Raw genomic sequence first — 57,671 nt, 5'->3', positions numbered from 1 at the left:
ACATCTTGCGAACTTCTTGCATGAAGCGGTGGTTGATTTCAAAGATGATTTCCATGTGACGTGGAAGAAGACGATTGATCAGGGATTCAGACCAAGTCTCTAGCGCTTCAGGAAGTAGTGTGTGGTTCGTGTATGCGAACGTATGAGCACTGATTTCCCATGCTTGCTCCCAAGATAGACCTTTCTCGTCGATCAGAATGCGCATTAGCTCAGGAATCGCAATCGTTGGGTGCGTATCGTTAAGCTGAATCGTTTCTTGCTTAGGCAGATCTTCTAGAGAGAAACCTGCTGCTTCGTGACGACGTAGAATATCGCGAACCGATGCTGCTGAGTGGAAGTACTGCTGCATTAGGCGCAGTGTCTTACCTTTCTCGTGGTTGTCGTTCGGGTAAAGAACCTTAGTGATGTTACCTGCATCGATTAGCGAGTGTTGCGCTTCGAAGTAATCACCGTTGTTAAAGCTTGCTAATGAGAATGGTGCGATTGCCTGACATTCCCAAAGACGCAATGGGTAAACCGTGTTTGATTCGTAACCTACGATAGGTAGATCCCAAGGCATTGCTTTTACTTCCATGCCAGGAACCCAAGTACGAACTTCTTTACCGTCGACGAATTCAACTTCTACATGACCGTAAAAACCAATGTGTTGTGCTAGCTCTGGACGAGCTACTTCCCATGGGTAACCTTCAACACCGCGCCACGCGTCTGGTGCTTCTTGTTGGCGACCGTCTTGGAAAGACTGTTTGAACAAACCGTATTCATAGTGAAGACCGTAGCCTACTGTTGGGTATTCTTGAGCGGCACAAGAATCCATAAAACAAGCAGCAAGACGACCAAGACCACCATTACCTAGTGATGGGTCGCGTTCTTCTTCTAAAAGGTCTGTTAGATTTTGACCTAGCTCTTCCATTGCATGAGTGATCTCTTCGTAAAGACCCATGCTGATTAGGTTGTTACCTGTCAGACGGCCAATCAAAAACTCTAGTGAAAGGTAGTTAACACTTTTCGCGTTCTTAATTTTTTCATCGTTTTCAGTTTCTAGCAGGTCGAATGTTGTGAGTTCTGCTAATGCGCGACCCATTGCTAGGTACCATGCGCGGCTATCCGCGTTTTCAATCGTTGTTGCGTAGGTTGCAGATAAATGCTTCTTAACGCTTTCTTGGAACGACACTTTATCGAAAGTTTTTTGCTGAGTTGGTTTCATTTCAGAAATCTCGCTTTTAATAGTTCTAATTCATCTGTGACATATCGTGCATGGTCACCATTAACTAAACATCCTCCTGACCGTACGATTAACTAGGAGTAGATGAAAGGGCGTAGGGGGCGTACCGACATAGGGTTAGTGATCTGACTCTCATGTTCTGACTTCGAACAAAAACTTGGAGTGACTAAGATCACAAGCTCCCGTTCGATAACTTAACTTCAATTGATGTGACTTTTATTTAACCAGATTGAACTCATTGCCAAATCTGAGTTTGAGATCACGAAATTATTTTCCGACTCTCATCTTTTGCATAAATCTTCGTGTAGAAATGAACTAAGTCACATTCAAAAACCCACCCACAACGTGAGCAAAGTCCCAAATAAAGGGCGTAGGAGCCTAAAAACATGCAGGAGTGCAAGGTTTCTGCGGAGGATCATAGTCGGTGCCATTTTGCTTCACGTAACATAGGCACAGACTTAAGTAATTAGGCAGATGTGATTGGGCTTATTCCATAACGGTTTAGACCCCTAAAACATAAGCCACGGAATAGGTGTAAAACTTCGATATGTGGATCCCTTCGAAACTGACTCGTCCCGGCCGCTTACACAATGCAATCCTGCGGCCTAGAGTTCTCGATCTGCTTCAGAATGCAGATTGCTACAAGCTCGTACTGTTCCGCTCTCCAGCGGGGTATGGCAAGACCACTATGGCTGCACAATGGCTGGTAGATAAGCCCAATGTGGGTTGGTACAGCATTGACGATAGTGACAATGATGCCTTTCGCTATATCAACTACCTACTTCAATCACTTAACAAAGCGACTCAAAATGCCTGTCCTAATGCCCAAAAATTGGCAGAAAAACGACAGTTCTCATCACTGCATTCTTTGTTAAGCGAAGTGTTCGCCGAGATGTCTGAATTCCACCAAGAGTGTTTTCTGGTGTTGGATGACTACCACTTAGTTAATAACGATGACATTCACGAGGCGATGCGCTTTTTCCTCAAGCATATGCCTGACAATCTAACGCTTGTTGTGACTAGCCGTGGGACACCACCACTTGGCACCGCAAACCTTCGCGTCCGTGATTTGATGATTGAGATTGGCAACGACTCTCTGGCTTTTGATACTGAAGAGACGACGCGCTTCTTCAATCAACGTGTCGCCGATGGCGTAGATGACACCACCGCTGGCAATATCTGTACTTATGTTGAGGGTTGGCCTTCAGCTTTACAGCTTATTGCTCTTCAAGCTCAACATCAAAAACGCACGCTGGCCCAATCGGCAGAGTCTTTCTCTCACTTTAACCATGCCCACCTTTGGGATTACTTGGTTGAAGAGGTATTCGACCTACTGGATAAAGAAACCCGACAGTTCTTAATGCAGTGTTCAGTGCTTGATCATTTCAATGACGAATTAGTCTGCGCGCTTACACAGCGTGAAGACGCGCTAGGAATGATCGAGTCACTCAACCGATTTGGCTTATTCATCTACCCTCTTGAAGGCGAAAAGAACTGGTACCGCTTCCATAACCTATTTGGTGAATTTCTTGCCCACGAGCGCCAAGCTCGAATTCCACAACAAGAAGCCGAGTTGCACAGAAGTGCCGCGAAAGCGTGGATCAAACAAAAAACGCCTCATCAAGCACTACGACATGCACAACGCGCTGAAGATCCAGAACTGATCATTCAAATTCTAACGGAACACGGTTGGCCGATGTTTAACCAAGGCGAGTTGTCTTCGCTAGAGATGGCAATCAAACAGCTAACCACGGATCAGTTATACAGTGAGCCGAAGCTATCAATGCTGCGCGCTTGGCTGGCACAGAGTCAGCACCGTTATGATCAAGTAGGCACGCTTCTAGAAGAAGCCGAAACTCAGTATCAAGCTCGAAACATCGAACTGGATACTCAACAGCAAGGCCAATACAACGCCCTGCGTGCGCAAGTTGCTATTAACAGTAATGAACCTGAAAAAGCATTAGAATTAGCCGAGCTTTCTCTAAGCCAGTTGAATACCACCGTTTATCGTAGCCGTATTGTTGCGACCTCTGTTGTCGGCGAAGTCAATCACGTAATGGGTAACTTAAGCCGTGCCCTACCAATGATGCAGCAAACAGAAAAGCTTGCACGTCAGTATCAGGTTTACCATCAAGCACTGTGGGCCATTTTGCAGCAAAGCGAAATTCTGATTGCTCAAGGTTATGTTCAAGCGGCATTTGAGCTGCAAGACAGCGCGTTCAAATTGATCGAAGAACATCAGCTGCAATACGTGCCTCTGCATGAGTTCTTGTTGCGTGTTCGAGCTCAGATCTTCTGGTGTTGGAACCGATTGGATGAAGCGGAAGAGTGTTGTTACAAGGGCTTAGATATTCTTGGCCACCACTCGCCAAGTAAGCACCTGCACAGCTATTCGATGTTGGCTCGTATCTCGCTCAGCCGTGGTGAAATAGATAAAGCATCTAAGTTTATCGATCAAATCCAACACCTATTGCGTCAATCGACCTATCACGTGGATTGGACAGCGAATGCATCACTTTCATTGATCTTATTCTGGCAGGTCAAAGGCGATAAAGACGCAATTCGTGACTGGTTAAGTGTTGCAGTTCGTCCTGAATCAGCGAGTAACCACTTCTGTCAGCTCCAGTGGCGAAATATCGTAAGATCTCACATCATCCTTGAGCAATATGAAGAAGCCGAAGAAGCGTTGGCGTTCTTGAAGAGTGAAGCACAGCGTTCACACCTGATTACCGATACCAACAGAAACTTAATCGTCGAGGCCGTGTTACGCACGCAAATCAACGATGAAGACAGCGCTCGTGTATTACTTGAAGAAGCTCTGCACATGACCAACCAAACAGGTATGGTCGGTAACTTCTTGGTCGACGGTGGCACTATCGGACATATCTTGGATAAGTTGAGCAACAAGCCTGGCTTGGGCGATTTAGAACGTCACCGTGCTCAGCAGATCATGAAAGATATCTCAACCACCCAACGTAGCCGCTCGGTTCACTTCGATGAAGACTTTGTTGAGAATCTGGTTAATCACCCGAACATACCTGAACTGGTGCGCACTAGCCCACTCACACAGCGTGAATGGCAGGTGCTTGGCCTGATCTACTCTGGATTTAGTAATGAGCAAATCGCCCAAGAACTTGATGTTGCAGGTACCACGATCAAGACTCACATCCGTAACCTGTACCAAAAGCTCAACATTGCTAACCGTAAAGAAGCGATCAGCACAGCAGAGAACCTGCTGCAGTTGATGGGATACTAAAACAGGTTCAAGATTCGAGATTGATTCGAGATTGATTCGAGATTGATTCGAGAAGAACATAAGCTAGTCACCGATGGTGGCTGGCTTTTTTTTCGCTTGGACATGAAGGAAATAGCAGGTAACAAAATCACAGAGAGCCAAATGACAGGCAAAAAAATAGCCAACCGCAATAATCGCGATTGGCTCTATATATTTGTGAACAAATCATAAGTTCACTAACAACGTCAGTTGGCTAGGTGACCCTCGGCTTAAGAAGGGTCAATTAATATAATGCAGTTAGCGTGCCAACTTTAATTTAGCGTTTTATAAGCCCTGCATCGCATAAAACCCGCGATTTTCACATGCGAATTGCAAAGTGCATTTGCATAATGCAACCAAGATGCAATATCGATAAGAGACCAGTTTCATCGATACTCTTAATGATAAATCACTAAGTGGTTGTATTTTAAATATTAGGCAAATGTTCACTTCAACTTATTGCCTTACAATTAACAAGGTAATAAAAGCACCTCGCCAAAGGCATATTCATACTTTTTTTACACTAAAGTTTGTATACTGCACAAAATCACCCTCAACTCTATGAAGCAATGAACTACTTAAGTACTTTTTTCAAAGGCATGGCAATGGGCGCAGCCGACGTTGTCCCTGGCGTGTCGGGCGGAACCATCGCATTCATCACTGGAATCTACGATACCCTGCTAGAAAGCATTCGCAGAATTAACCCTAGCGTACTTGGCTTATGGAAACGCGAAGGCTTCAAAGCCGCGTTTAACCACATCAATGGTTTCTTCCTGATTTCACTGTTCGCGGGCGTATTCACAAGCATTGCAACATTCGCAAAATTGATTTCTTGGTTATTGGTCACGCACCCGGTTCCACTGTGGTCTTTCTTCTTTGGCCTTATCTTGGTGTCAGTTTTCCACATTCTTAAGCAAGTAGAAAAGCGCGATATGATTCGATTCGTATTTTTACTGCTTGGTGTTGCCTTCGCTTATAGCATTACTGTGCTTAAGCCTCTGCAAATGGAGCCAACCAGCATAAACCTGCTGATTGCGGGTGCGATTGCGATATGTGCGATGATTTTGCCGGGTATCTCGGGTAGCTTTATTCTATTACTGATAGGCATGTACAGCCCTGTATTAGGTGCCGTAAAAGAGTTCCAAATCGATGTGCTTGCGCTATTCCTTAGTGGCTGTGTGCTTGGTCTATTAACCTTCTCACACGTACTGTCATGGCTGCTGCGTTCATTCCGTGATTTTACATTAGTGTTCTTAACCGGTTTGATGATCGGTACGCTACCAAAAATCTGGCCTTGGAAAGAGACCATCAGCTGGCGCACTAACTCGAAAGGTGAACAAGTTCCTCTGATTCAAGAAAACCTATCGCCGTTCGACTTTGAAGCAGTGACTTCTCAGCCTTCTCAGCTGGTGTTGGCAATTGTGATGATGCTAGTAGCGATTGCTCTGGTTCTTGGATTAGAGAAGTTCGCAGAGCGCAACGCGGATTAGCTATTTAGAAACGAATAGGAAACTCAGAAAACGAATGGGAAACGTGTTACATGAATGAGTCCCGTAAATACTGAGTTCAACATCCTTATTAGATAGATAGAAGCGAAGCCTGTGGCTTCGCTTTTTTAGTTCTACCATACGCACAAAATTGCTTTTTGATACAAGCACGTATTGAGGGGTGTGATAACATCGCCGCTCTTATAAAATTAGATGAGAACACGACATGCACCCAGCATTAAAGGTTGCAGCTCTTGGAATCGCTCTCGTGGCAGGCTTTTATGGGCCACAAGTATTTCAAAAACTAAAGTCGGTCATTGAGCACTCAACAACCGAAGTTAACTTAGATGACTACTGCATGCTTTCAACAACATCGTGTGAGCAAGAATCGATTTCAATGTCGCTTGACCGAGAAACCGCGCAACCTCTTCTACCCACGAAGATAAAAGTAGTTTGGGAGGGTGCCGCATCAGAGACACTGATGTTGTCACTCACAGGCTTAGAAATGGAGATGGGCTCAGCGCGTTTTCAATTAAAGAACATTGGTAATAATACCTATGAAGGTGATGTGATTTTACCTGTATGTACTTTAGATAAGATGACATGGATCGGTGAACTCACTGATGGTGTCGATACTGTAAACCCTGCAATAAGGATGGCAAGATGAGTAGAAATTGGTCGTTAGCATTGGTTGTTGCTTTTGTACTTGGCTTTGGTATCAAAAGTTATCTTGATGGGCAAAACGAAACTCAAGAAAAACACGCTGCAAAACAAGAGTTCTCCGCAACGACTCTTTTCGGCAAGGACAACCAGCCAACGGAAATCTTTGACCAAACCGATGACAGAATTCGTATCGTTTACTTCGGTTTCACACGTTGCCCAGATGTCTGCCCTACTTCTTTGGCGATGTTAGCCGGAGCACTTAACCAAGTATCTGAAGAAGCCAAAGCCAAAATTCGCCCGATGTTTGTTTCGCTTGATCCTGAACGTGATGCTGCAGAAGCGTCATACGAATACGCACAATACTTCCACCCGATGATGGAAGGGCTAAGTGGCCCGTTAGATGTGACAACAACGCTTGCACATAACTACGGTGTCATTTTCAGAAAGACCAAGCTTGAAGGTTCAGAGTTGGAATACACCCTTGACCACAGCTCATATTTTTATTTTTTAAAGCCCGACGGCACACTGATTACCAAAGTGCCGCATACGTTAACGCCAGCGCCAATTGTTGAGGCCATCAACAAACTGACGCAGTAAAACGTAAAAACAAAGAACTTAACTAATAAAGTTCGAACAAAAGTCAGGTCCCAGACCAAAACATAAAAATTAAGGACAACAACATGAAGTTAAAAGCACTTGCTCTAGCAGGCTTACTGCTCACTCCGCTTGCTCACGCCAATAGCGACATTATGGTTCATGACGCGTACGCTCGTGCAACACCACCTTCAGCAGTGAACAGCGCGGTATTCACGACTCTGATGAACCACAGCGATAAAGATCGCACTATTGTTTCTGCAACAACACCAGCAGCAGGCAAGGTAGAGCTTCATGATGTTATCGTCGACGGCGATGTTATGAAAATGCGCCAAGTTCAAGAGATTACAATCCCTGCGAATGGTGAAGCGGTACTTAAACCTGGCAGCCTGCACATTATGTTGTTCGACCTAAAAGATAGCCTGAAAGAAGGTGAGCAGATCGAAATGACTCTGATTTTCGCTAATGGTGAAACGCAAACCTTTGACGCGCCGGTTAAGAAAGTAATGAGCGGCATGAAAAAGATGAATCACGATCATCATTAATCAGATTCACAATCAATAATATAATTAAGCCACGATGGCTTCTCGCCATCGTGGCTTTTTGCTAAACTGAGCTCGCTTTTTATTCAAAGCCTGACCACATTAACAACCAAGGAGAATAGAAGATGATTGTAATGAAAACACTAAAACTGGCAGTAAAAGTAACGCGTTAATTTGTTTGGTTAAGCAAACTTTAATCTCGAACTACCAACATTAAGCCATCTACTGGCTACCGCACACTTTTACCCGGTTTAATATTGATCTGTAAGTGATCAATACCTGCATGCTTAACAGAGCATGACTAAATCCGGGGTCCTATCTATTTGAATTCGACCCAAGTTCAAAACATTTTTGACGTCTCGACGCTTTTATCTCATCAACGCTTTTTGGTCTCATAAACACTTTTTGAACTCGTCAATAACCTGAGATCTCACAAGATGTTAATGCTCTCATAAGACTTTAATGCACTGATAAGACTTTAATGCACTGATAAGACTTTACTCTCACAAGAAAAGAAAGCTCGCACGTCTGGGTAAATAAACATGAATTCACAAACTGCATTTTCTCATCCAATGTCACTTCAACAGCTTGGATGGCAACCTGTATTTCAGCAACAACTGACACTCGAAGACTATGACCATTCCGTCATTGCTCGTATTACCGCGCACCATCGCAGCGGCTATACACTAGCGTCAGAACAAGGCGAAATCGTTCTACCTATCCATCAAAACCAACCCGCAATGACGGTTGGCGACTGGGTAATTTTGAACTCTGAACTGCAATTCGACCGTTTACTAGACCGTCAATCGCTCTTCAGTCGCAAAGCAGCAGGCAGTCGTGTGGCTGAACAGTACATTTCAGCCAATATCGACACCGTGTTTATCGTGGTCTCGTTAAACAATGACTTTAACCTGAGCCGCATTGAGCGTTATCTAGCACTCGCCAACGAAGCACAAGTTGAAGCCGTTATCGTACTCACCAAGAAAGACTTGTGTGACGACTACGAAGACAAAGTACAACAAGTGCAAAGCTTAGATTCGATGCTAATGATCGAAGCGGTAAACAGCCTAGACCAAGACTCGACGCAAGTATTGTCGCCTTGGTGTAAAACAGGAAAGACCGTTGCTTTAATGGGTTCATCTGGTGTAGGCAAATCTACCTTGGTCAACTCGTTGCTTGGTGACTCTCAGCAAGCTACTGGTGGCATTCGTGAAGACGACAGTAAAGGCCGTCATACAACCACATCACGATCGTTGCATTTACTGACATCTGGAGGCTTGTTGCTCGATACACCAGGAATGCGTGAGCTACAACTCGCCGATTGTGCTGAGGGTGTAAGTGAAACGTTTTCTGATGTGGAGGAGTTAGCGATGCATTGTCGCTTCTCTGATTGCAGCCATGAGTCAGAACCAGGATGCGCAATACGCAAAGCCATTGAAAGCGGTGAACTTTCTGAAAGACGATTCTCTAACTATGAGAAGCTACTCAGAGAGCAAGCAAGAAATGGAGCCTCATTGGCAGAACAGAGAGCGAACAGTAAACAGCTTTCTAAAATGTATAAAACCGTGCAGTCAGAGAGCCGTAATATCAAGAAATCGTCTAAATAACCGTTTCTTAGATTAAGTTTTACAGCACATAATTAAGCCCCATGTCCCTATCGCGCCTTAGCTTAACTAGCTTATTAACGCATTAGGCTTGGGGCTTTTTTTGTATGAGCGGGGCTTCTTTGTATCGACAGGAATTCGATGGGATCATTTCTGAACACAATGATCTCGTGAATGGTCACTGGCAGTGCTCTCACCAGAACATTGACCCGAATGAGTATTATCATGCAGACTTATATCTCAACCACAGCACAAAAATTTAACATTTAGCTCTAAAAACACCACATAGCGCAAACAATCACCCTAAATCTAAACTATTCCTAGACACCCCGTTAGATCCCGCTAATATGACCGCCCATTCCACTAGTGTATAGTTGGATTTGGTACAACTTTATAAAAAGATACATCACTATAATAAATTAACAATTGCAGGTATTTTATGCAAAATCACAACATGCTCGCCCGCATCGCTCGTGGAAATCTCGTTCTACAGATCCTTGCTGGTATTGTTTTCGGTGTCGTTCTCGCCATGGTTTCTCCATCAGCTGCTCAAGATGCAGGCCTACTAGGTAGTCTGTTTGTTGGTGCGCTGAAAGCTGTAGCCCCAATTTTAGTATTCATTCTTGTTGCAGCTTCTATCGCAAACCAAAAGAAAGGTCAGCATACTCATATGCGTCCAATCATTGTGCTTTACCTGATTGGTACGTTCTCTGCTGCACTAACAGCAGTAGTATTGAGCTTCATGTTCCCGACCACTTTGACACTGGTTGCTGGCGCTGAAGGTGCTAACCCTCCTCAAGGTATTGCTGAAGTTCTTCATACCCTTCTATTCAAGCTTGTCGATAACCCAGTAAGCGCGCTAATGAACGCGAACTACATCGGTATTCTTGCTTGGGCAATCGGTCTTGGTCTTGCACTGCACCACGCATCTGCAACAACCAAAGCGGTTTTCGAAGACCTAAGCCACAGTGTTTCACACATTGTTCGCTTCATTATTCGTCTTGCACCATTCGGTATCTTCGGTCTTGTTTCGACTACGTTCGCAACAACAGGCTTCGATGCATTAGCAAGCTACGGCCAACTGCTCGCTGTTCTGCTAAGCTCAATGCTGATCATCGCACTTGTGGTGAACCCACTGCTTGTCTTTGTGAAAACAAAACAAAACCCATACCCACTTGTACTTCAATGTATCCGTGAGTCTGGTGTAACTGCATTCTTCACTCGTTCAAGCGCTGCAAACATCCCAGTGAACATGAACCTTTGTAAGAAACTAAACCTAGATGAAGATACTTACTCTGTATCTATCCCTCTAGGCGCAACAATCAACATGGCTGGTGCTGCAATCACCATCACTGTGTTAACACTTGCGGCTGTTCACACTATGGGTATTGAAATTGATATCTTCACTGCGATTCTACTAAGCCTTGTTGCTGCAATTTCAGCATGTGGCGCATCGGGTGTTGCTGGCGGTTCACTACTGCTTATCCCACTAGCTTGTGGCCTATTCGGCATCTCAAACGATGTAGCGATGCAGGTTGTAGCGGTAGGTTTCATTATCGGTGTGATTCAAGATTCTGCTGAAACAGCACTTAACAGCTCAACAGACGTAGTGTTCACTGCCGCTGTATGTAAAGCTGAGCAAAATAAAGCTTAATAAGCTCTTAGGTATTAGCCTTTAGCTCTAAGCTCTAAGCTCTAAGCTCTAAGCTCTAAGCTCTAAGCTCTAAGCTCTAAAAGCAAATAGCACATAAATAAAAAGGGAAGCATCAGCTTCCCTTTTTTGATCCTGTCATTCCTAACTCAGAGTGCCTCGCCTCCAATGGAGTGCAATTCAGATAAGCTGCTGACCTAAATGAGGTCAAGTATTTCAAACACTCTCCTCATCAAGCTACTGGCTTAATTTTTGTTGCTCCAATTGGTTTGGCTAAAATCTAAAGATGCACCGCTAGGCGCGGGTGACGCTGCTTTATCTGTACTCTGATTCGTACCCGTTTGGGGCGCTGCATGTTGCTCTGAAGTATATTGTTGGTTGTTTTCTGGATTAGCGTCTTGAGCGTTCATCTGGTCATTCATTTCAGCATCGCTGCCTTTCGCCTTCGACACGTCAAGTTCCTCTTCTTCAGTAACGTCTTTCACCTTTTTAGGGATCGGAATATTACGTTTGTAAAGCTTGTTCAACGCCTTAACGACCGAGTGCTTGGTGACCGCTTCTTGGGTCAGTTTGGTCATGATTGGTTTGGTTAGAGCCTGCAATCCTACGACAGCATCAACCCCAAGTTCGCCCCCCACTTTATCCCTCAACTGTTTTGCTTCTGAATAACCGAAATGGGCGGACAAGAATAGCCAGATATAAGCGATAGCATTGCCGTGTTCACCATGATCAATCCAAGCCTCACCAGCCCGAAACATGGCTTCTTCGCTGTTCTTTTCGGCTGCTGTCTCAAACCAATACACAGCCTCACCATGATTAGGCTCAACACCAACACCATTCAAGTAACTCAAACCTAGTTTGATTTTTCCGTCTAAGTTGTTTTTATCTGCGGCCTTTTGGTACCACTCGAATGAGCTTTCGGCTGAGTAATCTGGATTTTCTTTGTCTAGACACCACTCACCCATAAACAGCATCGCTTCTGTGTTTCCGCCCGTCGCAGACTCTTCGATGTAGGTATAACCTTTGGGAATGTTTTTATCGGTTCCTCGGCCGAAAACGAGCGCTTTACCCATCTCAAACTTCGCGACCATGTCGTTCTCTAAAGCTGAGATCGCGAGCTGCCAAAAGTTGGCTTTTTCTCTTAAAATTAGGTCTTCTTTTCGCTTCATGCTCATGCGAACAATGCCGTACATACCAGTGACATTATCTAAATGCGCGGCTTTGTCGTACCAATATAGGGCTTCCTTAATATTGTTACGTTCAGCCTCTTTCGCCAAATATAGAATCGATGGAACATGCCCGGTTTCGGCTTTGAAGTTACGCTCTTTTTGCTCTTGTATGCGCGCTTTTTCAATCGCCTTTCGGTAAGCGACAGCACGTGCTTTACGTTCTTGTTCCACTCGCTGCTTTCTTAACGACAAAGAAACCAGCCATACGGCCACAAGTATTAACGAAAGAGCCGTCGCACCAATTGCGATTCCCATTGTACTCATAAAATATTTTAACCTAATTCGGCAGATACAAGACTCGACGTTGAGAGTATGTTCTACCCATAGTGAATGTTATGTTTCGAATTACAGGGAAAAGTGCAGTTACTAACACGTTCCGCCCTAAAATGAACTTAGTTCAGTATCTCAGGATTACATTGCGATAAGAAGCCTAGGGGGTTCAATCCGTATGCAGTCCATAGACGATGTGATCTTGCTCCAATATAGATAAATTATGAAGACTGCCTTTCATCAGAAAAGTCCTAAGGCTTGGTGACGCAATTGATGTTTTTCCATCAATAATTGCGTACAGAGACAGCTCTATGCCTAGGTCAATTGACCGTATATGTAAGCCAACTCGGCAACGGTCTTCGCTGAGAATTTCTTCATCAAACTCGCTCGGTGTACTTCCACCGTTCTCATGGCGATACATAACTCATCAGCAATTTTCTGGTTACGTTTTCCATCGATGATCTGCTTAAGAATGTCGATTTCGCGCTCAGTTAACGACGCATACGCTTGACGGTACACATTCATGTGTAAGTGCTTTTCAGAGGCATCTAAACCTTGTTTGATCGCCTCTGCCAATTCGCTGCCTTTGACCGGTTTTTGAAAGAAGTTCACCGCACCGGCTTGTAGGGCTTCCACAGCCATTGGCACATCACCGTGACCCGTCAGATAAATCACCGACAATGGGCTCTGCGCTTTCACCATCAATTCATGAACTTGTTGCCCTCTCATTTCAGGCATTCGGCTGTCTAACACCACGCACCCAGGCGCACTCAAATCCACTGAATCCAGAAAGCTCGGGCCATCTTCATAAGCTGACACCGTAAAATCATGCTCTTCCAATAGGAACACCAATGAGTCACGCATCGACTCATCGTCGTCAACCACATAGACCGGTAACGTTTGATGAAGTTCAGACATAACAAGATTCCTTATGAATCATTTGAAAGAGAAAAAGGTAACGTCACTGCGACGTGACAGCCATGAGGAATCAATGATTTGATGGCCATTTGGCCGCTGTGGTCTTCAATCACATCTTGGCAAATCGCAAGCCCTAAACCCAAGCCATTTTCTTTGCTACTCACAAAGGCTTGAGTGACTTGTTGTTCGGTGAAATCTAAGCCCGTACCGTTATCGATAACCGACAGCATCATTTTATCCGGTTGATACTCGGTAATCACTTTAATTGTTGGTGGTTCACTGTTTTTGTTATCAATATCAGACGCAGCGCTGTGTTCGCGGTGCTGTTGTGCATTACATGCGTCGGTCGCATTGTTGATCAGGTTTACAATCACTTGCTGTAATCCCACCGGGTCAACGTGCAGTTGGATAGGCTTACCCACAGCGTGGCGCTCAATGGTTATTTTGTGTTTCTGTAATCGAAATTGCAGCAACTCAATGGTGTCTGTGAGTAACTGCTCGATGTCGGTCTGAGATTTCTCCGATGAGCGTTTCTTTATCATATTTCTTAAGCGTTGAATGATCGCGTCTGCACGATCCACTTGAGACTGAATCTTCTCAAACACGGGTTCAATATCGGTCAATGGTTTGTTCTTCGAAATCCGCAATAAACCACCTTCGCTGTAGTTGCGAATGGCCGCCAAAGGTTGATTGATCTCGTGTGCCAAGCTGCTTCCCAGTTCACCGACTACTGCGATACGTTGAGAGTGCTCTAGCTGTTCACTCTTGCTCTTTAGCTTATGCAGTGTGGCTTCTAATTGCTTTTTACTGCGGCTGAATTTGTACTCTAGCCAGAAGTGATAGGCATTAAGAAGCACGACTAACAAAAAGAACGCCCAAGCCCACTGTTGATTGTACTTAAGCCAGATTAGCGCCTCTTTCCACCAAGGCTGTTGCAGTGGGTGCATGTCGAGTTGCTGATAAAGCTTGTCGATTGAAAGCAGGCTTGTTGGCGACGTCCAACCCGAGGCATTCGCTGCAATCGCTGGTGCACTGCTCTTTGGCATTGAAAACAGCACCTGACTCATTTGCTTCGCTAATGCTGAAGAAGCTCGCTCTGTTTTGGCAAACGACCAGTTGGAATACAGAGGCGTAGACACTTGGCATTGGAAGCCTTCAGGTGCTTGATTGCCAATAATTCGATATTGTCCAGCCACCAGCAAACCTTCATTGATCATGCTCTCGACCAAACAAGCAGGCACCACAGCCGCTTCAATATGCCCTTCTCGTAGTTGGTACAAGCTGGCATCAATCGGGAAACCTAGGAATTGAATATTAGAAAAGAAGTGATTGGGATTGAGCCCCTCTTGCATCACTTGGTAACGCATTGTGAGGTAGCCACCGAACGCATTTTCCGAGACCGCCGCAATTGGCTTACCACTCAGTTGTTCAAAAGAAATATAAGGCGACATTCTTCTCACCACCAAGGCCGAACCAATACTTTGCGTATTGTTGGCACCCGGCTGTTCGAAGTTATGACTGGTCATGGTCGCCATCCAAGAGAGCGCGTACTGACGCCCTAATCGGACCGCCTGACCTGGATTAGTAATAACAAAATCGACAGTGACCCCTTTCACCGCTTCGGCCATCTCTTCCAAGTTGAAAGGCTTGAGGACAAACTGCTTACCCGCAATACGCTCAGACAACCAATCCATTGTTGGCTGCCAACGCTGCTGTGCCGAGAGTTTGCCTCGGGTCGCCAACACACCAACCTCGATAATCTGATCGGGTTCAGTGATATTTGCCGTTGCTATCGCTTGTTCAGATTGAGCCGCGAAACACGCACCTGTGGTTAGGCTTAACCAGCAAAGGCTAACGATTGTCATTAGTTTTCGAACGGTCACTAAAATCTCTTTCTCCAAACGGACACTTTATTCTCTATTCATTTCACTTCGTCTTTAAACTGACGACATGTTTAAGCTTAACTTATGCTTTAGATCGCCTTAAATAAACCTCTAATACAAAGCATAACAGCTAGATAGCGAAAACCACATTTGTTCTAGATCAACTTTGATCTGGGTATGTGGAAATCCACAATACCCCGTGAACGGTCAAAAACTGACAATGAGCCTAACAGATCGAATACCCATTTATAGGTACCTCTATGGACTCATTAAAAAGACGGTTTCTCAGCCAATTCGGTAAAGTTTCCGCCGGCGCTGCGCTCATTCCCATTGCCGGAATCAACACCGCAGTCGCGAGCACAGCCATTCGCAATAACAACCAACCTGACCGCAAAGGTGAAGTAGGTAAACGCTACGCCATGGCGATTGATTTACGTAAATGCGTTGGCTGTCAGGCATGTACTGTTGGCTGTAGCGTTGAAAACCAAGCGCCGATTGGCCAGTTCAGAACCACAGTAAAACAGTATGAAGTCTCCCTTGATGATGGTTCGACTGCTCAACAAGACGTGAAATCATTCATGTTGCCTCGCCTGTGTAATCACTGTGACAACGCACCCTGCATCAAGGTTTGTCCTGTTCAAGCGACGTTCCAACGTGAAGACGGCATTGTAATGGTCGACAACGAACGCTGCGTAGCCTGTGCTTACTGTGTTCAAGCTTGCCCTTACGATGCTCGTTTCATTAATAACGACACACTGACCGCTGATAAATGTACCTTCTGTGCACACCGCCTTGAAGACGGCTTACTGCCCGCTTGTGTAGAAACCTGTGTCGGTGGCGCACGTGTCATTGGTGACCTGAAAGATCCAAACAGCGAGATCAACCGCCTGCTTAATGAAAACCAAAACGACATCAAAGTGCTCAAGCCAGAACAGAATACCAACCCACATGTTTTCTATATCGGCATGAACGAGCGATTCGTTAGCCACATCGAAGGCCAACCTGCAATTTATGACCCAGCCGCCATCGATAACTCATCCTCTAGCAAACAAGAATTGGCAATCGCAACACAAAGCAAACAAGGAGAGACAGCATGAATATCACAGAGGTGTTAGTCCCCGCTCAAGAGATCGCTTGGCTACCGTGGGCGGTTCAATATTTCTTCTACATTGGTTCGGCTTACGCTGCTGCTATTCTGTTTTTGATTGCACTGATATTCAAAAACTCAACCAGTCATCAATTCCGTTCAGCCCTTGTGCTTGTGATGGCCATCGGCGCAATTGTTGGGCCACTAGCACTAACTGGTGACTTACACCAACCAGGACGCGCTTGGCACTTCTACGCCCACATCACGCCTTGGTCATGGATGTCATTGGGCTCTCTGTTTCTTCCTCTGTTTTCTGGTCTGGCTGTCGCGACTGCTTGGCTTTACCTGCGTGATGACATCGCACAACTTAAAGAGAGTGAAAACCCGCTTCTAATACGTTTGTCTTGGCTAACACTAGGTCAATGGCAGGTACCGACAAAGCTGATGATTGCATTCGCAGCTGTGACGGCTATTTCTGGCTTAAGTATCGCGCTTTACACAGGCGCTGAGATTGCAATTTTGGCGAGCCGACCGCTTTGGCATCAACCGGCTTCTCCACTGCTTTGGTTCACGACCGCATTCTTTGCTGCAACGGGCTTAACGCTGTTGATTTGGGCTCTACTGCCTTCAAGCAAACCTAGCTTAAAACCAACAGACCTCGCTATAGTACAAAGAACCATTACGTTAACGGGTGGTCTTGCCATCATTCTTACCTCGATTTGGGCATCTAACCATGGTCACTTCAATCTGTATGAGAACGACACTTGGGGCATTAATTTAGGCATCATGACCACCAGCATTTTGCTGTGCATGATCTTAGTTCTACCTCTGCAACGTCTATCGCAAAGCAAGCTTGGAGTTATTGCTGTTGCGCTTGCAACCATAGTTTCAGCCTGGGCGGTGCGTTGGGTCACCATGATGGAAGTTCAAACTATTCCACGTTTTGATGTGGGTCCATTCCCTTATGAACTGCCTATGGGTAGCGCGGGATTGCTCGGCATTGTTGGTATGTGTGGCCTTTGGTTAGCACTTGCGTTGTTCGCCTCTGAGATCGTGTCTGTTGGATCAACAAGAACAACTGGCTCTGCACTAAAGACAACATCGAAGCCAAACCAAAATACATCGTCACCACTTAACCGCTCACATAGCTTGTAGTCTGAGGAATCATCATGGATAACAAACGTCGTCAATTTTTAAAAACAGGCCTTGCTGCCGGTGGTGTTGGAGCTTTTGCTGCAGGTTATGCGACAACCACAAAACACATGGTTCACGGTGCTATCGATGGCACTGCAGGCAAAAAAACCAACCACATCCATCACGGTAATTCGTTAGAGACGGAATACAGTGTCGATGAACAAGGTAAGATCTCGCCGAATCCAAATCAACGCGTGGCACCATCAATGTGTTTCGGATGCTGGACACTGTGTGGCTTGCGTGTACGTATCGATAATCGCAACGACGAGATCTTACGTATCTCAGGTAACCCGTATCACCCGTTATCAAGTGATCAGCAAATCCCGTTTAAAACACCGGTAAAAGACGCCTACATTGGCTTGTCTGGTGAATCAGGCATAAATAATCGCTCGACAGCCTGCGCCCGTGGTAACGGCATGTTAGAGATTCAAAACAGCCCATACCGAATCACTCAACCACTCAAACGTGTTGGTAAGCGTGGTGAGGGAAAGTGGGAACCAATCAGTTACGAGCAGCTTATCTCTGAGATCACCGAAGGTGGTGACTTGTTCGGAGAAGGTGAAGTCGAAGGCTTACGATCGATTCGTGACATCGAAACACCACTCGATCCGAACAACCCTGAATACGGACCAAAAGCCAACCAACTATTAGTGACTAATGCGGGTAATGAAGGCCGTGATGACATCTTGAAGCGCTTTGCGTTTAACAGCTACGGCACTCGCAACTTTGGCCACCACGGCTCTTACTGTGGCTACGCGTTCCGCGCAGGTTCAGGCGCGATAATGAATGATCTAGACAAGTTCTCGCACTTAAAGCCTGACTTCAACAACGCAGAGTTCATCCTTTTCATCGGTATGTCTCCGGCTCAAGCGGGTAACCCGTTTAAGCGCCAAGCAAGACAACTGGCAGAGGCTCGTACCAATGGAAAACTGAGCTACACCATTGTGACACCAAGCCTTCCTGCAGGTTCATCAAGCCTTGCCGCGGGCGATCGCAACAACTGGCTTCCGATCAAACCGGGCACCGATTCAGCATTAGTATTGGGTATGATCCAATGGATCATCGAGAACCAGCGCTACAATCACGACTTCTTGTCTCGCCCAAGCGCGCAAGCAATGCAGAAAGCCGGCACCACGCACTGGTGTAATGCATCTCACCTCGTGATCAGCGACGAAAGCCACCCACAAAACGGGCGTATGCTTCGTGCATCGGATATTGGTTTGCTAGAAACGGGTGAACCGCTATCTGACGATGATGGATTTATCGCACTTGATGTGACAACGTCACTACTAACACCAAGTATTCAGGTCGATGAAGCGGCGTTGTTTGTCGCTCAAGACGTAGAAATTGATGGTCAAACCGTCCGTGTTAAGTCTTCTCTACAACGATTGAAAGAAGAAGCCTTCAAATACGACCTTGCTTACTACAGTGAGCAATGTGAAATCCCACAAGATCAGATTATTGCGCTAGCGAAACGTTTCACCAGCTATGGTACAAAAGCAGTGGTGGATACTCACGGTGGCAACATGCACACCAATGGTTTCTACAATTCGTTCTCTATCCTAATGCTGAACGCGCTAATCGGTAACATCAACGCAAAAGGTGGAGCGATGGCGAAAGCGGGTGGCTACCCAACTTCTGTTGCTGGTCCACGTTACGACTTTACCAAGTTCAAGGGCAAAACTAAGCCTCAAGGCGTGTTCTTGTCTCGTAGCAAATTCCCGTATCAAAAAACTAGCGAATACAAACGCCGTGTTGCTGCCGGTGAATCACCCTATCCGACTCGCGCGCCTTGGTACCCAATATCTGCACCGCTTTTGACCGAGCATTTATCAGCTGCGATTGATGGATACCCATATCGCGCAAAAGCATGGATCAACCACATGGCGAACCCACTTTATGGTGTTCCGGGGTTAGACAACCTACTAGGCGAGAAGCTAAAGGATCCAAAACAACTTGGTTTGATCGTCTCTATCGATGCCTTCATCAACGAAACCACGGCACTATCGGATTACCTAGTGCCAGACACAGTGACCTACGAGAGTTGGGGCATGGCGACACCGTGGCATGGCGTCGCGACTAAGGCGATCACTGCTCGCTGGCCAATTATTGAACCTAAAACCTCACGCACTCAAGACGGGCGTGCCATTAACCTTGAGAACTTCTTTATTGATGTAGCGAAAACACTCGGCTTAGGTGGCTTTGGTGACAACGCTATTAAAGATAACCAAGGCAACTGGTACGGTATTCATAGCGCTGAAGATTTCTATCTACGCTCAGCGGCTAACTTAGCATTCGTGAAAGGTGGCGTACCCAATGTAGACGCGGAAGACATAGTATGGTCTGGTCTAGAACGCCTTGTACCTGTGATGAACAAAACGCTCAAGCCAGAAGAGATGCTCAAAGTGGCGTATATCTTCGCACGTGGCGGTCGTTTTGAAGACGCAACCAATGCCTACACCAATGAAACCATGAAGTACAAATGGACCAAACCATTGGCAATCTGGAATGAAAAGCTCGGTACTTCTCGCAACACCATCAGTGGCGAGCAGTACATGGGTTGCCCGACATGGTACCCACAAAAGCTGGTAGACGGCACACCTTTATCAGAGCAGTTCCCAGCAAAAGAGTGGCCATTTACCCTGACTAACTTTAAGTCCAATATTCACAGTGCGGTGTCTAACTTATCGCCACGTTTGGAATCAATCAAAGGTGTGAATCCGGTGTACATTCACCCACAAGACGCCTCTTCAGCAGGCATCAAAACCGGTGACGTGTTTGCCATTGAAACGCCAAGTTCAACCACACACGCGCTGGCGATGGTCATTGATGGCATCAAACAGGGAACATTGGGCTTTGAGCATGGCTTTGGCCACAAAGAGCTCGGTGAACGAGCACACTGGATCGGTGACACACAACAACCAGTGAAGATGAAGTCAAACGATGGCGTTAATATCAATGATATTGGATTAATTGACCCTACAAGAGAAGGAAAAGGCGTCATGCTCGATTGGGTTGTGGGCGCAGCAGCAAGGCAAGCGCTTCCCGCTAAGATCTACAAAGTTTAATTTAAACTCCGTAAGATCTCACTTAAGCACTTGTCCAACCATGTCCCTACTCATTCGTAACTAGGAACACAACAGAGCAACTTCGTCCTTCGAGGTTGCTCTGTTTTTCGAACGGCAGCCCTACCCCAAGCAATCAGCCAGTCTTCACTACGCCACAATTTTTAGCCAGTCTCCATAAAGCGGCTATGCTTATACAATCGGTGCCATAAAAGAACCTTAACAAGCCGTTAGGCCAAGGCAAACATGGCAGCTCCCTTGCATTTCGTTAACGGCGATTTGAATCAGCTTTTTGGGACTCACTAAATACCACCATGACGATTGAGGCTATTAATGTGAGACTTACCTCAAGTTCCAAGTGAATTAATGTGGAAATCCACAATAGCGTAAGTACTCAATTATGCCGAAAATGCGTGCATTACAACCAATAGCGACGCCTCATGATTAAGCTGAATATAAAAACTCAAACTCTCACGCTTTGCATCGCTGCTTTAGGAAGCCTTTCTTTATCCGGTTTTGCACAAGCAGCGCCTAATCCAATGCCAGAAGCCGCGGAAACCTGCAGTGGTTGCCACCAAGCCGACGGGAAAGGCATGCCAAACATCGCCCCAATGCTTGCAGGGCTCAATGCTGACTACCTCGAAGATCAACTGGTCTTATTCTCTAGTGGCGAGCGTCAAAGCGCGATCATGAAGGGCATGGCGGATGGAGTGTCTGATCCTGCTATTCGCCGTGAGGTTGCAGAATACTTCGCTTCATTACCTTCATACGAATTCAGCGATTTAGAACAGCGCGGCTCACAAGCTGATATTGGTAACCCTTATCGTAAGCTTGTATTCCAAGGCGATTGGGATAGAAACATTCCAGCTTGTGCAACTTGTCATGGGCCAAGTGGCATGGGCGTAGATAAGTTCCCTCGCCTAGCAAGCCAGCACGCCGACTACATTCAAGCGCAGCTCAACGCTTGGAAAAGCGGCACTCGCAAGGGTGATGATTTGAACATGATGGGCAATATCGCCGGCAAGTTGACCGACGATGAGATCAAGAACCTGTCTTACTACTTCGCATCTTTCCGATACTAAAGGGCTCGCATGAAAACATTACTTTTAATTACCGCAACCCTTGCCTCTGGAATCGCTTATGCCGAAGGTGAGTTACCCGATCGCCAAACCGAACTACCAGCGGTCGAGAAACCTCAAGATAACAAGTATCTGGTGCCACGAGACTTGGTCGATATCCCTTCTGGGGAATTTGGCGACAAAGTTAAATTGGGCTATTCACTGTTTGTTGACTCACAACAGATGCGCGGTACGTTCGTTGGCAATGAACAAAACTGTGTCAACTGCCACATGCAAGCGGGCATGAAGCCCAATGCAGCACCGCTTTGGGGCGCATACATGGCCTACCCTGCTTACCGTAAGAAAAACGACAAGGTAAACAGCTACGCAGAGCGTATTCAAGGCTGTTTCACCTATTCAATGAATGGCCTGCCACCAGCAGTGGATTCAAAAGAGATGGTCGCACTGACGGCTTATTCCTACTGGTTGGCGATGGGCGGTATCTTAGACAAGAACGGCATGCAAGACACGCCGGTTCCTGAGATTAGCGATGCTGACTTACAAGTCGGTGGTAAAGCTGAAAGCTTCCCTCTACCTGAAGAGCTGTTAAGCAAATACCCAATCGATGACCGCAGCAAGTTGGCAGGCCGTGGCTACCCTAAGATTGCTAACCCTGAACAAGGGCCGTCAATAGCGCGTGGTGAAAAGGTTTACCAAACCAGCTGTCAAACGTGTCATGGTCAAAATGGCGAAGGCATTAAAGGAGCTGATGGTCGCTCTTACTTCCCACCATTGTGGGGCGAAAACGCGTTTAACTGGGGCGCTGGAATGCACCGTATAAACACAGCGGCTTATTTCATTTACGAAAACATGCCGCTTGGAAAGAGCCAACAGCTTTCAATTCAGGATGCATGGGATGTGGCAGCTTTCGTCAACAGCCATGAACGCCCACAAGACCCACGATACAAGGGTGATGTTGCAGGCAATGCTAAGCGTTACCACAACCACCAAGGTTACTATGGTAAAGAAGTAGACGGTCATGTACTGGGTTCAAAAGCTTACCCAAGTGGTGACAAGGTGATCGGCGGACACTAATTTGGCGCTCACGCCTTATATAGCTCGGGTTTACATTGTAAATTAATAGCAACTTAAAATAGTATTTATCAGTCTCGAAATCGAAACACAATCGGCAAACAAATAGCCACACTCAATGAGTGTGGCTTATTTTTTACAACTAATATTAGTTAGTCACAGGTTGTGATTCGACCTCTTCAGGAGTCTCAATCACGGCAACTTCATTATCAATAACATGCATTGCCTTGATTTCTTCTGCGCTTAAGTGACCATAATCTTCACGCATATAGCCGAACATTTTCATCAGCATAAAGCTAGTCAAGAGTAGTATTGGCAGAGCAAAAATCAAGATAGCTGACTGCATCGAAGAAACCGGCGCATCGACACTGATGAACACCGCAGGAATAGCGACAATAATCAAACACCAAAATATTTTTAGTGGGATTGATGGATTAGCGTGCTCATCCAATTTCTTTTGAGTATTACAAGAAACCGTAAACACACTGCCATCCATTGTCGTGACCAACAATAAGAACGTCGAGATGATAAATACCACCAAGATAAGCGATGACATTGGTAAAGTATTTAACGAGTTAACAATCGCTTGGCTTGCATTACCTTCTGCCACCATTTTGCTGATTTCAACTTTACCATCCAATTGAGTTTTCATCATGAATGATCCAACAATCGAGAAGAGTGCAGCAATGCCTGCCGTCCCGCCACCTATCATGCAAACAATAACTTCGCGGATAGTACGACCTTTCGAAACCTTAGTTACAAACACACACATCAAGGGAATGAAAATCATCCAGTATGCCCAGAAATAAGCAGTCCAAGATTGAGGAAATTTCGATTGTTGAATGGCGTCTGTGTATAAGCTCATCTTGATGAAGTTCTGTGCCCAGATCGCGATAGAAGAACTGGTGTTTTCTAAAATAAACTGAGTAGGCCCAAAAACAAGTAAGTAGATTGCTAAGCCAACGACAAAATAGGTACCAAAGCTGCTGATTTTTTGCATCCCTTTCTCAATGCCTAAAAATGAGCTCAACGTCAGTAGTAAGGCAACAACCGCTACCATCGACAGTTTCAAAATCAAGGTATTTTCAATGCCAAACAGTAGCGATACAGCAGCCGAAATAATTGGCACCCCTAACGCTAAAACGATGATCAAACCAAACACGATTGCAATAGGGTAAGTAATGTCAATCACTCGACCGACTACTTTGGCAAGCGTCGGATTTTTAATCATCGACCTCACAATGTCGCTGATTTTCAATGAATTGTTTTTGCGGATATAGAATGAGTACATGACAGGGATCGCTGTGATGGCGTAAATAGCCCAAGCTGTAATTCCCCAGTGATGCAAGCTATAAGTTACAGCCCATTCTGTGGCTTCGATAGAATCTGCTGCAATATTGAAAGGTGGCGTTTTGATGTAGTAAGACCACTCTAAAAATGCCCAATATACTGTTCCAGAGCCTACGCCAGCCAGTGCCATCATGGTGATATAGGCAAAAGTGGAAAACTCCGGCTTCTCATTACCCATACGAATATGGCCGTATTTTGAGCATATGAAAAAAGCGGCGATGATTACTAACCCAAAGGCATACCAAAGAATGGGGGTTCCAAAGTTATAGGCAATCAGGGTAAATATATTATTTGCAATACTAATCGCATTTTCTGTATCACTTAAAAAAAAGAGTGATACTGCAGCAACGATAACCAAAGAAACCGCAATGGCCATTTGGTCGAGGTTAGTTCGTTCTAGTCCTTTCATTATTCTTATCCATAATGTTGTGTGAACACTTACGCCCGAACGCTGCGTAAGTGATTGTAGGGTTCGTTATTGTTTTAATTTTTGTATTTCGTGAATTTATTCGAACACGTAACTTAAAATGGAAGCTTCTTTAACTGCGTCCCAATCCATATCAACACCAAGGCCGTTGCCTTCCGGAGCGTGGACAAAGCCTTCTTTATCTGTACGGATTTGAGTATGAGAAGCTAATTCAAAGCTTTCATATGGGTAGAACTGTTCAAAGAACTTGCAGTTATGGTGGGCAAGTGCGACATGTAAGTTCGCCGCTTGTGTGATGGTATAACCCATGCTTTGAATTTCTAGATTTTTTGAATGGCCTTCTGCTATTGCGAAACACTTGTTCAATTGTGTGATACCACCACAAACCGTTGCATCTTGGCGTACATCCGACCAAAATCCATTGCCCAGTGCGTACGTTACTTCTTGAAGAGTCAGTAGGCAGTTACCATGGCTAGAAATTTCTAAATCAGTTTTATCAACCAAGCGTTGGTAAGTTTTGTAGTCATAATCAGAAACTGGCGCTTCTAGCCACTCCCAATTATAACCGTCCATTAGCTTCGCCATTTTCATTGCTTCAGCAGGCGTATAGAACGTTGCCGTATCGAGCATAAAGCGAATATCGCTATTACCGTAGCGCTCTTGAATCGCGTTAACTAGCTTGACGTCTTTCTCATAAACGCAGTAACAATGAAGCTTGATTGCGGTGAACCCGTGTTCAATACAATCATCAATGTATGGGTAATACTCTTCAACGCTATCGAACATAGGTGAAGAAGCATAAGAACGAATTTTATGACGCGCCCCACCTAATAACATATACAGAGGCATATTGGCTTTTTTTGCTTTGATGTCCCAAGCTGCGATATCAATAGGTGATTTAGCTGGTAGGCCGCCCCATGAACAACGAGCTTGCAACCAGGTATTCAGCTCTTCTGTCATCAACGGGTTCTTACCTATCAAGCCAGGAACGATAGTGCGCATTGCTTCCACGATGCAGCGGTCAAAATCATTTTCGGTATAACTAATGGTTGCGCCGACTCCTTCTGTACCGTCGTTACAAATAATTCGAACAATATTATTGGTGTACAGTAGGGGTTCTTGATTGTCCGCCCAAGGAATAGGCGGGGCATCACGGTCAGCAACAGCGTATAGCTCAACTCTCTTGATCACAGTATTTTTCATTATTATTCTCCTTAAAGTGCACTGCCGTTGTTGATCATGACACTGCGAATATCTTGACCTTTTAGGTCTCGGATACGTTTATTTTCGGTAATGGCTTTCACTACAGCGATCCCCGCTGCATGCCCATACTCAAAACATTGAGCGGTGACTCGGGCAGAAGCTAAGGCCTCGTGCTCAGCACTCAAACAGCGCCCCGCTACAATAATATTCTCGCCCACAACAGGTACGAGAGTGTTGTAAGGCACGTCATAGTAATCATCGAGGAGCCAATGAAGCTTGGGCTTGTCCCCTGAGTGCAGTTCAATAGGCCATGGCGTTCGACAAATTCCATCACTGCGCTTACGGCAGTTCACCACATCGTCATTAGTCAGCATTTCGACGCCAACAATAGAACGAGTTTGTCGAATTCCAACTTCAACCCCGGTATCAACAACGTAAGCACGTTCACAACCAGGCACGAATTGATTCAAGAATTTGGTGTATTCACGTACTTGGCGGCGACCAAAAACTTCTGCTTCAGTAAAATCCTTAGGGTCAATCACATTTAGCATGCGCCCATCTTGGCCAGCCAACCGCGTAGCATTCACCATCAACTCATTCGGGCGTGTGGTTGGGAAAATCCAGATCTTATGCCTAGGCAGGTCAAACTTCCCGCTCGCATTGGCAGATAAAATATTCTCTGTCACTTTGGGTGGGCAGATAGTGTCTTCCCCGTAATAGTCGAGATATTTGTCCATATCCACATCTGCAACACGGAAGAACATCGTTGGGTTTTGAATGCGACCTCTATCGCCAAAATAGTAATCCATACCAGCACGAGCAATCAGCGCAGCATCACCAGATGCATCAACAATCATTTTGGCCAAGATGATGCTTTGCCCAGCGTTAGACTCAATCACTACGCCTTTAAAGGTGTCTTCATCCATAATCACACCTGTTACAGCGGTATGAAATAACGTAGTGACATTCGCTTGCTCCAAAAGGTCATCTGCTACTTCACGCCAAATCAATGGGTCGTGAGTAACCGTAAAGGTTTTGCCGTAACGCTGAGGCCCTGTTACACCGCCACGTTTGGCGAGTTCAGAACGAAAACGCTCAGTAAAACCAAACACAACTTGTTCAGGCTGAGCATTTTCAACATCACTCGCCATATACATTCCGCAAATAGTGCCGGAAAGGCCGGCTACAGCAGCACCACCACAAAAGCCATACTTTTCAATGAGCCATGTATCTTGCCCGGAAGTGCCTGCGGTTTCGGCAGCTGCAACACCAGCGGCTCCACCACCGATCACTAATACGTCCACTTCTGCTAATACTGGGAGGTCTGGAAGCTGTTCAAAACGACGAATAATTTGCCAATCTTTCATATGTAAACTCACTAATAGATTACTGATGTTCATCTGATATATCAGTTGTGTGGTTTTAATATATGCCTAAGTTTTTTATGTTACAATCGATATTGTGCTTATCGTGAGGTTGCTCACTAAACAATTTAACGAGGGAATAAAAAGGACATGACGATAAATCCCGTAAATAAGACTGAAGTTGCTTATCACCAATTAGAGAAAATGATCATCTTTCGTGAGCTTGAGCCGGGAAGTATGGTGAGTGAAAAACAGTTAGCAGAAAGCCTTGGGGTAGGCAGAACACCAGTAAGGGAAGCATTGCAGCGTTTGTCTTATGAAAGAATGGCGGAAATACACCCAAGACGTGGTATTCAGATCCCACCGATTTCAATCGAAAGTCAGTTGAAGATCTTAGAGGTTAGGCGTGATATTGAAGCGCTTTGTGTTCGTTATGCCGCAGCAAGGGCAACCATTGATGAAAAGCAGCAGATGATGCAGTTAGCATCGGAGCTCGAAATGTGCGCGCAAAACGAAGATGATTTGAAATACGCAGAGCTTCTCAAAGAAATTCATATTGTGTTGGTAAAAGCTGCAAGCAACGAATACCTAGAGTTGGCTATGGCTCCTCTACAAGGTTTATCACGCCGCTTTTGGTTTGCTTACAAAAATCAAACATCCGATTTAACGCAAGCTTCTTCACTGCATGCAGCAGTGCTCAGAGCTGTAAGCCATACCGATGCAGAAGAAGCGGTATTAGCATCTCATCGACTAAATGATTACCTGACTGATGTTGCTTACCGAAGCATTACGGCTCGTAACTAATTTAGTGGGTCTATATCATATATCAGCCTTGCCTATCTTTGGATGGCAAGGCAGATATACAGCTAGAATGTTGAGGTTGGCCACCTAGGCTTTCCTACTTAACCTTCCTGCATCTTCTCCCAAATCGTCGGAGAGCCAATATAATCTTGAACTGTGGTAATGAACTCTTTAACAAGTTTGGTCTGCTTACGATGCGGATACACGGCATAGATTGCGGTATCAATAGTGGAAATAGGATAGTCCGGAAGCAAGGTTACCAAGCCGAGCTCTTTCATCGAAGCGTATAGGTTTGATTGGTCAAGAAAGCCATACCCTAATCCATCTTTTACGCAAGACACCATGGTGCGAACATCACTCACCTTATAGTTGCCACGAATCGTCAGGCTCTGGAAAGTGTTGCCATGCGGCTCTTCACTGATACGCAGATGATCGACCGTCATATCACCATTGGTATAAATCACAGCAGGTAGCGTAAGTAAATCTTGTGGCGTCTTCGGCTCACCATGCTGCTTCACAAAATCATTCGAGGCGACCAGCATGAAATTACTGTCAGCTATCTTCTTCGCAATCAAATTCGACTCCACCAGCTTACTGAAGCGAAAGGCGATATCAAACTGTCCTGCAATAATGTTGGCGATCTTGTCGTCCAGTGAAAGTACGATCTGAACATCTGGATACTTTCTCATGAACTGAGTGATGATAGGTTGCAAGTACTGTTGACCAAAATAGATGGGAGAAGTAATTCGCAACACGCCTTTGGGTTCAGACTGGTATGAATCAGCAATGCCTTGGATCTGATTAATAGTATCTTTCAGCACATAGGTTTGCGCGAGAATATCTTCCCCTGCCGATGTCAACGAGAACGAGCGCGTGGAACGGTTAAGCAGCTGAACACCTAAGTCTTGTTCAAGCTTTTTTATCTGTTTAGAGAGTGATGAGTTGTCCATATCATGCAAGGTTGCCGCTTTGGTAAACGACCCTTGTTGAACCACATCTAAGAACAATAACAACTGATTAGTATTTGGCACTGCGCCTCTCCTGAAATAAAACTCGACTAGCGTTCATCTTTGGGGGTATCCATCACAACCATGGTCGTTATGGATTGAACCTGAGCACATTCCCCAAGTACATCGGCATGAAACTTCTTATAGCCCGGCAGATCTTTGGTTTCTACTCTCAGCAAGTACTCGTTAGCTCCGGTAATGTTGTGGCATTCCACTACCTCTTTTTCCATACTGACATGTTGTTCAAACTCTAGTTGAGCCGATTTGCTGTGGCTCGATAAACCAATCGAAACATAAGCAATAAAGCCGACCCCCATTAGGCCATTATCCAGAACTGCGCGGTAACCTTGAATGATACCTTTGCGCTCAAGATCCTGTACGCGTCTTAAGGTTGCAGAGGCCGACAAACCAATTCGTTCTGAAAGCTCAATGTTGGAGATTCTGCCGTCCAATTTAAGCTCTTGCAATATCCTTTCGTCAAATCTATCCATAGGTACTTATTATTGTGCATTTAGTGATAATAAGTGAAATAAAAGCACATAATTGCCTGACTTTCCACCTACTATGTTTCTCAACACGTGAAAGTCATGACCGGTCAGTCACTTCGTTCATTTTATTGCTGGAGAACCATTATGCCTTTAGAACAACTTAGCGCACTTGCCTTGTTTGCGTTTGTCTCGACCTTCACGCCGGGTCCAAATAACATCATGCTAATGACATCAGGTGCCAATGTTGGCTTTGCCCGTACTATTCCGCACATGCTTGGGATAGCTCTGGGATTTGCCGCAATGTTGTTGTTGGTTGGCTTCGGCTTAATGGGCATTTTCAACGCCTACCCTGTCTCTCACCAAATATTGAAATACCTGAGCCTGACTTACCTTGTGTACCTTGCAATTAAGATAGCATTGAGTGGTAAAGCCAAAAGCAACGAAGCTTATAAGCCGATGACCTTCATTGGCGCGGCAAGTTTTCAGTGGGTAAACCCTAAAGGTTGGTCAATGGCACTGACTGCGATTTCAGTGTACAGCAGCGGTAGTTCATGGTGGGAGCTTGCGATCATTGCGGCGATATTCACGCTAGCCAACTTACCATCAGTGACATTCTGGACGGCAGCAGGCAAACAGCTACAACACTGGTTAACAACACCTGTACGCATCAAAAGCTTTAACTACGGTATGGCGGGCTTGCTGTTAGCGTCGACCATTCCGATGCTTTAATCGAATAACTTCTATATTTTAACGGTTAGTACTCCGGTGCTAACCGTTATTCTCGTTAAAAGTAACCCACAAGATCACTAAGCCAACGACCAAATATCGCCTGCCCGCTCGGGGTTAGCGTCCACACAAACGCCGCAACATTCACTGCCACTGTCAGCCAATAGATAGATCTGAACGGCTGCTTTTGCGTTTTATGGCGTAGCTTATCTTGAGCAATCAAAGCCCCTAACCAGCCACCAGCAACAGACAAAATGTGCAGGGTTTTCTCAGGCACACGCCAATTGCCATTGATCGCCGCCCTCTTGTCCTTTGCGTACACAAAAAATGTCACCACACCGACAACTAAATACCACACCAGCACCGCTTTAGAACTTTCGGCAAACAGCACAGATACCGCCACCAGAACCAAATAGGTGATCGCGATTTGAATAGATGAAGACAACATCAACTCCTTTTGGGTAACAGCTCACATACTGTAGCAATTACGCCCTGTAAATTTTGGTAAGGATGAGCCGTTATTTACCACGATTGGTATAAATAAAACAGTAATTCGGTCGGCCTTTCAATTAAGAGAAAAGCCCTTTCGTCCCTACATAACATGATGGAAGTTAAAGGAATTATAAATATGTACAACCAAAAGTACGCCATCTATCAAGTATTTACGCGTTTATTTGGCAATAAAAACACCCAACATGTTCCGTGGGGCACAATAGAGCAAAATGGCGTCGGAAAATTCACTGATTTTACAGACAAAGCGCTGTCTGAAATTCGCAAACTCGGCATTACGCACATTTGGTACACCGGAGTGCCACATCACGCCGTCATCAACAATTACAAACACATTGGTATCTCAGACGACCACCCGAGCGTTGTAAAAGGCCGTGCGGGATCACCTTATGCCGTCAAAGATTACAATTCAGTGAATCCGGATCTCGCTGAGAATCCTGAACATCGATTAGAAGAATTTGAGGCACTAATCCAAAGAACTCACGACAACGGCTTGAAGGTGATCATCGATATCGTCCCCAACCACGTTGCACGTCATTATGAAGGCTTAAATAACCCAGAGGGAGTCAGTGACTTTGGCGCTCACGATGACACTGCGCTGGAGTACCACCGAGACAATAACTTCTACTACATTCCCAACAGCTCCTTTGAACTGCCAGATATAGAGCCAGCCTTTACCCCGCTTGGTGGTGAACAACACCCTAGCCTACGCTCACCGTTTATCGAAATGCCAGCCAAATGGACAGGTAACTGTTCACGCTTGGCTAAGCCAGATTTCGACGACTGGTATGAAACCGTGAAAATTAATTACGGCGTGCGCCCAGACGGCTCAAAAGACTTCCCTGAGTTACCGAGCGATTATGCACAGCGTGACCACCTAGACCATTACCACTTCTGGAAAGGCGTGAATGTGCCGGATTCTTGGATTAAATTCCGAGACATCACCTTGTTTTGGTTAGACAAAGGCGTTGATGGATTCCGCTATGACATGGCTGAAATGGTACCTGTCGAGTTCTGGAGTTACCTCAACTCATCGATAAAGATGAAAAACCAAGATGCTTTTCTGATGGCGGAAGTTTACCAACCAGACCTGTACCGCGACTATATCCATCTAGGGAAAATGGACTACCTATACGATAAGGTTGACCTTTATGACGGTCTAAAAGACATCATGCAAGGCAAGGCTTCAACGGCTATCATCCCCGAGATCCAACAACCAATGATGGATATTGAGCATCACATGCTGCACTTCTTAGATAACCACGATGAGCAACGCATCGCTTCTCCTGAGTTTGTGGGCAACCCAAATATTGCTAAGCCTGCAATGTTAGTCAGCGCGTTATTAAGCAGTTCACCGACCATGATCTATTTTGGGCAAGAAGTTGGTGAACCGGGAGCGGAAGATGCAGGCTTTGGACAGCCCTCACGTACATCTATATTCGATTACATCAGAGTGCCACAACACCAAAAATGGATGAATCACGGTGCATTTGATGGCGGATTATTAAACGTCAACGAAAAGCAACTACGTCACTTCTATCAGAAGGTAATGAACTTTTCGCTTGAGCACTCTTCAATGACTGGTGATTATCAAGACTTACACCAAATCAACAACTTGAGTGATTCTGTTTACGCATTTCTGCGCTTTGACCACCAAGAGCTCACCATTGTTGCTGCAAATTTTAGCCAACACGCCACTGAGAGTATTCACTTGACGGTTCCAAACGATGTCATCCAAAAGCTCAAAATAGCGGATGGAAATTATTTACTTGATGAACATATTGAAGGCGTTCAACGACAAGTATTCACCGTTGAAAAGGGCATTGGTACTTTTAATATCGACTTAAAGCCGCTCGCATCTTTGGTTTGGGTATTATCGTTGGGAGAATAACCTATCTATCAATATTAGTTATCAAACAACCATTACTTTCTAATTGATAATTAACTTAATTCCTAAGTTAAATTAACAGTCTCTCAATTCGATACCTTCCTCACATTAATAAGGATGAGCTCTCATCCTTATTCTCTACTCCTAGCTTCTACGCCTTAGGTTATTGATATCCAACATATGAGCTATTGATCCAATTAATTTTACTCAAACCAAATACAAAGCGTGATACTGACACTATGTTTCCTATTTTTACTTATTAAAAATAACTTTACATATAGCCATCACAAATAGTTGGCCATCATTCGGACTAGGATATTCATCTTCATAAAAAGTGAAATATGGATATCAAACGTGAACAACATAAATATTAATAAGAACATCACTCTACAACGCACCTTCAACATTACAAAAAAGAGAAGCTTCAAACGCTCAACGCTAGCCAAAGCGATTTTGCCTCTCTTCACTGCCACCCTTATCGCAGGCTGTGGTAGCGATAACGACAGCGACACGGATGCTGGCAACAGTGGCTTATACAAAGCTGGCGAAAACGAAGTCGTTGTTTACTACAAACGTGATGTCGCGGCTGCGAGCACGTCTAGCTCAACCTATGATGGCTGGGGGTTGCACCTTTGGAATGGCGAAGGCTGCACCAGCACTGACTTAATCGCAATGGGTCTTAGTGAAAGCGGTACCAACTGGGACGCACCATATGAATTTGACGGCATCAGCGATACCTACGGTGCCTACTATGTGTTAAAAGTCGATCCTGATGCTTCTGACCCGCATAAATGCATGAACTTCATCTTACACAATGGCGACGAAAAAGCGTTTGGTAGTGCAAATTCAAAAATCGAGTTAACCAAGCTTGGTGATTCGCAAGGTGTATTCGGATTCCATGGCAGCAGCGAATTGTACTACGACCCAATCTCAGAAAGACCAGTCAATATTGATGGCCAAAAAGCACATTGGTTAGATGCAACCACCATCGCTTGGGAAGCCGCTAGCAATGCCGATTCTGTAAAACTCTTCTATGCATTAGATAACAGCATCACGATGAACGACGACAAAGAAATTGTCGGCGGAACTGCAATTGAACTAAGCAAAGACGGGGAGCTATCTTCTGAATTGAAAGAGCGTTTCCGCCACCTTGCAAGCTTACCAGCCCTTGCTATCGACGTTGACGACAACACATTACGCACCATCTTAAAGTCTCAGATAATTTTTGTTGCCTACAATGCTAATGGCGATGTTATCTCTTCAACTGAGGTTCAAAAACCAGGTGTACTTGATGCTGTCTTTGCTGACGAAGACGCAGGTAATGCGATGGCTGAAGAACTAGGCGCGCTTGTTGAAGGCGGTGCCGCTACCTTCAAGCTTTGGGCACCAACAGCGCAAGGTGTAGAACTCGTCCTATACAGCGAAGATCTGCAAAGTTCCCAAGTGATCCCAATGACGGAAAGCACTGAGACGGGCATTTGGGCGACTGATGCTGTGTCTAATGCAGTCAACAGTTACTATCGTTACCAAGTGAAAGTTTACCATCCAACCACAGGTAACATTGAAACTCGCCTAGTAACCGACCCTTACTCACTCAGTTTGTCGAAGAACTCTGCATACTCTCAAGTCATCGACCTTAATGATTCAGCATTAATGCCTGAAGGTTGGGCTGGATATGAACGTCCAACGGTAGAAAAAGACGAAGACCACGTACTCTACGAATCACACCTTCGTGACTTCAGCTTCAGCGACACCCTAGGAAAAAAAGAATGGAACGGCAAGTACCTAGCTCTCACAGAAGCAAATCGTGAGTCGGTCAAGCACCTACAAGCTTTGAAAGATGCAGGTCTAACTACGCTGCATATCTTACCGGCATTTGATATCGCTACCGTCGATGAAGATGAAGCGAGCCGTGTCGATATTACTGACACCGTCGGTAAGCTATGTGATGTAAAACCTGCTGCCGCTTTGTGTGGAAACGAAGACGAAAATAAAGTCATCGAAGATGTACTCGATAGTTATGATCCTTCAACAGGCGATGCACAAGCGTTGATGAATGACCTGCGCATGCTGGACAGCTTCAACTGGGGCTACGACCCATTCCATTACACGGTTCCAGAGGGGAGTTACGCTACAGATCCTAATGGTTCGAAGCGTATTCTAGAGTTCCGTCAAATGGTGAAAGCCACGCACGACATGGATCTCAAGCTGATCATGGACGTGGTATACAACCACACCAATGCGTCTGGTGTGAACGATAAGTCGGTACTGGATAAGATTGTCCCTGGGTACTACCACCGTCTTAATGTAAACACTGGTGGCGTCGAAAACTCAACCTGTTGTGACAACACTGCGACTGAAAACCTAATGATGGGTAAATTAATGGTCGACTCACTTAAGGTGTGGGCTGACGATTATAAAGTGGATGGTTTCCGTTTTGACTTAATGGGGCACCAACCGAAAGATGTGATGGTAGAAGCTCTTGCTGAAGTACGTAAAATCGACGAAAACACACTGTTCTACGGTGAGGGTTGGGATTTCGGCGAAGTAGCCGATAATGCACGCTTCGATCAAGCGAACCAAATCAACATGGCAGGCACTGAGATAGGTACATTCTCAGACCGTCTGCGTGACGCCGTACGTGGCGGTAGCCCATTTGATGGCGGTGTTGATTCAGAAGGCAACCACCCACTTCGCTTTAACCAAGGCTTTGGTAACGCAGCGATTGCCAACGAAGAGACCAAAGTTGATCAAGACTCTATCAACGGCCGTTTACACAACCAAGATCTTGTTCGTTTAGGGATGGCAGGTAACCTCGCAGAATACGTGTTGATTGATTACAAAGGCGACACCAAACTGGGTAAAAACGTTGACTACAACGGCGCGCCCGCTGGCTACACCAAGATGCCTTCAGAGAACATCTCTTACGTTTCTAAACACGATAACCAAACACTTTGGGATAATAACGCATACAAGATCGCCACTGGCACTAGCTCTGCAGAGCGTGCGCGTATGCAGTCTGTATCGCTTTCTACCGTGATGTTAGGCCAAGGCATACCATTCATCCATATGGGTTCTGAACTGCTACGTTCAAAGTCTATGCAGCGTGATTCTTACGATTCAGGTGACTGGTACAACCGCGTAATGTTTGATGGTACTGACAACAACTGGAATGTTGGCTTACCACGTGAAGATAAAGATGGTGCTAACTGGGATTTGATCAAAACTGTCATTGCTGACAGCACGGCTAAACCAGACGCAGACGACATTGAGCTGACTAAGCAGCAATTCCTAGAACTACTAAAAATCCGTAGCTCAAGTGAACTGTTCCGCTTAGACACAGCAGACGAAGTCATGAAGCGTGTAGACTTCCGCAATGTTGGTGCAGATCAAGTCGAAGGCCTGATTGTAATGTCTATTGATGATGGTGTGTCTGCGGGGGAAAATCTTGACCCTGCCAATGATGCGATTGTGGCAGTTGTAAACTCAACCAATGAATCTCAGTCGTTCAAAATCACCGGAGCTACTGGCTTTACACTTCACGATGTTCAGAAAAACTCTGAAGATGACATTGTAAAAGGCGCAAGCTTTGCCGCTGAAACTTTCACTGTACCTGCATTAACCACAGCAGTATTTGTGCAAGCCCAAAATGGCGATGTACAAGGAGCTGGTCTACCGGTTGATAACTCAGACAAAGATGTGTCGAGCATCCCGCCATACGGCCAAACGACGGTTTACGTTCGTGGTGACATGAATGGATGGGGTTCAACTGATGATTGGGCGATGAGCTTTGTTGCCAATGGGGTTTATTCTGTAACAAGCAACTTGGAAGCTGGCGATTATGGCTTCAAGTTTGCGGATGCTGATTGGGTATCACCTAACTTTGGTTGTGACTCTGTTGAGCTTGCAGATGGCTCTATCAACCTTGGCACTGATGGTAATTGCCAATTAAGCGTAACAGAAGCGGGCAGCTACACATTCACTCTGAATGCGATTCATGAGTTAGATGACGATGTAGAAAAGGCAGTCGTTTCAGTAACCAAGAATTAAGCCTTAAAGCTTAGAACTCTAATAAACCGATAATAAAACCAGCGCAAGCTAGCCTTTTGGGAGACATTAGTCTCCCTTTTTTTGTCCTAAATAAACTCCAATCCAATGCTCTACACAATTATCTTTACCTGTCATCGATAAATACTCAGTTTTAAGTAATAGACGAGCCTTCTTAGTTCTTAGTTCTTAGTTCTTAGTTCTTAGTTCTGAGTTCTGAGTTCTTAGTTCTTAGTTCTTAGTTCTTAGTTCTTAGTTCTTAGTTCTTAGTTCTTAGTAGAAAGCATAACGACTTAGTGTGAGCTTCTAATTTAAGTGTATGTGAAATTCAGAAAGCCGAGTTTAGGATGGTAAATGAAATGGCGATTCATCAATAGAGTTCGTATTCAGATGTTCGAGATACGTAAAATAGACAAGAGTATTTTAATTAACAGTTAGTCAATCAACACCATAAATAGTCAAGAGCGCCCATTTATATTAGCTATTGATTATTATGTGTAAGTCAGTGGTTATTTAAACCTAAGTATTAAGTGAATATAAATATTCCTTTTCACTTATTGCAGGCAATAAAAAGGCTCCTAATTAGGAGCCCTTCTTTCATATCAATCTGTATTTACAAACTGTTTGATTACTTTTTATTGACGGCTTTTACAAATACTTCTTGCGCGCCTTCAATACCTAGTGCTTTTGCTTCATCTAATAAGCTCAGAGCTTTAGGAATATTGTCTTCAGTTACAGCCGTTTGAATCGCATTGTGATAGTAGGTTTGCGTTTCTGGTTGAATCGTATCGATCTTAGTCGCAGCGGCTGGTTTAGCGTTAGATTCACTGTTTGATGAACCAAACGAGAAGAAGCTCGCTCTATCGATAGTCACTTCTATTTTACCGACATTTCCGTTTGGTACAGGAATATCTTTCGCTTCAGGCATGTAATTACCACGCCCTTCAGCATCCAAGCGAGCTGGATGGATCACATCCGTAAAACCACCAAGATCAGCTTGATCGGTATATACGATCAAATAAACAGACTCTGCCGTTGTTGGCGGGTAGAAATCATGTTCCGTTACCAGTCTATTTCCCAAATGCAATCTAGGCTTTTGGTATTCAAAATCTTCTTTGCCGTAAGACTCAAGCTCTTTGCCGTTTTTGTCATAGATGACCGCACGAGGAACAAAAGCAGTATCACCGATCATGCTTGTAATTTTTATTGAATACTCACCGCGATCAGCCGGTAACTCAATCGCTGCAACACGACTGTTGATATCTTGGTAATTGAATACTTGGCTATCAGTCGTAATGTCAAAAATGGCAGAACTAGGCAGCTTCATTTTTGCAAATTGAAGTCCAGATACAGAGTTGACTTGTTCTGCTTGAGCAACCTGTACTTGCTCCATAACTTCGGCTGACTGACAACCAGCTAAAGCAACACAACCACTTAACATCAGAGCGCGAAAATACATAGTTCTTCCTTATTTTTATTTTTTTAAGAAATTTACTTAGTTAACTACCATAAAGAAAATAATTAACCTAGGAAACCTTTTTACTAATCGTACATTCCTTAAAAAAATAGCCGACGCAAGCCGGCTATGAATTAGGACAGTTTGGAATTTTTAACTACTGGTTTACCACCAAGCTTCAGCTTGGATACCGAACACGTATTCAGTATCGTCACCATTGAATGCTTCTTTGTTTTCAGTATCTAGGATGTAAGAACCGTAAACACGGATTTCAGGACGAGCCCAGAAGCTGTCACCCATAGCCCAAGCTTGAGCTACTGTGAATTTAGCGTTACCGAAATCTTCTGTAGCTAGACCGCTGTCTGAAATTTTCTCACCAGCATTGTAACCAGCTTCGAAGATAGTACGCATAGTGTCGTTCCACTTAAACATTGGACGCGCAACTACAGAGTACTGATCGATATCAAAGTTTTTGTTAGTGTAAACACCTGCAGCTTGACCACCGATGTCGCTACCAGATAGGTAAGCTAGCTGGTGACCCATTTCCCAAGATTCGCCTAGATTCATTACACCCCAGTTAATCAAACGGAAACCAGATGCATCGTTGAATGCTTCAGTACCACGTGCGTAGTACGAACCTGAACCCCAGAAGTTTGCAGCTTGCACGCCGTAACCATTAGTACCGTACTGAAGTACAGTTTGGTGGAAGCCGTTGCTCGTTCCTTGGTGTAAAATTGCAGATGCTAGTAGACCATCATCAGCAGACTCACTTGCGTCATTTGAATCAGTTGCGAAGTTGTATGCTAGTGCAAATTCTAGAGAAGCATCTTGCCATAGACCAATGTTCGCTAGACGAGCATCAAAGATGTAACCCGTTGAATCGTCAGTGTCACCATCTTGAATAAGCGCTACAGAAAGTTTTTGGTCACCAATAGAGATGTTTTCAACACCACCACCAGTACCTGATGTATTTAGGTAGTAGAAGTCAGTGATGTGGATGTCTTTACGTTGGTAGTATGTTTTACCAGCCCAAAGAGTCGCTTCTTGGTCAAAAGATAGAACGCCTTTCGCTTTAACAGCAAACTGAGCAACGTTAAAGTCAGAATCTTCCCAACCATTTGCGCCTGGAGCACCAGAAGCAATCATTGACTCAACGCGCCACGTTTGCTCACCAGTTTTCAGTTCTTCAGCCAGACCAAACTCAGAATAGTTGTCATTTTCGTTACCTAGACGACCAATACCGTTCTTGTTAACTGATACATCACCATTACCGTTACCGCTGATACCAGTACCAGCACGCATGTAACCATTAAAGTCAACAGCGAACGCAGAGCCAGCAGCTAGCGTTGTCGCCACTGCAGCAGCAATCAAACTTACTTTTTTCATTCTTAACTCCATTAAGGACGATTTATTTTAGGTTTTTATATTTTTGCTCTCTTGCGGCAACCAAAGGCAGTTATGGCGGACGTAAGATAGAGAGGTTTAGGGTTTCCCCTGATTCGTTTCAACGGAGTCAATATTAAGAGGGGATGACAAGTTTGACTTCCTCCACCCCTCACTTAATTAAGGGGGACTAGAGGGGAGTAGAAAATATACAGAATGGTGTTTTAAAGAGGTAGATCACTTAATCTAGGAGGAGTAGGCAGCACTCAGATCTAATTATTCAGCATAAGTGAGATCTACTTCAAATATATAATTTGAACTTCATCGATGAATTATTTTTTTCATCGTAATTATTATGTGAAGTTGCTTGACCTTACTGTGACAAAGCTTTTTACTAATAGTTCACTGATGTTGATAAACGAACAAGAAATCAAGCAATGACTAGAACGCTCGCTCGCCCTTATCCACTAGGCGCAACGCTAGGTAACACTGGCTGTAACTTCTCTATTTATTCTCCTGACTGTAAATCCCTCTCCCTCGCATTATTCGATGAGAATGACGAATTCGTTACTTATAAACTAGACAACGAATACGCTGATATTAGATATGTGTTTGTTGAAGGTATAAAAGCAGGACAAAAATACGGTTTCCTTGCTGAAACTGATGAAGGCCCGATCCTGCTTTCCGACCCCTATGCGAAAGCAATCAGCGAACCACTCGATTACGTCACGCCATATAGTAATGAAAAGAGCTTTTCGATGGCAAAATGTCTTGTTGTTGATGACACCTTCGACTGGCAAGACGTCGAAAAGCCACGTATCAGCCGAGAAGATACCGTTCTTTTTGAAACCCATGTAAAAGGCCTCTCTCAGCTTCATCCAGAGATGGCGCCCAATACCAAGGGTCGTTACATGGGCTTGGTTAGCCCTGAAATGCTTGCGTTCTACAAACAGCAAAATATCAACTCTCTACAACTTTTACCTATTGCTGCGTGTATGCATGAACCTCATCTTCTAGACATGGGGAAAGTGAACTATTGGGGTTACAACCCATACCTGTTCATGGTGCCAGACCCTCGCTATGCAGAGAAAGATGCCGTGACCGAACTAAAGACAGCAGTTCGCGAGCTACACCGCAATGGTATAGAAGTCATTCTCGACGTGGTTTACAACCACACAGCTGAAGGCGGTGAAGGTGGTACTACTTTCAACCTAAAAGCACTCGATAGCCGCTACTACATTAAGCATGGTTGTCATTACGCGAACTTCACAGGTTGTGGTAATACGGTCGACCTTACTCACCAGCCAGCACTAAACTTGGTCATGGATACCCTTCGTTACTGGGTTAGTGAGTTCCAAATAGACGGCTTCCGTTTTGATTTAGCAGCGACACTGGGCCGTGAAGGCGATAACTACAATCCTGAGGCTGCTTTTTTCAAAGCCGTTGCTCAAGATCCTGTACTCAAAGAAACTAAGCTCATCGCCGAACCATGGGATATCGGTCCGAACGGCTATCAGGTGGGTAATTTCCCACTCGGTTGGAATGAGTGTAACGACAAGCTCAGAGACATCACACGCAGCTTCTGGCGCGGTGATCAAGGTTACCTAAAAGAGTTTGCAACCCGCTTGATGGGATCTCGCGATATCTACAGCGCCGCGCATTGGCCGTACAAACTCACCGTCAACTACATCACGTATCATGATGGCTTCACCATGCAAGACCTTGTCTCTTACAAACACAAACACAATGAAGAGAATGGTGAGAACAATCGTGATGGGCATGGTGATAACCGCTCGGACAACTATGGCGTTGAAGGGGAGACTGAAAACCTACTGGTGATTGCGACTCGTGAAAAACAAAAGCGCAATTTCATGGCGAGCCTATTATTCGCCTTTGGTATTCCGCATATCATGACCGCAGATGTACTGTCTCATTCTCAAAAAGGCAACAACAACGCTTACTGCCAAGACGGCGTAACCAGTTGGCTAAATTGGGAAGACTCTGAACGCAAGACTTACTTCAAGACTTGGCTGTCGGAAATGATCTCTGCACGTCAGCAATACATGGTGCCATTTATTAAGGCATTCAGTGGTGAAAAGCGTAACTCTAACCGCATCTTCTGGAGCCGTGTTGATGGCACACTCATGGAGCATGACGATTGGAACCGTTTAAGCTCGGTGGCACTGCACTTGGGAATTGGCAACGACGGTGACGAATTGATTTACTTGATCAACCAAACCAATGCACCTGCACGTTTCTCGTTACCTAAGGATCGCGATCAAAACTGGGTGACCATTTGTGATACCAACCTGAGAAATGTAAAACCAGGCCATGCAGAAGGTGAAATGCTCCTATCGCCAACTTCAATGGCTATTTTGCACTATTCGCCAGACAAGATTGATTTAAGTTAAGAGCTAAGTCAGCTTAATAAAACATCAAAAATCATAGAAGCCAGTTATATTTGCAGCTGGCTTTTTTGTTAGCTGAATATCACAGAAATCATCCTTTTATATGGAATCATTTGCATTGATGTGATTACGAAAACTGTTTAGTATGGCCGTACTATAAAAATGAATCTATAACGTCTTTGGATATCATGGCTTTACCTAAAACACTTATTCGGCTTTTCAAACCATACATACTCTTATTAACCGGAGGAATGCTCTATCTCGCAGCAGCGCAATTGACCCAAGTAGAGAACTCAGCAGAGTCTCAATCATCTTCAAACATCCGTATTGCCACCTCCGTCATTAAGTCCAATATCGAAGCGACCTTCGGCAAATTGTATTTCTTAGAAACCAGCCTTGGTGACCTACAAACGGGGGCGGTTAACAACGATAAATTTGTTGAATTAAGTGAAAACATTCTAAAAAGAACACCTAATTTTGCCGATATTATTCGTTACCAACCTCAATCTGAGCATTACATCTCCACTCGAGGCTTCCCACTCTCAGCAAGCCAAGTATCGGCTATTGAGTGGCAACCGCTAGATACGGTCGTCGATGACTTTTACATCTCTTCTATTTATCAAAAGTCAGATGACCGCTGGGTGTTCGCAGTCAAACATACCGTGGCCAAACTCAATGAAGAAATATGGATTGAGTTTGATTTACTGCATACCACACAAGGCTTAAGAGACTTAAAAACGCTCAGCAACGGCTACGTGTTTGTTGTCGATAGAACCACTGAACGACTGGTGTTCCACCCAGATCCGAAACGCGTCGGCACTAAATCGATCAGCTATCATGCGGGGATCAGTCACCTATTGTCTCTAGGTCAACTCAAGGGTAATCATGAGTACTATTATCAGGACAATTTCAAAGTTTCTGTATTTGACGCTGACAACACTCTGAATTGGGTATTCATTGCAGGCACAGATAGAAAAGACATTCTAACCAGCTCTCACCAGTTTACGCTGACGGGTATTGTTATCGGATCACTTTTACTGCTTTGGGTTGTGGCCAACTACCTGATTCACCGACTTAACTCTGCTCTGTCGTCGCTTAATCGAGTGAACGATCTTGCAAGCTTTAAAGCTCAGTTGAAATCGATAATCAACAATTTCGCCTATCACAACGGTGTTCAGTTTTGCCTGTACCAAACCGAGTGTCACTCGTTTTGTACCATTGATTATCACGGCAATAAATCAATTGTTCACATCGACCAAGCACTTGCTGACAGCTTCTTTCCCGAACAGTTAACCTACCAAAATGGTAAGTACGCTGATGTGTTGGCGAAAAAGCTAAAAGTTTATCAACGCCACTATTGCATCCCACTTCACGCCCGTGAGCAGCTCATCGCGGTGATTTACGTCAATAGTCGCTTTCCGATCAATAAAACCATTCTGCGTATGATCCGCAGTTACACAGAGGTTTCTTTATCTAATTTACTGATTCACCTACAAGTTAGCTGTAAAGACTTGATGACCCAACTCGACAATAAAGCTCATTTTGATGAAGCTTTACGTCTGCATGCATGTGAATCCGATACCTACGTTGCTCTGTTAGATATCGATAATTTCGACCACATAAATCGAGCTTATAGTGAGTCGATTGGCGACAAAATGATCAAGCTGACCGCAGAAACCTTACGTTCCCATTTCCCGAAGCCCAAAGGCATCTGCCTATCTCGCTTAAACGAAAAGGAATTTGGTATCATATTCAAGGCTAATAGTGCGCAAGACGCGAAACATCAGCTTGATCAGTGTCGATTAAGTATCGCAGCCAAAACCATTGAAGCGCCTGAGATAACACTCTCACTCAGTGCGAGCATTGGGTTTTCGCAGGTTGGAGGGGCAGTCGATGCCGCCTTAGCCTTGGCAGAACAATCCAAATTGATTGCACAGCAACTAGGAAAGAACCGAGTGGAAGGCCATATAAGAGCTGTCGCGCAAGCTTCATAAACCGCCGCAGGTTAACGTGTACACATAAAGCACCTAGGATTTCACCTCTAGGTGCTTTTGTTTTTGTATAAAGTCATTACAATGCGCCTTCGATGCGACAAAGCCCTATCACTTTCTAACGACACGAATCTTATGAAGCTCAGTAACCGACTGCAAACTCTCCGCTCTCTTGTCAGTAATGACTACCAACACATTTGGGACTGTTGCTGTGATCACGGCTTTTTGGGCGTTCAACTGCTGTCGGATAACAAAGCACCTCTGATTCACTTTGTCGATATTGTTCCTTCTCTGATGAACGAGCTTGAACGCAAGTTAACGCGTTACTTTCCTCAAGATAACAACGTTGAGCAACACAATCAGAGTCAGTGGAAAGTCTATTGTTTAGATGTTGCAGCTATTCCGCTGGATAAGCACACTGGCAGACACCTCGTTATTATTGCTGGCGTGGGTGGCGATCTGACTCAGAAGCTCGTCGATGATATTCATCGCCAACATCCAGGCAAAGATATTGATTTTTTGCTTTGCCCTGTGCATCAGCAATTCGAACTAAGAAGCCATTTAAAAGCACTCAAGTTCGGCCTTATTGATGAAGTGTTGATTGAAGAAAACCGTCGTTACTACGAGATTTTATTGGTCAGTAACAACCAAGGCGAAAGCGAAAACATTCGACCACTTCGTGAGATATCGAACGTTGGTGACAAGATCTGGGCGTCGAGTTGCGAACAGCAGTTACAGATATCTCAACAATACAAAACCAAGACGTTACAGCATTATCTGCGTATTCACCAAGGCCAAGAGAAGCAAGGTAAGCCTAGCGAAGTGAAGCACATTATTGATGCTTACCAAGCGATTTAGCCCTCACCGGTTCTGCATATAGCATTGCTTCTAATGCGACTAGATTATAGTAAGCACTAACTTTATCGCTTACCTATGATAAATCCGATTCAATAAAAAAGCCGATAGTTCAATGAACTATCGGCCTTTTTGATGCTATCTGTTTGGTTTGAGCTTACTGATCTTGTTTCTTATGAACCGCATCAGGACCATCAATCGTTTCAACCTCACAGAGCGTATCAACCCCATAAACCGTATCAAGATATTCATCTTTCTCTTTCCACGTGTTATTCAACCAACTATGGAAACGGCGTTTAAAGGCTTTGTCTTCAAAATAGTTACCGTTGACGTTCTCATCCATTGGGTGCAATTTAATACGCACTACTACCTTTTTCATCTTACCTTTCAGCATGTCTTCAAACGGAGAAGTCTGATTCTCTGGATAAGCCAAAGTAACGTCGACGATACCATCTAATATTGGGCCCATTGCAGACAGAGCAAACGCGACACCGCCGGTTTTCGGTTTTAGTAGGTGTCGATAAGGTGTCTTCACTGTCGATAACTTCTCGTGGTTAGCACGCGTTCCTTCGACAAAGTTTACCAATGTTGTCGGGGCAAGTTTGAACTTGGTGCACGCCTTATTAATCGCATCAAAATCATCATTACGACGCTCTGGGTTACGCAATAAAAACTCACGTGAATGGCGTTTCATGAACGGCATGTCTAAGCCCCAGCAGGCCAAACCAACAAAAGGAACATACAACAGTTCATGCTTAAGGAAAAACTTAGTCATCGGCATCTTGTCTTTCAAGATAGAAGACAAAATCACAATATCTGCCCAGCTTAGGTGATTCGACATCATCAAGTACCACTGCTTGGTCGAGATATCTTCCCCGCCTTCAACTTGCCACTCGATATCATTATTGACGTTAAGCATCCACAAGTTAAGAGAAGCCCAACACCAGAACGTAAAGTTAGCTAATCGAGTGCACACTTTTTGAACCGGATGTATTGGGAGAATCAGTTTGATGAGGCCAAAGAAACTGACGGTAAAGGCCGTCATGGCAGTATTGAATGTCACGAACAAAACGTTCAAGACCATACGAAGATTATCAAGCATAAAACAAGGCTATATTGAGATCGAAAGCCGCCATTATACTCATCTGTAAATTATTCTCTTCAGTTATTAGTGGAATCATTCAAGGGTCAAACCACTCATTGAGATTGATCAAGCTCAGTTCAAAATTAGCCATAACAAAGCCACCACGACCCAACCTTCAAACAAAGACAAAAAAGACCATTAAATGTCATTGAGACTCGTTTTAATGTGTGTACTTTTGACTCCATTAAAAGTAATCCTTCTCACAAACTCTGTATTGATAAGCATTCTCATTACTGGCATGGTACATGCAACTCCAAAAAGTAAGATAGTTGAGTATCCTTAATGAGATAACTTCTCTAAATAAAGGTGATGATATGACAGATATTCCTCATGGCTTAGTAACCGGAAAAGTAGTGCACAAGACCGAATGGACAGAGCAACTGTTCTCGCTTCAAGTCAGCGCACCAGTCTCTCCCTACCAAGCGGGGCAGTTCACGAAGCTGGGATTACGTAACAGTGAAGGCGAATTTGTTAGACGTGCTTACTCAATGGTGAATGCACCAGAACACGAACACGGTCATCAATCGCTTGAGTTTTTAATTGTTAAAGATCAAAACGGTCAGCTCTCTCCTCAACTTCATCAATTGAAGGTAGGCGACGACATCTTTGTCGGTAAAGACCCAAGTGGATTTATGACATTAGAGGAGATCCCAGAGATAGCTGACGATCTATGGATGCTTTCAACCGGAACAGCCGTGGGCCCTTTTATCTCAATGCTTGAAAGCCTATTGATAGAACAACAATGCAAAGTAGATTTCAAAAAAACAGCGTCGTTCAACAACCTTGTGCTGGTTCACGCTGTAAGAACAGAGCAAGACCTCACGTATCAAGATCGAATCAATCAACTCGTTGAACACTTTCAGGGGAAACTTAAGTATGTGCCAATTATTTCTAGAGAATCAGTCACCGGAACTTTGCGCGGACGAATCCCAAGCTTGCTACTTGGAGGCGACCTTGAACGAGCCTCGTCTCTCGCTATCAACCAAAGACATAGTTTCTTCTATCTTTGCGGTAATCCCCAAATGGTTCGAGACACGAGCGAAGCACTAATATCGTTGGGGTTACAAAAACACTTACGCAAGAAGCCTGGTCAATTTAGTAGTGAGAACTATTGGTAAGCATTGACCATCACCAGTGATATAGAAGCACAGAAACACAACTTTCAAAGAACAGTTAGAGAAGAGGTTTTATATGAGTCATTTACGTATTCCGTCACACTGGAAAATTCAACGTTCAACGCCATTTTTCACCAAAGACAACATACCTGCTGCATTGCTTAATCACCACAACACCGCAGAAGGCGTATTCGGCCAGATCTGCGTAATGGAAGGGACTGTCACCTTCTATGGCTTTGCTGATGCCGACGCGACAGAGCCAGAAAATGTTATCACAATCCAAGCCGGGCAATTTGCTACCAGTCCACCTCAATATTGGCATCGAGTGGAACTGAGTGACGATGCGCAATTCAACATTAACTTCTGGTCAGAAAAAGAGACAAAGAAGATGTTCAACACCCGAAAGTAAGATCCATTCAATATTGATGAACTTATAAGCAAGCTACTTCGTAATGTGATTTTTAATGTTCAAGAAGTGATGGTAGAAGACCAAATAACCATAGTAATTACAATGACTAATGTTGATAGACAAGACAAAAAAACTCTAGCACACTGAACAAAGTTATTAGTTTTAATCCCGTTTCAGGTAATGAATAAGTGGATTATTTATATTTTAGGTAAGAGAGGAAGCAATGCTCAACATTGCTTTTTTTAGCTCAAAATCATACGACGAAAAATCATTTGAACTTGCAAAAGGCGAACTCAACGCCGAGTTCCATTTTCACGATTTTCGACTCACGACAACAACAGCAAAAATGGCGCACGACAACGAAGTCGTTTGTGCGTTTGTAAACGATGACCTATCGCGAGATGTGCTAGAGATTCTAGCGAAGGATGGCACTAAGCTAATTGCGATGCGTTGTGCGGGTTTTGACAAGGTCGACTTAGATGCAGCCAAAGAGTTTGGTCTGCAAGTCGTCCGTGTCCCTGCTTACTCACCCGAGTCTGTAGCAGAACACACCGTCGGTATGATGATGTGTTTAAACCGTAAACTACACAAAGCATACCAACGTACCCGTGACGCAAACTTTTCTCTTGAGGGGTTAGTTGGCTTCAACTTCCATGGTAAAACCGTTGGTGTGATCGGCTCTGGCAAAATTGGCCTAGCAACCATGCGTATTCTGAAAGGTTTAGGCATGAACATCTTGTGCTACGACCCGTACCCAAATCCATTAGCAGAAGAGCTTGGTGCTAATTACGTAGAACTCGACGAGCTTTATCAACAGTCAGACGTGATTTCTCTGCATTGCCCAATGAGCAAAGAGAACTACCACCTGTTGGATGCAACGGCATTTGGCAAGATGAAAGATGGTGTTATGATCGTCAACACCAGTCGTGGTGAGTTGCTTGATTCAACAGCCGCAATTGAAGCGCTCAAACAAAGCAAGATTGGTGCGCTTGGCCTTGATGTCTACGACAACGAGAAAGAGCTGTTCTTCCAAGACAAATCTAACGATGTGATTGTAGATGACGTATTCCGTCGCCTATCAGCTTGTCACAACGTTTTGTTCACAGGTCACCAAGCCTTCTTAACTAAAGATGCTCTGTTCAACATTGCGAACACAACGCTCACCAGCGTCGATGCCTTTTTCACAGGCAACACCAGCGGTAACGAACTGGTTTAATAACAGACTGACAACAAACTAGCTCCGCAAATACAAAGCCACGCTATTCCTAAGTGAACAGCGTGGCTTTTTCGTTTATCTAGTATTCAAAAACAGTTCCTAGACGCAGAAATGACAATCCTCGGTATCCAAACCATAAATGCCTTTACGAATGGCCAGATGCTCTGCACCAGCTTTCACACCCATCTGATAACCTGCATCCAAAATACTTTGGTCCATGGTTAATCGCTTAACCGCGAACGCTTCTGGCGGCGCTATCACCTTGATGGTCGCATCTTTTGGTGGATTACGAATGAACTCCAAAGACTGGTTATAGTTTTCGGCACGTACAGCCATCGATTCTGCAATATTAGGGAATTTCTTTAGCAGCTTTTTCAGCATCCACTGATACTTCTGCGGTTTCATTCGGTAGCTTAATGGGTGAGAAAGAATCACGGTAATGTCACGTGCACCACGTCGGTATGCTTCACGAACCGGAATCGAATCGGCCACACCACCATCAGTATAACAACCACCAGAAAAGCACGGTGTTTCACGATAAGCGATAGGTAAAGCCGTTGTAGCCTCAACCACGTTCGAGAGATTTTCTGGCTTGATGTGATAGTAGTCTGCACTGCCTGTGTCGACGTTTGTAACCGCAGCAATCAGTGGAATGCTCGAAAATAGCTCACTACAATCCAGTGGGTAACGTTGGTTCGATTCATTCCATAACCACTTCACGTCAACCAAGTTGCCACCTTTAGCAAAGCGAGCTGGGTTAAAGAACGTCTTGTCGGTCGCCATCGTGGTGATCACGTTATAGCTGCGTTTTGGCGCTTGAGATAAGTAACCAACCAGATTCGACACACCAGCAGACACACCAATGGCGAAATCATAGGGACGGAAATCGTCTTGCATAAAGGCGTCCAATACTCCGGCAGCGAAGATACCTCTCATTGCCCCACCCTCAACGATTAATGCGCTTTTACTCATCTCAAACTCTATTACTTTATAAACTGATAGCCGTAGGATAATCCCCTCCATCTTATAAAGATAATGGGATATGTTTATCAATTCGATAGGTAAAAACTATCAATAGAAATGGTGCTGAATTTTGAGAAATTGGCGCTACTTACATGGCTCACCTAATAGATTATCAACCAATACACCTCACCTAATACACAGCATGATCAAAAAAGGCCGCTGAGTGATAAATTCAGCGACCTTTCGATTAACGAATAAAGCTTATTGATTACGACTTAAATTCACTCACATCGATTTCAAGCAGTTTACCAATACCTTCACCGTAAGCTGGATCCGCTTTGTAACAGTGTCTTAGGTGACGCAATTGAATCTCTTTTGGCACGCCGCCTAAGTTACGAGCTGTATTATCAAACAGAATCGCTTGCTTCTCTGGCGTCATTAGGCGGAACAGGTCACCCGGTTGCGAGAAGTAATCTTCATCTTCGCGGTGATCCCAGTGTGCTGCAGCACCATCAAGGTTCAATGCTGGTTCTGCAAAATCAGGTTGCTCTGCCCATTGGCCTTCGTTGTTTGGCTCATAGCCTAATGTGCTACCAAAGTTACCATCGACACGCATCGCACCATCACGGTGGTAGCTGTGTACAGGACAACGAGGAGCGTTCACTGGGATGTGCTGATGGTTAACACCCAAACGGTAACGCTGTGCATCACCGTAAGCAAACAAGCGACCTTGCAGCATTTTGTCTGGTGAGAAGCTGATACCCGGAACCACGTTTGCTGGGTTGAATGCCGACTGCTCTACTTCAGCGAAGAAGTTTTGCGGATTACGGTTCAATTCAAACTCACCCACTTCAATCAACGGATAGTCTGCATGAGGCCAGATCTTAGTCAAATCGAACGGGTTGTATGGCACCTTCGCTGCATCCGCTTCTGGCATCACTTGTACTTTCAGCGTCCATTTAGGGAAATCTTGGTTATCGATGCTGTCTAGCAGATCACGTTGGTGGCTTTCGCGATCATCACCGATCACTTGTGCGGCTTCTGCATCAGAAAGGTTTTTAATGCCTTGCTGAGATTTAAAGTGGAACTTAACCCAAAAACGCTCATTATCTGCGTTAATGAAGCTGAACGTATGGCTACCAAAACCGTGCATGTGGCGGTAAGTTGCAGGAATACCACGGTCACTCATCACGATAGTAATTTGGTGTAGCGCTTCAGGTAGAGAGGTCCAGAAATCCCAGTTGTTTTTAGCACTGCGCATATTAGTGCGAGGATCTCGTTTAACCGCATGGTTTAGATCTGGGAATTTAAGTGGGTCACGAAGGAAGAATACTGGCGTGTTGTTACCCACCATATCCCAGTTGCCTTCTTCAGTATAAAACTTCAATGCAAAGCCACGGATATCACGCTCAGCATCGGCAGCACCACGCTCACCCGCCACTGTTGTGAAACGTGCAAACAAGTCGGTTTTTTTACCTACTTCAGAGAACAATTTTGCCTTAGTGTATTTGGTGATGTCGTGTGTAACGGTAAAAGTACCGTAAGCACCAGAACCTTTAGCGTGCATACGACGCTCTGGAATCACTTCGCGATCGAAGTGTGCCAATTTCTCTAAAAACCAAACATCTTGAAGAAGTTGAGGGCCACGCTTGCCCGCAGTTTGAACATTCTGGTTATGAGCGACAGGACAACCCGCAGCTGTGGTCAGTTTTTTACTCATGGTCTATTCCTTAAGGTTAAAGATGTCACATCGTTGCCACATCTTAGGTTCAAGTGGGTTTATTATTTAAAAACCACTAAATTAGTATGGATTAAGAATAGACCTGAGTTGAAAAAAAATATAATCGTTTATATTTATCGTTGCTATCTATAAAACCTATCAAACTGCATCATTAAGTAAGCGTCTGTTTGATATTGGTTTATTGTAAAATAGAAGCCCCTAATTTAAGCGTCGCAGCAATGTTTCTCGCCGTTCTTGTTAGGTTCACTTCTGCTTCTTTTAACACCTGATTGAGTGGCTGAGGAGAGCGTACTGTTCCAAAAAAACTACTCATTTCACCATACAAAGCCTCTACTTCAGTACCCAGTGATCCGGCAATACCTATGGTTGGAATACCTTGTAAACTTGCACGCTTGGCAATGCCGTAAGGTGTTTTGCCTTGCAGGGTTTGGTTGTCCATTTGCCCTTCGCCCGTAATCACAAGGTCAGCACCTTTCAGTATCTCATCGGCTTGTAATACATCGAGCACCATCTCAATACCAGGTTTAATCTGCATATTAAATAGCAAGCTAAGCCCCATCGGCGTACCACCAGCCGCGCCATAACCAGTGCGGCTGTGAACGGGTTCATCGCCACTAACACAACCCTGCGTTTCAGCGATTCGAGCAAAATTCGTAAGCGCCTTATCAAGCATCAAGACTTGTTCAGGTGTCGCTCCTTTTTGTGGACCAAAGATATGGCTTGCACCGTTGTCACCACACAATGGATTATCGACATCGCATGCGACAATCAACTCGACATCAGCGCAGCGCGAATCTAAACCTGTAAGATCTATTGATGCGAGTTCCGAAAGTGCAGCGCCACCTCGGCTAAGATTTTGTCCATTATCATCAAGTAATCGGCCACCTAAGGCTTGAACAATACCCGCGCCACCGTCATTAGTCGCACTGCCACCCAATCCAAGAATGATCGTTTGAGCACCCTGCTCTATCGCTTCCAAAATCAATTGCCCAGTGCCGAATGAAGAAGCAAGCAATGGATTACGCAGCTCTGGCGAGATCAAATCCAAACCTGATGCCGCAGCAATTTCAATCAATGCCGTCTTTTTCGGGTTACTATCTGACGGTTCAAGCATCGCCCATTCAGCATTAACCAATTCCCCTAAAGGGCCTTGCACTTGATGTGTTCGCTTCTGCCCTTTTAGGCCTTGCAGTAATACATCTACCGTACCTTCACCACCATCAGCCAGAGGCAGCGTTACGTATTCAGCGTCAGGGAAGATTTTGCGAAAGCCTTTTTCAATGCACGCCGCCACCGATACAGCCGATAAAGATTCTTTAAACGAGTCTGGTGCTATAACAATTTTCATACTGAGAGATCCAAAAGATTAGTAATTTTGATGAGTGCCCGATCCAAAAATGCCCCTATTGAAGATCAGCAAGCTAATCACTTAATAGGGGCAGTATATAAAGGTAAGCAGTATTAGTTAGTAATGGCTGTCTTTACTTGTGATTTCTCTTTACTTTTTAGCCACACAAATACAGCACCTAGAACCGCAATTGGAATCAGTGGGTCGATCAACGTACCGCCTTTACCAAACACTAGGTTAAGAATCATGATGATGCTTGCACCAATCGCCCATGCGATAGTTGAAGACACAGACCAGATCTTAATTTGATCAGCCAGTTCAGTAATGCCTAACGTACGGTTGATGATGTGGAAGTATGAATCGTTCAAGTGAGAGAAGCCAACTGGACCTACCGCACAAGCAAGCGCTACGAATACAGGGTCTAAGCCAAGTGTCTCAACCAACGGTAGCGTCATTGTCGCTGCAACCATCATAGAAGCTGTTGCTGAACCTTGGATTAAACGAAGCATTGAAGCAATTGCTAGTGGTACAAGTAGAGGTGGAATACCGCTGCTCGCGATAGCTTCGGCTACTTGAGGACCAGCACCTGATGCTTTAAGCACGGCACCCATTGCGCCACCACAGCCAGTTACCACAAGAATTAGACCTGTAGTAGACAGAGCATCATCCATAGAGCTAACCATGTCTTTACGCTCAATGTGGCGAGTAAGACCGTATAGCGCCATAAGAACACCGATACCAACCGCAACCACAGGGTTACCAATTAATGAGATCACAGTGTGCATTACGCTATCACCCTGACCAACAAGCGTGTTGATTAGGATAAATGCGATTGGTAGTAGAATTGGACCGAATGATAAAAAGTTACTTGGTAGCTCTTTGTCATCTGTTTCTTTTACTTTCTCTAGGTTCGCCCAGTCAGCTTGGTTTGTGATCCAGTTTTCACCATTTGGTACGCGGTAGTATTCATTGCCTACGCGGCGGATGTAAATCATAGAAAGCAACATCATAGGGATAGATACCATCAAGCCCCACAGCATGTATTCACCTAGATCGACACCTAGAATACCTGCAACCGCAACCGGACCCGGTGTTGGTGGCACAAGCGCATGAGTGATCAGTAGGCCAAGCGCCAGAGTCACACCTAAACCAACCGCTGATTTACCTGTGTCACGTGAAATTGCGCGAACAAGAGAGTGTAAAATAATGTACGCAGAGTCACAGAAAACTGGGATAGCGACAAGTACACCTGTAAAACCTAGTGCTAAGTCTTCACGACCTTTACCACACAGCTTTACAAACGTTTTTGCCATTCTAACAGCCGCACCAGAACGCTCGAAACACGCGCCCATGATAACGCCGAACGCGATAATCAAACCAATACCACCAAGCACGCCACCAAAGCCGGCTTTAATTGCGTTGATCAGCTCTGTTGGTGCCATACCAGCGAATAGCCCCATGATGATACTTGCAATAATCATCGCAAGCGCTACTGGGATTCTTGTTTTAATGATCATGCCCATCATGGCTAAAATGCCAATTACGATGCCTATCAGTGCTCCATCCATTGTGTATTCCTTTCTGTACTATTTTTGTTGTGTAGGGTTTGCAAGCGGGAGACATACGTTCATCTCCCACTGCACTTTGTATGCTGCGATTTTTATTTTGACCGCTTTATCGTATTTTTAAGTGTTCAAGAATCAGTCTTAGTGCTCAAAAAGGCTGCCTTTATAAATAAGGTTTAACCCACCCCAAGCCTGCTTCAGTTGAGGCTCTCGGGTTGTATTCGCAGCCAATCCAGCCTTGGTAACCTGAATCATCCAAAACTTTGAATAGATGTGGGTAGTTCAGCTCGCCTTCCGAAGGCTCGTGTCTTTCAGGTACCGAAGCGATTTGAATGTGGCCGGTATAAGCGGCAACTTCGCGAATCAAAGTACTTAAGTCACCATCCATGATTTGCGCGTGATACAGGTCGAGTTGAAGTTTCACATTTGGTCTATCGATCAACTTAATCAGCTCGACAGCTTCACGTTGATGCGCCACAAAATAGTTCGGAACATCACGGCTATTAAGAGGCTCAATCATCAATTCAATGCCTTGATCAGCAAACTTATCAGCCGCAAAACGAATGTTTGAGATGAAGGTTTCAACGTGTTGTTGCTTAGTAAAGTTCTCATTCAATATGCCTGACATTGCATGGACTTTTTTACAGCCCAGAGCTGTCGCGTACATAAGCGCCGTATCAACACTGGCTTTAAATTCCTCTTCACGACCTGGAATAGCGGCAAAACCACGCTCACCCGCATCCCAATCACCCGGAGGCATGTTAAAAAGCGCCTGTTCAAAACCGTATCTGTCCATTTTCTCTGCTAGTTCTTCTGCTTCAAACGCATAGGGGAATAGATATTCCACCGCTTTAAAGCCCGCTTGATGCGCTTTTTCAAAACGATCTAGAAACGGCACTTCAGTGAATAACATGGTTAGATTTGCTGCGAACTTAGCCATTATTTGCCTCTCCCTTTTAAGTCCATGACTTCTTCGTCTGTCAGGTAACGGATGTCTTTATCTTTCAGAAGGAATGCCAATTTAGCGGTCTCTTCTAATTCTTCAGCGTTATCCACGGCATCAACAAAATCAGTGCCAGTGACAACAGGTCCGTGGTTTGCCAATAAAAAGGCTCGATAGTCGCCAGCTCGTTTTGCCAACTCTTCTGCGATTTGCGGGTCCCCCGGACGTAGATAAGGAATCACAGGTAACTCACCAATTCGCATCACAAAGTACGGCGTAAACGCTTTAATCGCGTTGTTGCGATCCAGCCCTTCAAGGCATGACAGCGCCGTAAGATACGTAGAATGCAAGTGAACAATCGCATTGCATACGGGATTATTACGGTAAATCGCTAGGTGGAACGCTGCTTCTTTCGAAGGTTTCTTACCTGAAATGTGGTTGCCGTCGATATCAACAACAGACAATTCCTCAGCGACAAGGCGGCCAAATGAAGAGCCTGTTGGTGTTGCCAAGAAGTGTCCATTGGGCAATTTAATCGACAAATTGCCCGCCCCACCTGTCGCATAGCCTCGTTCGAACATTGAACGAGCGAGCGTCACCATTTGCTCTCTTAACTGTTGCTCGTTCATCAAAATTTCACTCATCTGAATCTCGCTTATGAAAAGAATGATTGCGCTTTAGCGAAGAAGTTTTCATCTCCGAAATTGCCCGATTTAAGCGCCAGTGAAAGCTCACCTTCAACCGATTTCACCCAAGGCACACCCGGTGCAATTTGAGGACCGATATGAAAACCTTTCACCGCTAAGCTCTGTGTCACTACGCCTGATGTTTCACCACCAGCAACGATGAAGTTTTTCACTCCATGTTGTTGTAGTTTGATCGCCAGTTGGCTAAAGAACTGTTCAACGGCGTGGCTTGAAGCTTGCGCGCCATACTCTTCTTGAATAGCTTTAAGCACGACAGCATCTGCGGTTGCGTAAACTAAAGGGGCAAACTCGCCTTGGTTATTGGTCATCACCCAATCGAAGACTTCATCGGCGTATTGGTCATTGGTTAAGCAAGCTTTCACATCGATAGCAAAATGAGGAGCAAGTTGCTTGTATACCGCAACTTGTTGGTTTGTCATCACTGAACAAGAACCTGAGAACACAACGGTTGGTGCTTTTACTGGGCTTCCTGCGTGTTTTGCATCACTTTGGTCAGCAAGATGTTCTGTCCAATTTTTAGCGATACCAGCGGCTAGGCCTGAGCCACCTGTGATTAGCTTCAGAGATTTCGCGGCTTGACCTAGCGTCACCAAGTGCTCTGCATTGAATGCATCAACTACCGCGTAGCGATTGCCTTGAGCTTTTAATTCGTCAAAACGGGCAGTGATAGCATCAGAACCTTGTTCAATGGCCTGGAAGTTAACTAGGCCAGCGTTGCCTTCTGATTGTGCGTCCATCATTCGAACCACACTTGAATCTGTCATTGGTGTAACAGGGTGATTACGCATACCTGAATCACTCAATAACTCACCAAAAACAAACAAGTGACCGTTGTAAACCGTGCGACCGTTTACAGGCAATGCAGGGCAAACGATAGTGAAAGATTCTCCAAGTTCAGCCAAAAGCGCATCCGTTACAGGACCGATATTGCCCTCAGCAGTACTGTCGAACGTTGAGCAGTATTTAAAATAAAACTGTTGGCAACCTTGAGATTGAAGCCATTTAAGCGCAGCAACAGAATCCGTTACCGCTTCGTCAACTGGGCAAGAGCGAGATTTAAGGCTGATCACCACAGCATCTGCTGATGCGTCAAAGTCTCCCGTTGGAATCCCGTTCAATTGAACAGTACGCATACCGTTTTCAACCAAGAAACCAGCAATGTCTGTTGCACCTGTAAAGTCGTCTGCAATAACACCTAATAACATGATTATTTCTCCCCTTTTGACGAGTCAACGCCAGGAAGGTCAATACCTTGGAACACTTTAATCACAGCACTATCATCTTCTTGGCCAAAGCCAGCATTACTCGCACTAACGAACATGTTCAATGCTGCACTTGATAATGGGAGTGGGAATTTTAGGTCTTGAGCGGTATCCGATACCAAGTTCAAATCTTTTACGAAGATATCGACCATAGATTTTGGAGAGTAATCACCATCAACAACGTGCTTCATACGATTCTCGAACATCCAAGAGTTACCCGCCGCGTTAGTCACTACGTCATACATCAGGTCTAGAGGGATATTCGCGCGAGCAGCTAATGCCATTGCTTCTGCACCCGCCGCAATATGAACACCTGCAAGTAATTGGTGGATGATCTTTACAGTCGCACCAAGGCCAATCGCTTCACCGATGTTGTAAACTTTTGCCGCTGTCGCATTGAGTACAGGAGCCAGTGCTTCGAATGTACTTACGGCGCCTGAGGCCATGATGGTCATTTCACCGGCTTCTGCTTTTACTGCACCGCCGGAAACTGGCGCATCAAGCATCACAAGATCATGTTC

At 44.8% G+C, this 57,671-nt stretch carries 43 protein-coding genes (2 of these 43 running past the window's edge); 22 read left to right on the top strand and 21 right to left on the bottom strand.

What is annotated here, in order from left to right; genetic code table 11:
* Positions 1-1,204, bottom strand: partial view of a glycogen/starch/alpha-glucan phosphorylase gene (locus IHV80_RS18370; protein ID WP_192891770.1) — the beginning only. It extends 1,250 nt beyond the left edge of the window; only the first 1,204 of its 2,454 coding nucleotides appear in the window; the start codon lies at positions 1,202-1,204; its stop codon lies beyond the left edge, outside the window.
* Positions 1,205-1,769: 565 nt separating this feature from the next.
* On the opposite strand from IHV80_RS18370, the gene malT reads away from it, so the two are divergent.
* From malT to sstT, 7 genes are all read left to right on the top strand, one after another.
* Positions 1,770-4,478, top strand: a complete 2,709-nt coding sequence (gene malT / locus IHV80_RS18365) for an HTH-type transcriptional regulator MalT (RefSeq protein WP_192891769.1) — start codon at positions 1,770-1,772, stop codon at positions 4,476-4,478.
* Positions 4,479-5,065: 587 nt separating this feature from the next.
* Positions 5,066-5,986: a DUF368 domain-containing protein gene (locus IHV80_RS18360; RefSeq protein WP_076668414.1), complete on the top strand. Its 921-nt coding sequence runs from the start codon at positions 5,066-5,068 to the stop codon at positions 5,984-5,986.
* A gap of 223 nt (positions 5,987-6,209) precedes the next feature.
* A complete protein-coding gene (locus IHV80_RS18355; RefSeq protein WP_192891768.1) occupies positions 6,210-6,650 on the top strand; it encodes a hypothetical protein in 441 nt (146 codons plus the stop codon).
* A complete protein-coding gene (locus tag IHV80_RS18350; RefSeq protein ID WP_192891767.1) occupies positions 6,647-7,243 on the top strand; it encodes an SCO family protein in 597 nt (198 codons plus the stop codon). Before IHV80_RS18355 ends, IHV80_RS18350 begins: the two co-directional genes overlap by 4 nt.
* Before the next feature lie 83 nt (positions 7,244-7,326).
* The gene (locus tag IHV80_RS18345; protein ID WP_192891766.1) at positions 7,327-7,785 is read left to right on the top strand and encodes a copper chaperone PCu(A)C; all 459 of its coding nucleotides are present in this window, start codon (positions 7,327-7,329) and stop codon (positions 7,783-7,785) included.
* A 539-nt stretch (positions 7,786-8,324) separates the two neighbouring features.
* Positions 8,325-9,389 carry a ribosome small subunit-dependent GTPase A gene (gene rsgA / locus IHV80_RS18340; RefSeq protein WP_192891765.1) on the top strand — a complete coding sequence of 355 codons (1,065 nt, stop codon included), beginning with the start codon at positions 8,325-8,327 and terminating at the stop codon, positions 9,387-9,389.
* A 436-nt stretch (positions 9,390-9,825) separates the two neighbouring features.
* The gene (gene sstT / locus IHV80_RS18335) at positions 9,826-11,040 is read left to right on the top strand and encodes a serine/threonine transporter SstT (protein ID WP_102438365.1); all 1,215 of its coding nucleotides are present in this window, start codon (positions 9,826-9,828) and stop codon (positions 11,038-11,040) included.
* 242 nt (positions 11,041-11,282) lie between these two features.
* On the opposite strand, the gene IHV80_RS18330 is transcribed toward sstT, so the two are convergent.
* The 3 genes from IHV80_RS18330 to IHV80_RS18320 form a co-directional block, all read right to left on the bottom strand.
* Entirely contained in the window at positions 11,283-12,521 is a 1,239-nt protein-coding gene (locus IHV80_RS18330) for a tetratricopeptide repeat protein (RefSeq protein ID WP_192892169.1), read from the bottom strand.
* Positions 12,522-12,851: 330 nt separating this feature from the next.
* Positions 12,852-13,454: a response regulator transcription factor gene (locus tag IHV80_RS18325; protein WP_192891764.1), complete on the bottom strand. Its 603-nt coding sequence runs from the start codon at positions 13,452-13,454 to the stop codon at positions 12,852-12,854.
* Between the two features lie 11 nt (positions 13,455-13,465).
* Entirely contained in the window at positions 13,466-15,337 is a 1,872-nt protein-coding gene (locus IHV80_RS18320) for a sensor histidine kinase (protein ID WP_192891763.1), read from the bottom strand.
* 260 nt (positions 15,338-15,597) lie between these two features.
* Here IHV80_RS18320 and dsrO point away from each other — a divergent pair, with 260 nt between their 5' ends.
* From dsrO to IHV80_RS18295, 5 genes are all read left to right on the top strand, one after another.
* Positions 15,598-16,434 carry a sulfate reduction electron transfer complex DsrMKJOP subunit DsrO gene (gene dsrO / locus IHV80_RS18315; RefSeq protein WP_192891762.1) on the top strand — a complete coding sequence of 279 codons (837 nt, stop codon included), beginning with the start codon at positions 15,598-15,600 and terminating at the stop codon, positions 16,432-16,434.
* Entirely contained in the window at positions 16,431-17,579 is a 1,149-nt protein-coding gene (gene nrfD, locus IHV80_RS18310; RefSeq protein WP_192891761.1) for an NrfD/PsrC family molybdoenzyme membrane anchor subunit, read from the top strand. The genes dsrO and nrfD overlap by 4 nt, the downstream gene beginning before the upstream one ends.
* Before the next feature lie 14 nt (positions 17,580-17,593).
* Complete coding sequence (locus IHV80_RS18305) at positions 17,594-20,686, top strand: tetrathionate reductase subunit A (protein ID WP_192891760.1); 3,093 nt, start codon at positions 17,594-17,596, stop codon at positions 20,684-20,686.
* Between the two features lie 437 nt (positions 20,687-21,123).
* Positions 21,124-21,765 carry a c-type cytochrome gene (locus IHV80_RS18300; RefSeq protein ID WP_192891759.1) on the top strand — a complete coding sequence of 214 codons (642 nt, stop codon included), beginning with the start codon at positions 21,124-21,126 and terminating at the stop codon, positions 21,763-21,765.
* 9 nt (positions 21,766-21,774) lie between these two features.
* Positions 21,775-22,836: a c-type cytochrome gene (locus IHV80_RS18295; RefSeq protein WP_192891758.1), complete on the top strand. Its 1,062-nt coding sequence runs from the start codon at positions 21,775-21,777 to the stop codon at positions 22,834-22,836.
* 145 nt (positions 22,837-22,981) lie between these two features.
* Here IHV80_RS18295 and IHV80_RS18290 read toward each other — a convergent pair whose 3' ends face one another.
* The 3 genes from IHV80_RS18290 to IHV80_RS18280 all read right to left on the bottom strand — a co-directional run bounded on the left by IHV80_RS18290 (position 22,982) and on the right by IHV80_RS18280 (position 27,180).
* Complete coding sequence (locus IHV80_RS18290; protein WP_192891757.1) at positions 22,982-24,592, bottom strand: BCCT family transporter; 1,611 nt, start codon at positions 24,590-24,592, stop codon at positions 22,982-22,984.
* A 96-nt stretch (positions 24,593-24,688) separates the two neighbouring features.
* Positions 24,689-25,813: a mandelate racemase/muconate lactonizing enzyme family protein gene (locus IHV80_RS18285; protein WP_102566435.1), complete on the bottom strand. Its 1,125-nt coding sequence runs from the start codon at positions 25,811-25,813 to the stop codon at positions 24,689-24,691.
* Positions 25,814-25,824: 11 nt separating this feature from the next.
* Positions 25,825-27,180, bottom strand: a complete 1,356-nt coding sequence (locus IHV80_RS18280) for an FAD-dependent oxidoreductase (RefSeq protein ID WP_192891756.1) — start codon at positions 27,178-27,180, stop codon at positions 25,825-25,827.
* Positions 27,181-27,327: 147 nt separating this feature from the next.
* Here IHV80_RS18280 and IHV80_RS18275 point away from each other — a divergent pair, with 147 nt between their 5' ends.
* On the top strand, positions 27,328-27,981 hold the full coding sequence (locus tag IHV80_RS18275) for a GntR family transcriptional regulator (protein ID WP_192891755.1): 654 nt from the start codon (positions 27,328-27,330) through the stop codon (positions 27,979-27,981).
* 98 nt (positions 27,982-28,079) lie between these two features.
* Here the strand turns inward: IHV80_RS18275 and IHV80_RS18270 are convergent, their stop codons facing one another.
* Entirely contained in the window at positions 28,080-29,009 is a 930-nt protein-coding gene (locus IHV80_RS18270; protein ID WP_192891754.1) for a LysR family transcriptional regulator, read from the bottom strand.
* Between the two features lie 26 nt (positions 29,010-29,035).
* Entirely contained in the window at positions 29,036-29,476 is a 441-nt protein-coding gene (locus tag IHV80_RS18265) for an Lrp/AsnC family transcriptional regulator (protein WP_010431662.1), read from the bottom strand.
* 141 nt (positions 29,477-29,617) lie between these two features.
* On the opposite strand from IHV80_RS18265, the gene IHV80_RS18260 reads away from it, so the two are divergent.
* Positions 29,618-30,202, top strand: coding sequence for a LysE family translocator (locus IHV80_RS18260; RefSeq protein ID WP_192891753.1), 585 nt, complete (start codon positions 29,618-29,620; stop codon positions 30,200-30,202).
* Positions 30,203-30,257: 55 nt separating this feature from the next.
* On the opposite strand, the gene IHV80_RS18255 is transcribed toward IHV80_RS18260, so the two are convergent.
* Positions 30,258-30,647 carry a DUF1294 domain-containing protein gene (locus IHV80_RS18255; protein ID WP_192891752.1) on the bottom strand — a complete coding sequence of 130 codons (390 nt, stop codon included), beginning with the start codon at positions 30,645-30,647 and terminating at the stop codon, positions 30,258-30,260.
* 180 nt (positions 30,648-30,827) lie between these two features.
* Between IHV80_RS18255 and IHV80_RS18250 the strand changes: the two genes are divergently transcribed.
* A complete protein-coding gene (locus IHV80_RS18250; protein WP_192891751.1) occupies positions 30,828-32,600 on the top strand; it encodes an alpha-amylase family glycosyl hydrolase in 1,773 nt (590 codons plus the stop codon).
* Between the two features lie 402 nt (positions 32,601-33,002).
* Positions 33,003-36,647 carry a pullulanase-type alpha-1,6-glucosidase gene (gene pulA, locus IHV80_RS18245; RefSeq protein ID WP_192892168.1) on the top strand — a complete coding sequence of 1,215 codons (3,645 nt, stop codon included), beginning with the start codon at positions 33,003-33,005 and terminating at the stop codon, positions 36,645-36,647.
* Positions 36,648-37,272: 625 nt separating this feature from the next.
* Here the strand turns inward: pulA and IHV80_RS18240 are convergent.
* Entirely contained in the window at positions 37,273-38,103 is an 831-nt protein-coding gene (locus IHV80_RS18240; protein WP_192891750.1) for a MalM family protein, read from the bottom strand.
* A gap of 162 nt (positions 38,104-38,265) precedes the next feature.
* Entirely contained in the window at positions 38,266-39,486 is a 1,221-nt protein-coding gene (gene lamB / locus IHV80_RS18235; RefSeq protein WP_192891749.1) for a maltoporin LamB, read from the bottom strand.
* Between the two features lie 434 nt (positions 39,487-39,920).
* On the opposite strand from lamB, the gene glgX reads away from it, so the two are divergent.
* The 3 genes from glgX to IHV80_RS18220 all read left to right on the top strand — a co-directional run bounded on the left by glgX (position 39,921) and on the right by IHV80_RS18220 (position 44,740).
* Entirely contained in the window at positions 39,921-41,894 is a 1,974-nt protein-coding gene (glgX, locus tag IHV80_RS18230) for a glycogen debranching protein GlgX (protein ID WP_192891748.1), read from the top strand.
* Positions 41,895-42,142: 248 nt separating this feature from the next.
* A complete protein-coding gene (locus tag IHV80_RS18225) occupies positions 42,143-43,885 on the top strand; it encodes a sensor domain-containing diguanylate cyclase (protein ID WP_192891747.1) in 1,743 nt (580 codons plus the stop codon).
* A gap of 132 nt (positions 43,886-44,017) precedes the next feature.
* Entirely contained in the window at positions 44,018-44,740 is a 723-nt protein-coding gene (locus IHV80_RS18220; protein WP_192892167.1) for a tRNA (adenine(22)-N(1))-methyltransferase, read from the top strand.
* Between the two features lie 154 nt (positions 44,741-44,894).
* Here IHV80_RS18220 and IHV80_RS18215 read toward each other — a convergent pair whose 3' ends face one another.
* Positions 44,895-45,839, bottom strand: coding sequence for an acyltransferase (locus IHV80_RS18215; RefSeq protein WP_192891746.1), 945 nt, complete (start codon positions 45,837-45,839; stop codon positions 44,895-44,897).
* Positions 45,840-46,195: 356 nt separating this feature from the next.
* On the opposite strand from IHV80_RS18215, the gene IHV80_RS18210 reads away from it, so the two are divergent.
* The 3 genes from IHV80_RS18210 to IHV80_RS18200 all read left to right on the top strand — a co-directional run bounded on the left by IHV80_RS18210 (position 46,196) and on the right by IHV80_RS18200 (position 48,621).
* Positions 46,196-46,999 (top strand): ferredoxin--NADP reductase, encoded by an 804-nt coding sequence (locus IHV80_RS18210; protein ID WP_192891745.1) that lies wholly within the window; start codon positions 46,196-46,198, stop codon positions 46,997-46,999.
* 73 nt (positions 47,000-47,072) lie between these two features.
* Positions 47,073-47,405, top strand: coding sequence for a DUF1971 domain-containing protein (locus IHV80_RS18205; protein WP_065111520.1), 333 nt, complete (start codon positions 47,073-47,075; stop codon positions 47,403-47,405).
* 223 nt (positions 47,406-47,628) lie between these two features.
* Entirely contained in the window at positions 47,629-48,621 is a 993-nt protein-coding gene (locus tag IHV80_RS18200; RefSeq protein WP_192891744.1) for a 2-hydroxyacid dehydrogenase, read from the top strand.
* A 99-nt stretch (positions 48,622-48,720) separates the two neighbouring features.
* Here IHV80_RS18200 and IHV80_RS18195 read toward each other — a convergent pair whose 3' ends face one another.
* From IHV80_RS18195 to ltnD, 8 genes are all read right to left on the bottom strand, one after another.
* Positions 48,721-49,593 carry a patatin-like phospholipase family protein gene (locus IHV80_RS18195; RefSeq protein WP_086714832.1) on the bottom strand — a complete coding sequence of 291 codons (873 nt, stop codon included), beginning with the start codon at positions 49,591-49,593 and terminating at the stop codon, positions 48,721-48,723.
* Between the two features lie 259 nt (positions 49,594-49,852).
* On the bottom strand, positions 49,853-51,304 hold the full coding sequence (locus IHV80_RS18190; RefSeq protein ID WP_123309551.1) for a catalase: 1,452 nt from the start codon (positions 51,302-51,304) through the stop codon (positions 49,853-49,855).
* 199 nt (positions 51,305-51,503) lie between these two features.
* Positions 51,504-52,673 (bottom strand): glycerate kinase, encoded by a 1,170-nt coding sequence (locus IHV80_RS18185; protein ID WP_192891743.1) that lies wholly within the window; start codon positions 52,671-52,673, stop codon positions 51,504-51,506.
* 113 nt (positions 52,674-52,786) lie between these two features.
* Positions 52,787-54,241 carry a GntP family permease gene (locus IHV80_RS18180; RefSeq protein ID WP_061016288.1) on the bottom strand — a complete coding sequence of 485 codons (1,455 nt, stop codon included), beginning with the start codon at positions 54,239-54,241 and terminating at the stop codon, positions 52,787-52,789.
* A 160-nt stretch (positions 54,242-54,401) separates the two neighbouring features.
* Positions 54,402-55,178, bottom strand: coding sequence for a 2-oxo-tetronate isomerase (gene otnI, locus IHV80_RS18175; protein WP_192891742.1), 777 nt, complete (start codon positions 55,176-55,178; stop codon positions 54,402-54,404).
* On the bottom strand, positions 55,178-55,825 hold the full coding sequence (gene otnC / locus IHV80_RS18170) for a 3-oxo-tetronate 4-phosphate decarboxylase (protein WP_179946885.1): 648 nt from the start codon (positions 55,823-55,825) through the stop codon (positions 55,178-55,180). Before otnC ends, otnI begins: the two co-directional genes overlap by 1 nt.
* Before the next feature lie 11 nt (positions 55,826-55,836).
* The gene (otnK, locus tag IHV80_RS18165) at positions 55,837-57,093 is read right to left on the bottom strand and encodes a 3-oxo-tetronate kinase (protein WP_192891741.1); all 1,257 of its coding nucleotides are present in this window, start codon (positions 57,091-57,093) and stop codon (positions 55,837-55,839) included.
* A 2-nt stretch (positions 57,094-57,095) separates the two neighbouring features.
* A protein-coding gene (ltnD, locus tag IHV80_RS18160; RefSeq protein WP_086714827.1) for an L-threonate dehydrogenase crosses the window boundary here: on the bottom strand, positions 57,096-57,671 show its 3' portion. The gene runs 339 nt beyond the window's last position; the window shows 576 of its 915 coding nt (coding positions 340-915); its start codon lies beyond the right edge, outside the window; its stop codon occupies positions 57,096-57,098.

The sequence above is a fragment of the Vibrio bathopelagicus genome (genome assembly GCF_014879975.1).
Lineage (GTDB): Bacteria > Pseudomonadota > Gammaproteobacteria > Enterobacterales > Vibrionaceae > Vibrio > Vibrio bathopelagicus.
The sequence above is the reverse complement of the archived record's forward strand: the minus strand, read 5'-3'. Positions and strand labels throughout refer to the sequence as shown.

What these genes read in the sequence shown, in the direction of transcription:
- malT (WP_192891769.1), top strand. Translation starts at nt 1,770, where the DNA reads ATGTGGATCCCTTCGAAACTGACTCGTCCCGGCCGCTTACACAATGCA.
- IHV80_RS18360 (WP_076668414.1), top strand. Translation starts at nt 5,066, where the DNA reads ATGAACTACTTAAGTACTTTTTTCAAAGGCATGGCAATGGGCGCAGCC.
- IHV80_RS18355 (WP_192891768.1), top strand. Translation starts at nt 6,210, where the DNA reads ATGCACCCAGCATTAAAGGTTGCAGCTCTTGGAATCGCTCTCGTGGCA.
- IHV80_RS18350 (WP_192891767.1), top strand. Translation starts at nt 6,647, where the DNA reads ATGAGTAGAAATTGGTCGTTAGCATTGGTTGTTGCTTTTGTACTTGGC.
- IHV80_RS18345 (WP_192891766.1), top strand. Translation starts at nt 7,327, where the DNA reads ATGAAGTTAAAAGCACTTGCTCTAGCAGGCTTACTGCTCACTCCGCTT.
- rsgA (WP_192891765.1), top strand. Translation starts at nt 8,325, where the DNA reads ATGAATTCACAAACTGCATTTTCTCATCCAATGTCACTTCAACAGCTT.
- sstT (WP_102438365.1), top strand. Translation starts at nt 9,826, where the DNA reads ATGCAAAATCACAACATGCTCGCCCGCATCGCTCGTGGAAATCTCGTT.
- IHV80_RS18330 (WP_192892169.1), bottom strand. Translation starts at nt 12,521, where the DNA reads ATGGGAATCGCAATTGGTGCGACGGCTCTTTCGTTAATACTTGTGGCC.
- IHV80_RS18325 (WP_192891764.1), bottom strand. Translation starts at nt 13,454, where the DNA reads ATGTCTGAACTTCATCAAACGTTACCGGTCTATGTGGTTGACGACGAT.
- dsrO (WP_192891762.1), top strand. Translation starts at nt 15,598, where the DNA reads ATGGACTCATTAAAAAGACGGTTTCTCAGCCAATTCGGTAAAGTTTCC.
- nrfD (WP_192891761.1), top strand. Translation starts at nt 16,431, where the DNA reads ATGAATATCACAGAGGTGTTAGTCCCCGCTCAAGAGATCGCTTGGCTA.
- IHV80_RS18305 (WP_192891760.1), top strand. Translation starts at nt 17,594, where the DNA reads ATGGATAACAAACGTCGTCAATTTTTAAAAACAGGCCTTGCTGCCGGT.
- IHV80_RS18300 (WP_192891759.1), top strand. Translation starts at nt 21,124, where the DNA reads ATGATTAAGCTGAATATAAAAACTCAAACTCTCACGCTTTGCATCGCT.
- IHV80_RS18295 (WP_192891758.1), top strand. Translation starts at nt 21,775, where the DNA reads ATGAAAACATTACTTTTAATTACCGCAACCCTTGCCTCTGGAATCGCT.
- IHV80_RS18290 (WP_192891757.1), bottom strand. Translation starts at nt 24,592, where the DNA reads ATGAAAGGACTAGAACGAACTAACCTCGACCAAATGGCCATTGCGGTT.
- IHV80_RS18285 (WP_102566435.1), bottom strand. Translation starts at nt 25,813, where the DNA reads ATGAAAAATACTGTGATCAAGAGAGTTGAGCTATACGCTGTTGCTGAC.
- IHV80_RS18280 (WP_192891756.1), bottom strand. Translation starts at nt 27,180, where the DNA reads ATGAAAGATTGGCAAATTATTCGTCGTTTTGAACAGCTTCCAGACCTC.
- IHV80_RS18275 (WP_192891755.1), top strand. Translation starts at nt 27,328, where the DNA reads ATGACGATAAATCCCGTAAATAAGACTGAAGTTGCTTATCACCAATTA.
- IHV80_RS18265 (WP_010431662.1), bottom strand. Translation starts at nt 29,476, where the DNA reads ATGGATAGATTTGACGAAAGGATATTGCAAGAGCTTAAATTGGACGGC.
- IHV80_RS18260 (WP_192891753.1), top strand. Translation starts at nt 29,618, where the DNA reads ATGCCTTTAGAACAACTTAGCGCACTTGCCTTGTTTGCGTTTGTCTCG.
- IHV80_RS18255 (WP_192891752.1), bottom strand. Translation starts at nt 30,647, where the DNA reads ATGTTGTCTTCATCTATTCAAATCGCGATCACCTATTTGGTTCTGGTG.
- IHV80_RS18250 (WP_192891751.1), top strand. Translation starts at nt 30,828, where the DNA reads ATGTACAACCAAAAGTACGCCATCTATCAAGTATTTACGCGTTTATTT.
- IHV80_RS18240 (WP_192891750.1), bottom strand. Translation starts at nt 38,103, where the DNA reads ATGTATTTTCGCGCTCTGATGTTAAGTGGTTGTGTTGCTTTAGCTGGT.
- lamB (WP_192891749.1), bottom strand. Translation starts at nt 39,486, where the DNA reads ATGAAAAAAGTAAGTTTGATTGCTGCTGCAGTGGCGACAACGCTAGCT.
- glgX (WP_192891748.1), top strand. Translation starts at nt 39,921, where the DNA reads ATGACTAGAACGCTCGCTCGCCCTTATCCACTAGGCGCAACGCTAGGT.
- IHV80_RS18225 (WP_192891747.1), top strand. Translation starts at nt 42,143, where the DNA reads ATGCTCTATCTCGCAGCAGCGCAATTGACCCAAGTAGAGAACTCAGCA.
- IHV80_RS18220 (WP_192892167.1), top strand. Translation starts at nt 44,018, where the DNA reads ATGAAGCTCAGTAACCGACTGCAAACTCTCCGCTCTCTTGTCAGTAAT.
- IHV80_RS18215 (WP_192891746.1), bottom strand. Translation starts at nt 45,839, where the DNA reads ATGCTTGATAATCTTCGTATGGTCTTGAACGTTTTGTTCGTGACATTC.
- IHV80_RS18210 (WP_192891745.1), top strand. Translation starts at nt 46,196, where the DNA reads ATGACAGATATTCCTCATGGCTTAGTAACCGGAAAAGTAGTGCACAAG.
- IHV80_RS18205 (WP_065111520.1), top strand. Translation starts at nt 47,073, where the DNA reads ATGAGTCATTTACGTATTCCGTCACACTGGAAAATTCAACGTTCAACG.
- IHV80_RS18200 (WP_192891744.1), top strand. Translation starts at nt 47,629, where the DNA reads ATGCTCAACATTGCTTTTTTTAGCTCAAAATCATACGACGAAAAATCA.
- IHV80_RS18195 (WP_086714832.1), bottom strand. Translation starts at nt 49,593, where the DNA reads ATGAGTAAAAGCGCATTAATCGTTGAGGGTGGGGCAATGAGAGGTATC.
- IHV80_RS18190 (WP_123309551.1), bottom strand. Translation starts at nt 51,304, where the DNA reads ATGAGTAAAAAACTGACCACAGCTGCGGGTTGTCCTGTCGCTCATAAC.
- IHV80_RS18185 (WP_192891743.1), bottom strand. Translation starts at nt 52,673, where the DNA reads ATGAAAATTGTTATAGCACCAGACTCGTTTAAAGAATCTTTATCGGCT.
- IHV80_RS18180 (WP_061016288.1), bottom strand. Translation starts at nt 54,241, where the DNA reads ATGGATGGAGCACTGATAGGCATCGTAATTGGCATTTTAGCCATGATG.
- otnI (WP_192891742.1), bottom strand. Translation starts at nt 55,178, where the DNA reads ATGGCTAAGTTCGCAGCAAATCTAACCATGTTATTCACTGAAGTGCCG.
- otnC (WP_179946885.1), bottom strand. Translation starts at nt 55,825, where the DNA reads ATGAGTGAAATTTTGATGAACGAGCAACAGTTAAGAGAGCAAATGGTG.
- otnK (WP_192891741.1), bottom strand. Translation starts at nt 57,093, where the DNA reads ATGTTATTAGGTGTTATTGCAGACGACTTTACAGGTGCAACAGACATT.